This window comes from Rhodococcus sp. NPDC079359, assembly GCF_040702585.1.
In the GTDB taxonomy this organism is placed as follows: Bacteria; Actinomycetota; Actinomycetes; order Mycobacteriales; family Mycobacteriaceae; genus Rhodococcoides.
In genome coordinates this window covers 922,742-979,015 of the sequence record NZ_JBFBLH010000001.1, presented here as the reverse complement: position 1 = coordinate 979,015, position 56,274 = coordinate 922,742, and the positions used below count along the sequence as shown (strand labels likewise).

The 56,274-nt window shown below is 63.6% G+C and carries 56 protein-coding genes (2 of these 56 only partly in view); 35 read left to right on the top strand and 21 right to left on the bottom strand.

Annotation, left to right across the window (positions count from 1 at the left end):
- The 4 genes in view from AB0362_RS04430 to AB0362_RS04415 are tightly spaced (at most 54 nt apart) and all read right to left on the bottom strand, a layout consistent with a single transcriptional unit that may run on beyond the window.
- Positions 1-206, bottom strand: the beginning of a protein-coding gene (locus AB0362_RS04430) for a CaiB/BaiF CoA-transferase family protein (protein WP_366234920.1). 874 nt of this gene lie to the left of the window's left edge; the window shows 206 of its 1,080 coding nt (coding positions 1-206); its start codon is at positions 204-206; its stop codon lies beyond the left edge, outside the window.
- The gene (locus AB0362_RS04425) at positions 203-1,303 is read right to left on the bottom strand and encodes a CaiB/BaiF CoA-transferase family protein (RefSeq protein ID WP_366234919.1); all 1,101 of its coding nucleotides are present in this window, start codon (positions 1,301-1,303) and stop codon (positions 203-205) included. The genes AB0362_RS04430 and AB0362_RS04425 overlap by 4 nt, the downstream gene beginning before the upstream one ends.
- Before the next feature lie 6 nt (positions 1,304-1,309).
- Entirely contained in the window at positions 1,310-1,615 is a 306-nt protein-coding gene (locus AB0362_RS04420; RefSeq protein ID WP_335742090.1) for a hypothetical protein, read from the bottom strand.
- A gap of 54 nt (positions 1,616-1,669) precedes the next feature.
- The gene (locus tag AB0362_RS04415; RefSeq protein WP_366234918.1) at positions 1,670-3,184 is read right to left on the bottom strand and encodes a class I adenylate-forming enzyme family protein; all 1,515 of its coding nucleotides are present in this window, start codon (positions 3,182-3,184) and stop codon (positions 1,670-1,672) included.
- A 279-nt stretch (positions 3,185-3,463) separates the two neighbouring features.
- Here AB0362_RS04415 and AB0362_RS04410 point away from each other — a divergent pair, with 279 nt between their 5' ends.
- On the top strand, positions 3,464-5,620 hold the full coding sequence (locus tag AB0362_RS04410) for an acyl-CoA dehydrogenase (RefSeq protein WP_366234988.1): 2,157 nt from the start codon (positions 3,464-3,466) through the stop codon (positions 5,618-5,620).
- A gap of 31 nt (positions 5,621-5,651) precedes the next feature.
- Positions 5,652-6,839: a CaiB/BaiF CoA-transferase family protein gene (locus AB0362_RS04405; RefSeq protein WP_366234917.1), complete on the top strand. Its 1,188-nt coding sequence runs from the start codon at positions 5,652-5,654 to the stop codon at positions 6,837-6,839.
- 197 nt (positions 6,840-7,036) lie between these two features.
- Here AB0362_RS04405 and AB0362_RS04400 read toward each other — a convergent pair whose 3' ends face one another.
- From AB0362_RS04400 to AB0362_RS04380, 5 genes are all read right to left on the bottom strand, one after another.
- On the bottom strand, positions 7,037-7,807 hold the full coding sequence (locus AB0362_RS04400; protein ID WP_335742094.1) for an SDR family NAD(P)-dependent oxidoreductase: 771 nt from the start codon (positions 7,805-7,807) through the stop codon (positions 7,037-7,039).
- Between the two features lie 192 nt (positions 7,808-7,999).
- Positions 8,000-9,328, bottom strand: coding sequence for a TetR/AcrR family transcriptional regulator (locus tag AB0362_RS04395; protein ID WP_366234915.1), 1,329 nt, complete (start codon positions 9,326-9,328; stop codon positions 8,000-8,002).
- A 65-nt stretch (positions 9,329-9,393) separates the two neighbouring features.
- Entirely contained in the window at positions 9,394-9,822 is a 429-nt protein-coding gene (locus AB0362_RS04390) for a MaoC/PaaZ C-terminal domain-containing protein (protein WP_335742096.1), read from the bottom strand.
- A complete protein-coding gene (locus tag AB0362_RS04385; protein ID WP_366234913.1) occupies positions 9,819-10,283 on the bottom strand; it encodes a MaoC family dehydratase N-terminal domain-containing protein in 465 nt (154 codons plus the stop codon). Before AB0362_RS04385 ends, AB0362_RS04390 begins: the two co-directional genes overlap by 4 nt.
- A complete protein-coding gene (locus tag AB0362_RS04380) occupies positions 10,280-11,389 on the bottom strand; it encodes a phosphotransferase family protein (protein ID WP_366234912.1) in 1,110 nt (369 codons plus the stop codon). The genes AB0362_RS04385 and AB0362_RS04380 overlap by 4 nt, the downstream gene beginning before the upstream one ends.
- Before the next feature lie 127 nt (positions 11,390-11,516).
- On the opposite strand from AB0362_RS04380, the gene AB0362_RS04375 reads away from it, so the two are divergent.
- The 3 genes from AB0362_RS04375 (at position 11,517) to AB0362_RS04365 (ending at position 15,291) form a co-directional block, all read left to right on the top strand.
- Positions 11,517-12,620: a TIGR03857 family LLM class F420-dependent oxidoreductase gene (locus AB0362_RS04375; protein ID WP_366234911.1), complete on the top strand. Its 1,104-nt coding sequence runs from the start codon at positions 11,517-11,519 to the stop codon at positions 12,618-12,620.
- Positions 12,621-12,691: 71 nt separating this feature from the next.
- On the top strand, positions 12,692-14,128 hold the full coding sequence (locus tag AB0362_RS04370) for an aldehyde dehydrogenase (protein ID WP_366234910.1): 1,437 nt from the start codon (positions 12,692-12,694) through the stop codon (positions 14,126-14,128).
- A gap of 29 nt (positions 14,129-14,157) precedes the next feature.
- Positions 14,158-15,291 carry an NDMA-dependent alcohol dehydrogenase gene (locus AB0362_RS04365; protein ID WP_366234909.1) on the top strand — a complete coding sequence of 378 codons (1,134 nt, stop codon included), beginning with the start codon at positions 14,158-14,160 and terminating at the stop codon, positions 15,289-15,291.
- Between the two features lie 142 nt (positions 15,292-15,433).
- Here the strand turns inward: AB0362_RS04365 and AB0362_RS04360 are convergent, their stop codons facing one another.
- Complete coding sequence (locus AB0362_RS04360) at positions 15,434-16,636, bottom strand: CoA transferase (RefSeq protein ID WP_366234908.1); 1,203 nt, start codon at positions 16,634-16,636, stop codon at positions 15,434-15,436.
- Positions 16,637-17,279: 643 nt separating this feature from the next.
- Here AB0362_RS04360 and AB0362_RS04355 point away from each other — a divergent pair.
- The 9 genes from AB0362_RS04355 to AB0362_RS04315 all read left to right on the top strand — a co-directional run bounded on the left by AB0362_RS04355 (position 17,280) and on the right by AB0362_RS04315 (position 27,482).
- A complete protein-coding gene (locus AB0362_RS04355) occupies positions 17,280-17,693 on the top strand; it encodes an OB-fold domain-containing protein (protein WP_335742103.1) in 414 nt (137 codons plus the stop codon).
- The gene (locus AB0362_RS04350) at positions 17,690-18,874 is read left to right on the top strand and encodes a thiolase family protein (RefSeq protein ID WP_366234907.1); all 1,185 of its coding nucleotides are present in this window, start codon (positions 17,690-17,692) and stop codon (positions 18,872-18,874) included. Before AB0362_RS04355 ends, AB0362_RS04350 begins: the two co-directional genes overlap by 4 nt.
- The gene (locus AB0362_RS04345; RefSeq protein ID WP_366234906.1) at positions 18,874-19,770 is read left to right on the top strand and encodes an ABC transporter permease; all 897 of its coding nucleotides are present in this window, start codon (positions 18,874-18,876) and stop codon (positions 19,768-19,770) included. Before AB0362_RS04350 ends, AB0362_RS04345 begins: the two co-directional genes overlap by 1 nt.
- Positions 19,763-20,806 carry an ABC transporter ATP-binding protein gene (locus AB0362_RS04340; RefSeq protein WP_366234905.1) on the top strand — a complete coding sequence of 348 codons (1,044 nt, stop codon included), beginning with the start codon at positions 19,763-19,765 and terminating at the stop codon, positions 20,804-20,806. Before AB0362_RS04345 ends, AB0362_RS04340 begins: the two co-directional genes overlap by 8 nt.
- On the top strand, positions 20,803-21,630 hold the full coding sequence (locus AB0362_RS04335) for an ATP-binding cassette domain-containing protein (RefSeq protein ID WP_366234904.1): 828 nt from the start codon (positions 20,803-20,805) through the stop codon (positions 21,628-21,630). The genes AB0362_RS04340 and AB0362_RS04335 overlap by 4 nt, the downstream gene beginning before the upstream one ends.
- A gap of 55 nt (positions 21,631-21,685) precedes the next feature.
- Entirely contained in the window at positions 21,686-22,636 is a 951-nt protein-coding gene (locus AB0362_RS04330) for an ABC transporter permease (protein ID WP_366234903.1), read from the top strand.
- Between the two features lie 120 nt (positions 22,637-22,756).
- Positions 22,757-24,358 carry an ABC transporter substrate-binding protein gene (locus AB0362_RS04325; RefSeq protein WP_366234902.1) on the top strand — a complete coding sequence of 534 codons (1,602 nt, stop codon included), beginning with the start codon at positions 22,757-22,759 and terminating at the stop codon, positions 24,356-24,358.
- A gap of 84 nt (positions 24,359-24,442) precedes the next feature.
- Positions 24,443-26,008, top strand: coding sequence for an ABC transporter substrate-binding protein (locus tag AB0362_RS04320; RefSeq protein WP_366234901.1), 1,566 nt, complete (start codon positions 24,443-24,445; stop codon positions 26,006-26,008).
- A gap of 253 nt (positions 26,009-26,261) precedes the next feature.
- Complete coding sequence (locus tag AB0362_RS04315; RefSeq protein WP_366234900.1) at positions 26,262-27,482, top strand: amidohydrolase family protein; 1,221 nt, start codon at positions 26,262-26,264, stop codon at positions 27,480-27,482.
- An 80-nt stretch (positions 27,483-27,562) separates the two neighbouring features.
- Here the strand turns inward: AB0362_RS04315 and AB0362_RS04310 are convergent, their stop codons facing one another.
- The gene (locus tag AB0362_RS04310; protein WP_366234899.1) at positions 27,563-28,576 is read right to left on the bottom strand and encodes an NADPH:quinone oxidoreductase family protein; all 1,014 of its coding nucleotides are present in this window, start codon (positions 28,574-28,576) and stop codon (positions 27,563-27,565) included.
- Between the two features lie 104 nt (positions 28,577-28,680).
- Between AB0362_RS04310 and AB0362_RS04305 the strand changes: the two genes are divergently transcribed.
- The 3 genes from AB0362_RS04305 to AB0362_RS04295 are packed head-to-tail and all read left to right on the top strand — an operon-like array spanning position 28,681 to position 31,818.
- Positions 28,681-29,724, top strand: coding sequence for a phosphotransferase family protein (locus tag AB0362_RS04305; protein WP_335742113.1), 1,044 nt, complete (start codon positions 28,681-28,683; stop codon positions 29,722-29,724).
- A gap of 34 nt (positions 29,725-29,758) precedes the next feature.
- The gene (locus AB0362_RS04300; RefSeq protein WP_366234898.1) at positions 29,759-31,036 is read left to right on the top strand and encodes an acyl-CoA dehydrogenase family protein; all 1,278 of its coding nucleotides are present in this window, start codon (positions 29,759-29,761) and stop codon (positions 31,034-31,036) included.
- 5 nt (positions 31,037-31,041) lie between these two features.
- Positions 31,042-31,818, top strand: coding sequence for an SDR family NAD(P)-dependent oxidoreductase (locus AB0362_RS04295; RefSeq protein ID WP_335742115.1), 777 nt, complete (start codon positions 31,042-31,044; stop codon positions 31,816-31,818).
- A gap of 21 nt (positions 31,819-31,839) precedes the next feature.
- Here AB0362_RS04295 and AB0362_RS04290 read toward each other — a convergent pair whose 3' ends face one another.
- Genes AB0362_RS04290 through AB0362_RS04275 form a run of 4 tightly spaced genes read right to left on the bottom strand, consistent with a single transcriptional unit; the run spans position 31,840 to position 36,248 of the window.
- Positions 31,840-33,045 carry an acyl-CoA dehydrogenase family protein gene (locus AB0362_RS04290; RefSeq protein WP_335742116.1) on the bottom strand — a complete coding sequence of 402 codons (1,206 nt, stop codon included), beginning with the start codon at positions 33,043-33,045 and terminating at the stop codon, positions 31,840-31,842.
- Positions 33,042-34,241 carry an acyl-CoA dehydrogenase family protein gene (locus tag AB0362_RS04285; protein ID WP_335742117.1) on the bottom strand — a complete coding sequence of 400 codons (1,200 nt, stop codon included), beginning with the start codon at positions 34,239-34,241 and terminating at the stop codon, positions 33,042-33,044. Before AB0362_RS04285 ends, AB0362_RS04290 begins: the two co-directional genes overlap by 4 nt.
- Positions 34,238-35,200 carry an LLM class flavin-dependent oxidoreductase gene (locus tag AB0362_RS04280; RefSeq protein ID WP_335742118.1) on the bottom strand — a complete coding sequence of 321 codons (963 nt, stop codon included), beginning with the start codon at positions 35,198-35,200 and terminating at the stop codon, positions 34,238-34,240. Before AB0362_RS04280 ends, AB0362_RS04285 begins: the two co-directional genes overlap by 4 nt.
- Complete coding sequence (locus AB0362_RS04275) at positions 35,190-36,248, bottom strand: alpha/beta fold hydrolase (RefSeq protein WP_335742178.1); 1,059 nt, start codon at positions 36,246-36,248, stop codon at positions 35,190-35,192. Before AB0362_RS04275 ends, AB0362_RS04280 begins: the two co-directional genes overlap by 11 nt.
- 210 nt (positions 36,249-36,458) lie before the next feature.
- Here AB0362_RS04275 and AB0362_RS04270 point away from each other — a divergent pair, with 210 nt between their 5' ends.
- From AB0362_RS04270 to AB0362_RS04255, 4 genes are read left to right on the top strand one after another with little or no spacing between them, the layout of a single operon-like run.
- Positions 36,459-37,214, top strand: a complete 756-nt coding sequence (locus AB0362_RS04270) for an SDR family NAD(P)-dependent oxidoreductase (protein ID WP_335742119.1) — start codon at positions 36,459-36,461, stop codon at positions 37,212-37,214.
- A gap of 34 nt (positions 37,215-37,248) precedes the next feature.
- Positions 37,249-37,740, top strand: coding sequence for a hypothetical protein (locus tag AB0362_RS04265; RefSeq protein ID WP_335742120.1), 492 nt, complete (start codon positions 37,249-37,251; stop codon positions 37,738-37,740).
- Between the two features lie 12 nt (positions 37,741-37,752).
- Complete coding sequence (locus AB0362_RS04260) at positions 37,753-39,345, top strand: AMP-binding protein (RefSeq protein ID WP_366234897.1); 1,593 nt, start codon at positions 37,753-37,755, stop codon at positions 39,343-39,345.
- Positions 39,342-40,067 (top strand): alpha/beta hydrolase, encoded by a 726-nt coding sequence (locus AB0362_RS04255; RefSeq protein ID WP_335742122.1) that lies wholly within the window; start codon positions 39,342-39,344, stop codon positions 40,065-40,067. The genes AB0362_RS04260 and AB0362_RS04255 overlap by 4 nt, the downstream gene beginning before the upstream one ends.
- A gap of 65 nt (positions 40,068-40,132) precedes the next feature.
- Here AB0362_RS04255 and AB0362_RS04250 read toward each other — a convergent pair whose 3' ends face one another.
- Positions 40,133-40,936 carry a glucose 1-dehydrogenase gene (locus AB0362_RS04250; RefSeq protein WP_335742123.1) on the bottom strand — a complete coding sequence of 268 codons (804 nt, stop codon included), beginning with the start codon at positions 40,934-40,936 and terminating at the stop codon, positions 40,133-40,135.
- Between the two features lie 33 nt (positions 40,937-40,969).
- Between AB0362_RS04250 and AB0362_RS04245 the strand changes: the two genes are divergently transcribed.
- The 4 genes from AB0362_RS04245 (at position 40,970) to AB0362_RS04230 (ending at position 43,674) form a co-directional block, all read left to right on the top strand.
- Positions 40,970-41,620 (top strand): TetR/AcrR family transcriptional regulator, encoded by a 651-nt coding sequence (locus tag AB0362_RS04245; RefSeq protein WP_335742124.1) that lies wholly within the window; start codon positions 40,970-40,972, stop codon positions 41,618-41,620.
- Positions 41,621-41,675: 55 nt separating this feature from the next.
- Positions 41,676-42,482: an SDR family NAD(P)-dependent oxidoreductase gene (locus tag AB0362_RS04240; protein ID WP_335742125.1), complete on the top strand. Its 807-nt coding sequence runs from the start codon at positions 41,676-41,678 to the stop codon at positions 42,480-42,482.
- A gap of 136 nt (positions 42,483-42,618) precedes the next feature.
- Entirely contained in the window at positions 42,619-42,834 is a 216-nt protein-coding gene (locus AB0362_RS04235; protein ID WP_335742126.1) for a hypothetical protein, read from the top strand.
- Between the two features lie 42 nt (positions 42,835-42,876).
- Positions 42,877-43,674 (top strand): SDR family oxidoreductase, encoded by a 798-nt coding sequence (locus tag AB0362_RS04230; protein ID WP_335742127.1) that lies wholly within the window; start codon positions 42,877-42,879, stop codon positions 43,672-43,674.
- Positions 43,675-43,702: 28 nt separating this feature from the next.
- On the opposite strand, the gene AB0362_RS04225 is transcribed toward AB0362_RS04230, so the two are convergent.
- The gene (locus AB0362_RS04225; protein ID WP_335742128.1) at positions 43,703-44,311 is read right to left on the bottom strand and encodes a cysteine hydrolase; all 609 of its coding nucleotides are present in this window, start codon (positions 44,309-44,311) and stop codon (positions 43,703-43,705) included.
- A gap of 190 nt (positions 44,312-44,501) precedes the next feature.
- Between AB0362_RS04225 and AB0362_RS04220 the strand changes: the two genes are divergently transcribed.
- The 7 genes from AB0362_RS04220 to AB0362_RS04190 all read left to right on the top strand — a co-directional run bounded on the left by AB0362_RS04220 (position 44,502) and on the right by AB0362_RS04190 (position 50,862).
- Entirely contained in the window at positions 44,502-45,755 is a 1,254-nt protein-coding gene (locus tag AB0362_RS04220) for a cytochrome P450 (protein ID WP_335742129.1), read from the top strand.
- Positions 45,756-45,830: 75 nt separating this feature from the next.
- Positions 45,831-46,655 carry an enoyl-CoA hydratase-related protein gene (locus tag AB0362_RS04215; RefSeq protein WP_335742130.1) on the top strand — a complete coding sequence of 275 codons (825 nt, stop codon included), beginning with the start codon at positions 45,831-45,833 and terminating at the stop codon, positions 46,653-46,655.
- A gap of 6 nt (positions 46,656-46,661) precedes the next feature.
- Entirely contained in the window at positions 46,662-47,090 is a 429-nt protein-coding gene (locus AB0362_RS04210; protein WP_335742131.1) for a Zn-ribbon domain-containing OB-fold protein, read from the top strand.
- A gap of 42 nt (positions 47,091-47,132) precedes the next feature.
- On the top strand, positions 47,133-48,056 hold the full coding sequence (locus AB0362_RS04205) for an SDR family NAD(P)-dependent oxidoreductase (RefSeq protein ID WP_335742132.1): 924 nt from the start codon (positions 47,133-47,135) through the stop codon (positions 48,054-48,056).
- Between the two features lie 10 nt (positions 48,057-48,066).
- A complete protein-coding gene (locus AB0362_RS04200) occupies positions 48,067-48,921 on the top strand; it encodes an alpha/beta hydrolase (protein ID WP_366234895.1) in 855 nt (284 codons plus the stop codon).
- Positions 48,918-49,505, top strand: coding sequence for a nuclear transport factor 2 family protein (locus tag AB0362_RS04195; protein WP_335742134.1), 588 nt, complete (start codon positions 48,918-48,920; stop codon positions 49,503-49,505). The genes AB0362_RS04200 and AB0362_RS04195 overlap by 4 nt, the downstream gene beginning before the upstream one ends.
- A 157-nt stretch (positions 49,506-49,662) precedes the next feature.
- Positions 49,663-50,862 carry a CoA transferase gene (locus AB0362_RS04190; RefSeq protein ID WP_366234894.1) on the top strand — a complete coding sequence of 400 codons (1,200 nt, stop codon included), beginning with the start codon at positions 49,663-49,665 and terminating at the stop codon, positions 50,860-50,862.
- A 130-nt stretch (positions 50,863-50,992) separates the two neighbouring features.
- Here the strand turns inward: AB0362_RS04190 and AB0362_RS04185 are convergent, their stop codons facing one another.
- A complete protein-coding gene (locus AB0362_RS04185) occupies positions 50,993-51,331 on the bottom strand; it encodes a hypothetical protein (protein ID WP_366234893.1) in 339 nt (112 codons plus the stop codon).
- 35 nt (positions 51,332-51,366) lie between these two features.
- On the opposite strand from AB0362_RS04185, the gene AB0362_RS04180 reads away from it, so the two are divergent.
- Positions 51,367-51,663 (top strand): hypothetical protein, encoded by a 297-nt coding sequence (locus AB0362_RS04180; RefSeq protein WP_366234892.1) that lies wholly within the window; start codon positions 51,367-51,369, stop codon positions 51,661-51,663.
- A gap of 7 nt (positions 51,664-51,670) precedes the next feature.
- Here the strand turns inward: AB0362_RS04180 and AB0362_RS04175 are convergent, their stop codons facing one another.
- A complete protein-coding gene (locus AB0362_RS04175; RefSeq protein ID WP_335742137.1) occupies positions 51,671-52,453 on the bottom strand; it encodes an enoyl-CoA hydratase in 783 nt (260 codons plus the stop codon).
- Positions 52,450-53,154 (bottom strand): FCD domain-containing protein, encoded by a 705-nt coding sequence (locus tag AB0362_RS04170; protein WP_366234891.1) that lies wholly within the window; start codon positions 53,152-53,154, stop codon positions 52,450-52,452. The genes AB0362_RS04175 and AB0362_RS04170 overlap by 4 nt, the downstream gene beginning before the upstream one ends.
- Positions 53,155-53,300: 146 nt before the next feature.
- Between AB0362_RS04170 and AB0362_RS04165 the strand changes: the two genes are divergently transcribed.
- Positions 53,301-54,335 carry a TIGR03617 family F420-dependent LLM class oxidoreductase gene (locus AB0362_RS04165; RefSeq protein ID WP_335742139.1) on the top strand — a complete coding sequence of 345 codons (1,035 nt, stop codon included), beginning with the start codon at positions 53,301-53,303 and terminating at the stop codon, positions 54,333-54,335.
- A 316-nt stretch (positions 54,336-54,651) separates the two neighbouring features.
- Positions 54,652-56,109, top strand: coding sequence for an aldehyde dehydrogenase family protein (locus tag AB0362_RS04160; RefSeq protein WP_366234890.1), 1,458 nt, complete (start codon positions 54,652-54,654; stop codon positions 56,107-56,109).
- A gap of 108 nt (positions 56,110-56,217) precedes the next feature.
- Here AB0362_RS04160 and AB0362_RS04155 read toward each other — a convergent pair whose 3' ends face one another.
- Positions 56,218-56,274, bottom strand: partial view of a mycofactocin-coupled SDR family oxidoreductase gene (locus tag AB0362_RS04155; RefSeq protein WP_335742141.1) — the 3' portion only. The gene runs 807 nt beyond the window's last position; only the last 57 of its 864 coding nucleotides appear in the window; the start codon falls outside the window, past its right edge; its stop codon occupies positions 56,218-56,220.

Below are 56,274 nucleotides of genomic sequence, written 5' to 3'. Positions count from 1 at the left end.
ATTCCTGGCGCAGACTTCAAGTCGGCCTCGACCAACGAACGACCACGGAGCAGTTGGTCGGATGCCGATGTGTCGATACTTCCCGGTCTTTGAACCCGGACGACGTCTGCCCCCATGTCCGCCAACAACATTGCGGCATGGGCGCTCGGACCGATTGCACCGAGCTCGAGCACCCTGAGAGCGGCGAGGGCTCCCGCGCCGCTCACGTCCATACCTGTTCGACCGGTACGGATCGACGAGTCGGTGCTTCCGGGACTGCGGGCGACGTGCGTGAGAACCGCGGTGCGGGCGCGGGTTGAACGACGCCGTCGATGTCGACGAACGTGCCACGCTGCGCCATGTGCGGATCTGTCTCTGCTTCGGCGAACGTGAGTACCGGAGTGACACAGGCGGACACACCGTCGAAGGCCTGCGCCCACCGGTCCCGGGTCCGAGAGGAGAACCGCTCCGTCAGCACCGCACGCATGTGCGGCCAGCCGCTCTCGTCACGTTGTGGTCCGAGGTCGTCGGCATCGATCTCGAGCACCCGAAGCATCGCTGCGTAGAACTGCGGCTCGAGCGCGCCCACGGCCACGTACTTTCCGTCCGAGCACTCGTACGTGTCGTAGAACGGTGCACTGCCGTCGAAGATGTTCGTTCCGCGATCCTCGGACCACTGGCCGGTCCCGCGCATCGACCACAGCAGATGCCCGAGTGCGGGTGCCCCATCGACCATGGCCGCGTCGACCACCTGCCCAGCTCCCGACGTCTGTCTCTCGACCAATGCTGCGAGTACTCCGACGACGAGAAACATCGATCCGCCGCCGAAGTCCCCGAACAGGTTCAACGGTGGAACCGGACGCTCACCCTTGCGCCCGACTGCGTTGAGCAAACCGGTGCTCGAGATGTAGTTCAGATCGTGCCCGGGTTCCTGCGATCGTGGCCCGTCCTGGCCCCAGCCGGTGACGCGCCCGTATATCAACGCAGGGTTGCGGCTCATCGCCTCGTGCGGGCCGAGCCCTATCCGTTCGGTTACACCGGGGCGAAACCCCTCCACGAGAACGTCGGCCCGCTCGATGAGCCGCAGAACGTCCTCGATGGCTGTCGGGTCCTTGAGGTCCAGTTCCACGATGGTGCGACCGCGCAACTGTTGACTCGGAGTCTTGCCGGGCACCGGGAGCTGCCCGGGACGCTGTACCCGCACGACATCCGCGCCCAGATCCGCCAGCATCATCGATGCGTGCGGGCCGGGGCCCATCCCGGCCAGTTCGAGCACCCGGATTCCGACGAGTGGGCCTGTCCGGGCGCCCTGGGGGGAACTCACCACCGTTCAGTCGCTGGACGGCAGCGGCTTGGCCGTCTTGAGCGTGAGCACGGTGCCGTCGAGGGCGAGGCTGCCGGTGCCCGCCTTCGTGGCGAGGATCTCGACGGCACCCCCTGCATCGACGTATCGCTTTCCGATGGCTGTGCCCTCGGTGAATCCTGCTGCTATGGCGAGCCCTTCTCCTGGCGTTTCGGTCAGCTCCACCATCGGATACCCGCCGCAGTGGAGTACGACATCGTCGCTACCGGCCCGCACCACTATCACCTGAGTGGTGCACACCTGGCTTTTGAGCCTCGCTCCGGTCTTCAACATGTTCTTCTCTCCTCGGTTGTTCTCGTTCCGGTTCCGGCTTGGTGTTGCCCCGGGTCAGACCGGCGTGACTTCGGTGGATGCCAGGATGTCCGCGATGATGTTGCGGCGCAGGATCTTCCCGGTCAACGTGCTGGGCAGTTCGGTGCAAAAGACGATCCGGTCCGGTGTCCGTGAACTGCGCAGTTCAGCGCGAACGAACTCGCGTAGTTGTTCTTGATCCGACGTTGCGCCCGGTTCGAGCACCACGGTCGCCACGATGGCCTGACCCCAGTGATCGTCCGGGATGCCGACGACGGCAACGGATCTCACCAGCGGATGCTCGACGAGCACGTCCTCGATCTCGGCGGGCGCGATGTTCTCACCGCCGCGAATGATGGTGTCGTCGTTACGGCCGACGACGAACAGGAACCCGTCTCGGTCCTGAAACGCGAGATCCTTGGTGGGGAACCAGCCCTCGGAGTCGAGCACCGAGCCGGAGCCCATGTACTCACCGGAGACCTGCGGCCCGCGTACCCACAGTTCACCTTGCTCGCCCTGCGCGACCACGCGGTCCTCGGCGTCGCGGATCTCGATCTCGACGCCGGGTACCGGACGTCCGATGGAGCCGAGTCGGGCTGCCACGACGGGATCGTCGCTCTCCAGCGCATCGCGATGGTCATCGGGTCCGAGTAGTGCGATCGTGGAACTTGTTTCGGTGAGGCCGTAGGCATTGACGAATCCGACGCCCGGGAACGCTCGTAGCGCCGCTTCCAGTGTCGGTCGCGGCATCCGAGCACCGCCGTAGGACAACGACTTCAGCGTCGGGATGTCCACCTGGGCGGTCCCCAGGTGATCGACGATGCGGTCGAGCATCGTCGGAACGACCATGGCCGAGCTTGCGCCCTGCTCGCGGGCGAGTCGGACCCAGGTTGCCGCGTCGAAGTTGGGCAGGTAGATCATTCGCCTGCACGCGTAGAAGTTGCTGACGATCGTTCCCATCCCCGCAACGTGGTACGGCGGGACACTGATCAGTGCGCCGTCGGACTCGTCGGCGGATGCGAATTCGACGGTACCCATCACGTAGCTGAGCAGGTGACTGTGGCGAAGCACCACGCCCTTGGGTTCCGACGTCGTACCGCTGGTGAACAACACGATCGCGGGTGAGTCCGGATCCACCTCCGCTGCGGGCAGTGGATCGCTCGCCCGCGCACGGCCCTGCGCGACGATGTCATCGGTCAGCACGACGGGTGCCGCGGTAGCGGACACGGAGTCGACATAGGACCGATCGACGACGACGAGTGCACCGTCGACGCGGGCAATCAGCGTCTCGAGAGCGCTCGGTGCGAGGCGGTAGTTGACCGGGGTGAACGGAATGCCGGCGTAGGCGCTGGCGAAGAGCAGCGTGGGTAGTTCGAGTCCGGACGAGCCGAGGAAGACCACGGACTTGGCACCGGACTCGATCAGAACGCTGCCGATTCCTGCGACGAGGTCGGAGAGCTGCTGGTACGTCAGTGAAGATTCGGCGACGGAGACTGCGGTGCGGTCCGGGTTGTCCGAGACCGACATCTCCAGAATCAGGGAAATGCTCATGATCGGCTGTCCACTCCTGGTGTGTCGTGCTTCACTTTGTCAGAACGATAGGCCATCTTCTGACATCTTGTCTACAATTGCAGGAAACTCGGCCCGCGTGCACGTCCCGGTATGGGTTTGCCGCGCAACGCCTGTCAATTGCCCTCACACGACGTGCCGATCGCGACGTGTTCTCGGATTCCCCTGTTGCGTACGGTCGGTTTTCGATAACCTCAATCTGACAGACGAGGTCACAAACGGGTGACCGTGTCCACATCTCGATCGAAAGGCAGTACTGCCATGGCATTGGCGATCTCGGAGGAACACAAGGACCTTGCCGATGTGGCGGTATCCCATCTCGCGCGGCACAAGGCGCGGGAGGCTGCTCGCACCACGCTCGACAGCGACGCCGAGGGCGCCGACGCTGCAGGACTGTGGTCCGCGACGGCCGCCCTCGGCTGGCTCGGGTTGCATCTTCCCGAGGAGTACGGCGGATCGGGGTTCGGCCTTCCCGAACTCAGCATCGTGCTCGAAGCCCTCGGACACGAGGTCGCGCCAGGTCCGTTCCTGCCGACGGTCGCGACGTCGGCGGTGATCGACCGTTTCGGGTCCGACGCCGTGCGTGCGGCCGTGCTCCCCGGGCTGGCCGACGGTACCGCCGTCGGCGCGCTCGGTTTGTCCGCAGGCCTGGTGCTCGACTCGGACGGAGTCGTCAGCGGTGAGAGCGGTGCGGTGCTCGGCGCGCCGGATGCCGACATCCTCGCTCTCGTGGTGGGCGACGACGTCGTGCTGGTCGATGCAACCTCGGCCGGTGTCACGGTGGAGTCGCAGGCCGGACTCGATTCGACGCGAAGAATCGGGAAGGTGACCGTCTCCGGCCTCATGCCCGAGCCCGATCGAGTGCTGCGCGGCGCTGCCCGTAGCGCCACGACCATCTTTCGGATTCTGGCGTCGGCCGAGGCGGTCGGTTCGTCGTTGGCGTGCCTCGAGGCAGCGACGTCCTACGCCAAGACACGCGAGCAGTTCGGCCGGGCCATCGGTACGTTCCAAGCTGTCAAGCATCATTGCGCGAACATGCTCATCGAAGCGGAGAAGATCGTCGCTGCGACGTGGGACGCTGCTCGTTCGAGTGACATCGAGGGCGCGTGGTTCGCCGGCGCCGTCGCGGCGTCTCACGCGGCGCGTGCCCAGGTCATGACCGCGCGCACCAACATTCAGTTGCACGGCGGAATCGGCTTCACCTGGGAGCACGACGCACATCTGTTCCTGCGCCGCGCGGCTACGGTAGCTGCCTTGCTCGACGATCGAAACCCGTTGTCGGACATCACCTCCGCGTTCCGTTCCGGTGAAGCGCACGGCGCTTCTTTCGAGCTACCGGAGGAGGCCGAGCGGTATCGCGAGCAGGCACGCGATGTGGTGCGCACCGTGGCTGAGCTACCCGAGGCCGAGCGTCGAGACTTTCTGGTGGACAGCGGATATCTCGTTCCGCACTGGTCTGCTCCGTGGGGCAGAGGCGCAGGCGTCGTCGAACAGTTGGTGATCGAAGAAGAGTTCCACGGCGTCGATCTGCCCGAACTCGGCATCGGGGGATGGATCAATCTGACGATCTCGCAGGAGGGCACCGACGAGCAGAAGGAGCGGTGGGTCTACGACGTTCTTCGTGGACACACCGATTGGTGCCAGCTGTTCAGCGAGCCGGGCGCCGGCTCCGACGCGGCTGCGGTGCGAACCGCCGGAAAACGCGTCGAGGGCGGCTGGCGAGTGACCGGGCAGAAGGTGTGGACGAGTGCCGCACTGCACTGCAAGTGGGGATTGGCCACGGTCCGAACGGATCCCACAGCGTCCAAGCATGCTGGTGTCACGATGATGGCGATAGATCTCGAGGCGCAGGGTGTGGAGATTCGCCCGCTGCGTGAGATCACCGGTGATGCGCTGTTCAACGAGCTGTTCTTCGACGACGTCTTCGTGCCCGACTCCGATGTCGTGGGCGGAGAAGGGCAGGGCTGGAAAGTCGCTCGTGCCACTCTCGGAAACGAACGCGTCTCGATCGGTGGCGGCAGTGGTTCGATCGAGTTCACCGGCGTCGAGCTCGTCAAGCTGCTCGACGGTGCCACACCCACCCGAGTCGACGACGAGCGTTCGGTGGGGGACGTTCTCGCCGAGGCTCACACGCTCCGGTTGCTCAATCTCCGTCAGGCTGCGCGTGCGATTATCGGCGCCGGACCCGGCCCCGAGGCCAACGTGACCAAGTTGCTCAAAGCCGAGCACTCGCAGCGGATCACCGATCTCGGCATGAAACTCGCGGGCACCCAGGCGGTCACCGGGCAGACGCCGGAGCTGTCCTACGACTACCTGTTCACTCGATGCCTGACCATTGCAGGGGGTACGTCGGAGATCATGCGTAACACCATCGCCGAGCGCCTGCTCGGTCTGCCGCGAGATCCCCTGACGAAGTGACCGGTGATTCTGCTGACGAGGCGAGGGAACAATGAGTGAACTACCGCTGGCCGGAATCACGGTAGTCAGCCTGGAACAAGCTGTCGCGGCCCCGTATGCCACCAGGCAGCTCGCCGATCTCGGTGCGCGGGTCGTCAAGGTCGAGCGACCCGACGCGGGGGATTTCGCGCGTGGATACGACACCACCGTCCACGGTCAGTCGAGCTACTTCGTGTGGCTCAACCGGTCCAAGGAATCGATCACGCTCGACCTCAAGGCACCCGAGGGCCGAGAGTTGTTGCGTGAGTTGCTCGATGGTGCGGACGTATTCGTCCAGAACCTGGGACCGGGCGCGGCGTCGCGCATGGGTCTGGGCCCCGACGAGCTCGCGTCCAGTCATCCGTCGCTGATCGTCTGCGACATCTCGGGTTACGGTGCGGACGGTCCATGGCGCGACCGCAAGGCGTACGATCTGCTCGTTCAGGCGGAAGCCGGATTGCTGTCGGTGACGGGTTCGCCGGAAGACGTTGCCAAGGCAGGTATTTCGGTGGCGGACATCGCCGCGGGCAGCTTCGCGTTCTCCGGGATCATGACCTCGCTGTACACGAGGGCAACGACGGGCAAGGCCAGGCCGGTGGCAGTGTCGCTGTTCGAGGCGCTGACCGAGTGGATGGGTTCGCCCGCGTATTACACGCGGTACGGCGGCTCGAGCCCCAAACGCACCGGTGCCCGCCACGCGACCATCGCGCCCTACGGCCCGTTCGTCGCCGGAGACGGTCGTTCGGTGCTGTTGGCGATTCAGAATCAGCGGGAGTGGTCGAGGTTGTGTCTCGACGTGCTGCACCGCCCGGAACTGGTCGACGACGCGCGATTCGCCACGAACCCCGACCGGGTCGCACACCGCGACGAATTGGAGCCCATCATCACCGAGGCGGTGAAGGGGTGTACTGCCGACGAACTGGCCGCGTCGCTGGACGACGCCTCCATCGCGAACGCTCGGATGAACACGATGGACGGACTCTGGGAGCATCCGGTCCTCGCCGGACGTGATCGATGGCGCGAGGTGGCGACGCCTGCGGGGCCGATCTCCGCGCTGCTGCCACCCGCCTCGCTGGGCGGTGTCGAAGCACGGATGGGTCCGGTGCCGGGACTGGGTGAGCACACGGACTCGGTGTTGACCGGTCTCCTCGGACGCTCGCCCGAGGAGGTCGCACGGCTTCGTGCCGCGTCTGTCGTGTGAGAGAAATGTCCGAATCTGACGTTCGACTTCAGTAACAAGAGCCGGCTCGTTCCCGTTCGGGAGCGAGCCGGCTCTGCGTTGTCACGTGTACCGCCCGGGTGTTCGACGAACGCATGCCCGACAGCAAGACGCACCCCGAGCAGCCGGCAACTCGGGGTGCGTCTCCACGAACAGGTGTGGTCTGCGCTCCTGATCGTCTACTTGGGTGCGAACCGCAGCGCACCGTCGATACGGATCACCTCACCGTTGAGGTAGTCGTTCTCCGCGATGTGCTGAACGAGCGCGGCGTACTCCGACGGGCTGCCCATGCGATTGGGGAACGGAACCGTCGAGCCCCAGAACTTCTCGGCTTCCTCACGTTCCATCTTGAACGCCGGGGTGAAGAACGTTCCCGGTGCGATAGCCATGACGCGGATGCCGAGCTTGGTCAGGTCGCGTGCTGCGGGCAGCGTCAGGCCTACGACGCCACCCTTGGCTGCCGAGTACGCGGTCTGGCCGATCTGTCCCTCGAACGCAGCGATGCTGGCAGTGTTGACGATGACCCCGCGGCCGCTCTCGCCCGAGGGCTCGTTCTTGGCCATGCTTGCTGCACCGAGGCGCAGGACGTTGAACGTTCCGTTGAGGAACAGGTTGATGTACCACTGGAACTGTTCGAAGGATGCGGGCTCACCGTCCTTACCGACGACCCGCGACGCGCCTGCCCCGCCACCGTGTGCATTGACGACGATGCGCAGCGGTGCCAATTCGTTGGCCGCAGACAGCGCCGCGTCGACGCTCGACTCATCCATGACGTCGGTGCTGACGTAGCGCACCTTGCCGCCGAGTTCGACTTCGAGGGCCTTGCCCTTCTCGTCGTTGAGGTCGGCGATGATAACTGCTGTGCCCTGGGCTGCGAGCCGGCGGACAGTGGCCTCCCCGAGGCCACCTGCACCTCCGGTGACGAGCGCAGACGCTGTGCTGATGTCCATGTGAATCGAGTCCTCTCCTGGCGCGAGTGTCGTGAGGTGGTGATCGCTCGCCGTGCGACGAGCACCATCGATGTGCTCCCACTTTCAAAATGACACACTTGTCAGAAATATTCAAGGAAACGCCGAAAACGGCAACACCTGGGGACGAAGAAGCGAACGAGCCGTCAGATCACGATAAGGCTTTACTGGTCGTCAGTGAGCGCGGGTGAAGAAACCCCGCTTGATGCAGGCCGTCAGCAGGTCGATGACCTCGTCGTGCGACAACGGCGTCGGAAGCTCCTGCGTCGCTTGCGGCACACGAGCGATGACAGCACGGAAGACCAGCGCGGCCATCACCGGATCGAACGGGTAGTCACGAGTCCGGGAATCGATGACGCGGAGCAACGCGTTGTCCACCTTGGCCTGTCCGAAGGCCCCCAGACGAACCACGATGTCGCTGTCGGCGCTCCGCTCCGACCACGCGTCGATGGTTCCTGCGAAGCGCGTCGAGAAGTGCAGGTAGCGGTCGAGCCACGCCCTGAGCTCGGTGTCGTCGTCGGACATGGGATCGATGTGGGTCAGGCCGTCCGCGAATTCGACGGTCGCGGTGATGGCCTCGGCGCTCAGCGCCACCAGCAGATCCTGCTTCTCGCTGAAGTACTTGTAGAACGTGCCGCGCGCGAAGCCCGCTTCCTCGACGATGTCGTCGACGCTCGTTCGGTGATACCCCCTCTCACGGAACTGGACTGCACCTGCCTCCACCAGCGTCTGCACCGTATTGACGGCGCGTTTGCTCAAGCCCGCTATTCGGTCGTCGGTGCTCAGCCCGGCGATGTCGGGCATCGGCGGGATGTCGATGACATCGTGCCCGACGGCGCTCAGACCCAGGCTTCCCAGCACGGAGTCGGGAGTGTCCGGGAACAACATCAGCTGAAGGAACACCGATACCGAGTCGACCACCGACTGCGTGTCTCGTCCGTACGCGCGATCGGTGTGGATGAAGAGGTTCATACGGTGGACCACCGCAGTCATCGTGACTGCGGCGGCCTTGGCATCGATCCCCTCGAGGCCGGACGACTCGAGCCGGTCGGTTATACGCTGGTTGTACCCGCCGATGAACCTGTTGATCTCCGGTCTGACCGCGGTGTCCGACGACGCCACCCCGGTCCACTGGACGAACATCGTCGAATACTTCTCGAAGACCCAGCTCCACTCGCCGAGCCACCAGTTGAGGTTGTCGAATCCCACCTCGGTGGGGCCGAGCGGCCCGATCCGGCGTGCAACACGAAACAGTGCACGACCGCACTCGTCGAGCAGTTCGAGGAAGATCTCGTCCTTGCCCGGGAAGTACTGATACAGCGTTGCACGCGATATGCCCGCACCCTTGGCGATGGCGTCGACCGACGTGTTGAAGAACCCGACCTCGCCGAAGAGATCGAGTGACACGTCGACGATCTTGCTGCGCGTGTTGGCACCGCGAGTGCCGACGTCGGGACTGGACGGGCCGTAGCTGGCGCGACGAGTGATCGGATTTTCTGACATCGTCGGACAGTCTAGGGCGAGTGACCGCCCGATGGCGAGCACCGGGCGAGGGCGTACGACCCGAGTTACGGGCCGGGGTCGATTCGGAATTCGGCGCTGCCCGATATGGCGATGCCTCCGGTCTGGCGGGTGCACGTCAGTTCGACGACCAGGAGTTGGTGTCCCTCGGGACTGATTTCCACCGACGTCACCACTCCGGTGCATGTCAGCACGTCTCCTGGCCAGACCTGTTCGCGGAACCGGACGCCGAAGCGTCGTACGTTCTGCGCGCCGAGCCAATCCGTTGCGAACGTCGCGAGCAATGCGGACTGATGCATTCCCTGCGAGAACACCGACGGATTCCCGGCCGCGCGTGCCAGCGTGTCGTCGTAGTGCATCGGGTTGAGATCCCCCGAGGCACCGGAGTAGCGAACGAACATCGCGGTGGTCAGCGGCCCGAAGGTGCGAGGTTCCGCGGTGGTGCCCACGGCGATCGGACTCGAGGTCTCGGTCACTTCGTTGCCTCCTGTGCGGACTTGGCGCGCGGTGCCGTCTCTATGAACGTGGCGCGAGCTTCGGCGATCAATTCACCGTTCGGGGAACGGAACTCCGTGGCGACGACGGCGAACTTCATCTCGCCTCCGCGTTTGCCCGGCTTCGCATACCGATCCAGGACGCGTTCCTGGGCGATCAGCTTGTCTCCGGCCCGCGGCAGATCGCCGTGGAAGATGTATTCCTGCTCGCCGTGCAGAAGTCGCTTGCGCTCGAATCCGACGGCAACCCGTACACCGGGCGGTGCCCACTGCACGGCATTGATGAGGAACGTCGGGGGGATCACGGCGTCGGCACCCTGGTAAGCGGGATTGCCGGACTGCATCGCGGCGGCGAACTCTCGGATCTTGCCGCGCTCGACGAAGACCTCCCACGGTTGGCCTAACGCGCCGACCGGTGACGGGGCGGGTATGTCGGTCGTCATTGTTGTCTGCTCCTTCGGTGCAGGTGTTCTCGGTAGTACTGCTCGGCCAATCCGACGGCTGTCGTCGGGTAGCTGCGCGCGGTGTCCGCGTCGAGGCCGTCGCGGACGAGCAACAAGGCGAGGCGATTGGTGATGAGCGACAGCACGACGGCTGCCAACAGTTGGAAGTAGGAGATGTCACCGATGAGGCGGCCGCCGAACTCGACATACTTGCGGACCGTCTCGTCGTCGTCGGGGACACCGGGCAGCCTTGTGAATCCCAACGCCTCACAGAGGTATCGCTCGAACATCAACCACCATCCGAGGTCGATGTCGGGTGGCCCGGTCGATGCCGTCTCCCAGTCGAACAGCGCGGCGACCGACAGATCGTCGGCGAACGACATGTTGCCGACTCTCGCGTCACCCCACACCACGGTTTCGACGTCCGCGGCCGGAGCGTGGTCTTCGAGTTCGGTCAGCGCGGCTGCGAGAATGTCGCGGCCGGCGACCAGGTCGTCGCTCGAGCGGTCGAACCAGCGGCGGACGCCCGCGACGTACCGTTCGAGTGGTGTTCCCTCCGTGTCCGGTCCGCGCAAGAACTCGAGGTCGGCCTGATCGTCGACTCGATGCACTGCGACGAGTGCCCGTAAGGCATTGTCGCACAGTGATTCCCGTTCCGAAGCGCTGAGTTCGGTGGTCCATCCGCGCTTGTGCCAACTCGGCACGTCCGACGGGGTGCGGCCATGGACTCGCCTCATCAGGTAAAACGGCGCACCCAACACACTCGAATTTCGTTCGGTCAAAACGATGGTCGGTGTCGGCACACCGGGATGGCGACCCAGGATCCGCATGACCTCGGCCTGCCGGACGGAGTCGGGTTCGGTGAACAGCTGATGGTCCGTTGCCTGTGTGCGCAGCACCAGGGCGTGTTCGGACCGCTCGCCGTCGGCGTTCAGCCAGGATGCGGTGAAGAACACCGTCTTTCCGGAGTACCCGGCGTCGGGTGCGGAGAACTCCGATATTGCGAAGTCCGTATGGCCGTCCGGTGCGAGCCGAGACGGCAGCCACTGTTCGAGCGTGCCGCGGACGTCCCCTTCGAGTCGGCCTCGTGTCGCCGTGTAACCCATGTGCTCCCTCGATCTGACGTTGCGAATGCCGAACGTGGTGTCGGCGCGGGAGCCGTGATGACTCCGGCATCCCTGTCGATTCCCGACTATTGCAGATTTATGTGACCATTACTGTCAGAATACGGGAATGAATCATGAAACTACTATCGAGCCCGCCAGTGTGCGGTCCGATGCCTCGGACTCGCCGGGCCCGGCTCTCGGCGGCTACGCGCTTCCCGGCCGCGTTCCCGATCCACGCCCGGCGATAGCGCAGGCGATCGAGGCGGAACGCATCGGGATGAGCACGCTGTGGCTCAGCGAGCGGTGGGGAACGAAGGACTTCGGTGTACTCGCCGGCGCATTCAGCCAGGTCACGAGCACGATCAAGATCGCGGCAGGTATCACGCACTTCCAATCCCGGCATCCTGCTCTGCTCGCGTCGCTGGCGATGACCGCCCAGGGACTCTCGGACGGTCGGGTTGTTCTCGGCATCGGCCGTTCGGTCGACAAGATGTGGAGTGCGGTGGGACTACCGAAGTCGACCAACGCCTCCATCGTCGACTCGGCAGACATCTTCCGCAGACTCTGCCGCGGTGAGAAGGTCAAGTACGACGGGCCCGCGGGAACGTTTCCGTCACTGCGGCTGACCGATGTACCCGATGTGCCCGTTCCGCCTCTTGTCTTCGCCGCGATCGGGCCCAAGGGCCTCGAGCTGGCAGGGCGGCATTTCGACGGCGTGTTGCTGCACCCGTTTCTGACGCCCGACGCCGTTCGCCGCTCGACCGAGACCGTGCGCGCGGCCGCGGCGCAGGCGGGACGCGATCCGAACTCGGTACGGATATACGCGACCGTCATCACGGCGTCCGGTCTGTCCGCCGACGAGGAAGCTGCCGTCGTCGGGGGTCGTGCCGTGTCGTATTACCAGATCCCCACGTTCGGCGAGCAGCTGGCGAAGGTCAACGGGTGGGACGTCGATCGGCTGACCGACCTGCGCGGACATCCATTGTTGGCGGGAGTGCGCGGGGCCGCGGACTCGGTGCTGGAGCGAGATCAGATGACCGAGGTCGCGCGGGCGTTACCCGAGGAGTGGATTCGCGGCGCTGCAGCGTTGGGGTCACCGAGCGACTGCTGGGAGATGTTCGAGCGGTACCGGGAGGCAGGTGCCGACGAGCTGGTCCTGCACGGAAGCACCCCGGATCAGCTCGGTGACGTCGTGGCCGGCCGTGGCCGATCGACCCTTGCCGTAACGTGACATTACTGCCAGAATCGAATTCAAATCCTGCTGCTCGTTCTGTGGACGCGGCCGATCGAGAGGTATCGAGAGTGCACGACTACGAGGGCGTCTACATCGACGGTGAATGGCGCGCAGGATCCGGGACGCGGATCGAAGTGCTCTCGCCCGCCGACGGAACGGTGTTGGGCCACGTGACCGCAGCGACGGCGGACGACGTCGACGCCGCCGTGCGGTCGGCGCGCGACGCAGGTGTGAGCGGTCCGTGGTCGCGAACGTCGGCGGCCGATCGCAGTGCAGCGATCGGACGGTTGGCCGACGAGATCCAGGCGCGGTCGACCGCATTCGGCGATCTCGTGTCAGCGGAGGTCGGATCACCGCGAAAGTGGGCGTCGTTCGGACAGATCGGCGTCACTGTCGGAGTTCTGCGGTCGTACCAGAAGATCACCGACGAGTTCGTCTTCGAGGACACCCGTCCGTCGGCCATGGGCGGTGACGTTCTGGTGCAGAAGTTGCCGGTCGGCGTCGTAGGCGCGATCCTGCCCTGGAACGCTCCTCTGTTCACCGCCGCACTCAAGCTCGCGCCCGCGCTCGCCGCCGGATGCACCGTCGTACTCAAGCCGTCGCCCGAAGCGCCACTGGCACTGTCGATGCTGACCGAGGCGATCGAGGCATCGGGACTTCCCGACGGCGTGATCAACATCGTCTCCGGCGATGTCGAGACGGGGGAGGCGCTCGTTGCCAACCCGGGCGTGGACAAGATCAGCTTCACCGGGTCCACGGCGGCAGGCAAGCGAATCGGTGCAGCGTGCGCCGCGGACGTTCGGCGGTGTGTGCTCGAGCTCGGCGGCAAGTCGGCGGCGATTGTGCTCGACGACGTGGTTCTCGATGCGCAGACCGTGGGCGGACTCGTTACCGGAGTCATGGCCAACAACGGTCAGATCTGCGTCGCGCAGACCCGGATCCTCGTGCCACAGGAGAGGTACGAGGAATTGGTCGAGGCTCTGGCTTCGGCCGTGCGGCAGATGAAGATCGGCGATCCCGCCGACAGGGCCACTCAGATCGGTCCCGTCGTGAACCGTGCGGCGCGCGACCGAATCGAAAGTGTCGTTGCCCGTGCGAAATCGGACGGTGCACGCATCGTCACCGGTGGCACCAGGCCCGACGGACTCGACGCGGGATGGTTCGTCACCCCCACCATCGTTGCCGACGCCCCGAACCACTCCGAGATCGCCCGCGAGGAACTGTTCGGTCCGGTGGCCGTCGTGATCGCCTACTCCGACGAGGACGACGCTGTGGCGCAGGCGAACGACTCGCAGTACGGACTCGCCGCCGCAGTGTGGTCCGCCGACCGCGGCCGGGCGGCCCGAGTTGCTGCGCGCCTACGCGTCGGATCGGTGTCGATCAACTCGCCCGGTCCCATCGACTTCGGTTCTCCCTTCGGGGGTTTCAAGCAATCCGGTATCGGCAGGGAAGGTGGTCCGGAAGGGATCGCCGCATTCGTCGAGCCTCGATCGATCATTCTCTGATTCACCTCGTATTTCGAAAGGACACACACATGCAGACCCAGGCAGCCGTTCTGTGGGAACGTAATTCGCCGTGGTCGATCGAGACGATCGATCTCGACGACCCGAAGGAAGAGGAGGTGCTCGTCGAACTCCACGCATCGGGAATGTGCCATTCCGACGAGCACATCGTGACCGGCGACATGCCGTTCTCGCTGCCGTGCATCGGCGGTCACGAGGGCGCAGGAGTCGTGAAGGCCGTGGGCTCGAACGTCTCGTGGATCGAGCCGGGCGATCACGTGGTGTTCAGCTTCATTCCGTCCTGTGGTCGGTGCCCGTCGTGTTCGTCCGGGCATCAGAACCTGTGCGATCTCGGCGCAAAGATATACAGCGGCAAACAGATTCAGGACGGTACGGCGCGGCACCACATTCGGGATCAGGATCTGGCGTTGGCGTGCGGCATCGGCTCGTTCGCCAAGCACACCGTGGTCAACGAAGCCAGCTGCATCAAGATCGAACCGCATCACGCCCTCGATCGTGCGTGCCTGCTCGGATGCGGATTCATCACCGGTTGGGGGTCGTCGGTCTACACTGCCGATATTCAACCCGGTGAGACGGTCGTCGTCGCCGGCGTCGGCGGCATCGGTGCTGCCGCGATCCAGGGTGCGAAGCTGTCCGGTGCGCGCACGATCACCGCCATCGACCCCAACGAGTTCAAGCGGGAGATGGCGCTGAAGATGGGTGCCACGCACGTGGCTTCGTCCTGGGAGGAGGCCAAAGCGGTTGTTGCAGAGGCGACATGGCATCGTGGTGCCGACAAGTTCATCACGGCGATGGGCGTCGGCGACGGCAAGCTGATCTCGAAGGCGCTCGCCATGATCGCCAAGCGGGGCAGACTGATCGTGACCAACATTCACCCCATGCTCGAGCGGGAGGTCTCGCTCAACCTGATGGACCTGACGCTGCAGGAGAAGCAGATAGTCGGCAGCCTGTACGGCTCGGCCAACCCTCGGGGCGACATTCCCAAGGTTCTGGAACTGTGGAGCGCGGGTTCGGTGGACCTCGATTCGATGGTCACCCGCACCTATCCGCTGGAGAAGGTCAACGACGGCTACGACGACATGCGCGCCGGACGCAACATTCGCGGCGTCCTGAGCTACGTCGACGCCGAGACCTCCGCGGTTTAGTACTACACGGCAAGAGCCCCTTCAGGTTCCGAGAGGAGTCAGAAGGGGCTTTGGCCGTGCAGTGGACGTTCGAGCGGTGTCGAGGACTGCCGTGGCCCGCCCTGCCGTGGCCCGCCCTGCCGGGGCGGACCACGACGGTGGATCAGAGTACGGCGCCGCTGACCTTGAGTTCGACGATCTCGTCCATCGTCAACCCGATCTCTTCGAGAACTTCGTCGGTGTGCTCACCGTGTTCTGGAGCGCGCTTGGTCTCGCCGGGGGCACCGTTGAACTGGATGGGCGCAGACACCAACTTGAAGTCGTTGCCGGTTGAGTCGGTCACATCCGCGATGTACTTGTTCGCCTCGACCTGCGGATCGGTGAGTACCTCGCGCGGGGTCTGAACCGCTGCCCACGAACCGTCGATATCCTTCAACGCAATTCGCCATTCTTCGAGGGTCTTCTTGGCGAAGCCGTCGGCCAGAACCTGGACGAGGTCGAGGTGGTTCTGTCCGCGCAAAGCGTGGGACGCGAACCGGGGATCGTCGATCAGTTCGGGACTTTCCAGCACGTGCATCAGCTCAGGGAAGAACCGATCGGATTCGAGCATCACCAGTGCGATGGAACGGTCGTCGGAGGTTCGGTAGCTGTTCACGAGCGGATTCACCGCTGTGGACGGAACGGTCTTCGGGAAACGCTCGAGTCCGAAAGCATGTGAGCCGGCGATGGTGGCACCCATCGACCAAGCGCCCAATGCCAGTAGGGATCCGTCGACGGTCAATGCCTCTCCGGTGCGCTCGCGATGGAACAACGCAGAGGAGATTGCGCCGGCGAGAGTCAGTCCACCGAGTGTGTCACCGTAGCCAGGTCCCGGCATCGTAACGGCGTAGCCCAGGGAATCGGGGCTGACGTTGTCGGCGGCGCCGCTGCGCGCCCAGAAGGACGTCATGTCGTAGCCACCGCGCTCGGATTCCTCGCCGCGCTGTCCTGCCGCCGAACCGCGGACATAGATGATCTTGTCGTTGTGGGCACGGACGTCGTCGACATCGATGCGAAGCTTCTTGCGCGCGCCCGGGCGAAAGTTCGTCAGGAAGACGTCGGCGGTCGCGACGATCTTCATGAGCAGATCGCGGCCTTCTTCCGTCTTGAGATCGAGTGCGACGCTTCGCTTTCCCCGGTTGGGGAGCTCGAACATGTGGTTGACGCCACCTGCGGGTATCAAGCCGGAGCTGACCAGACCGCGCTGCGGATCACCGGTCTCGGGGTGCTCGATCTTGAGCACGTCGGCACCCCATTCGGTCAGGATCGCTCCTGCTACCGGTACGTAGGTCCACGCCGCAACTTCGACGACTCGGATTCCGTTCATTACACCGACCACGACAGAGCATCCTTTCGACTGACGGAAGCAGCGGACCCGTTGTCACAGTGCGAGCGTGCGCGGCTGGGGACGGGACCTTACTGCTGAAGTATCTGACTCACTGTACATGAAATTGGACGGTTTGTGTCCGCGGTCACAACTGCCGGACTGTGTGCCTCCGGTTCGTGAAGTCGTCAGATTGTCGAAGTGCACGCGAAGGCTCTGTGCTGGTCTCGAGCGGCGACGCGTCCGGGCGTGGTCACGTGCCCTGGGTTGGTGGAGCTTCCGATTTGGGCGTTTTCGAGTCAGGTTCAGCTGCGCGATTTATGCTCGTCACGCTGGCACGCACGTCGCGGGCGGATGAAATCTGACGCCCTCATGCACTTAGGGGAATGCGGTCCGACCAGCTCCTCCACCGCACGGCAGTCATTAAGTTACTCAAGTTGAACATCTACGTCAGAGGGTCTCCTCGAAAATCGGCTGCAGAGCACTGAAAAAGTTTCCCAAGTGCAGTTCGGGTTCAACACTTACGTGACACGACCATCAGATGTTAGTGTGCTGACACGGTGATCGGCGTCACTCGCAACCGTGCGAGCGGACCAGATCGCCAGCCGCTTTCGGCGCCGAGCAAGAGATGTCCTGGAGGATGTACATGTCAAACGAATCGGGTCGAGTGCTTCCCGAGGTGACCGAGGAATCACGCGCGTTCTGGACCGGAGGTTTCGACGGCGAACTCCGTATCACTCGGTGCCGGAAGTGCCGCGGCTGGATCCATCCACCGGTCGGTGCGTGCTGGCGCTGTCGTAGCCTCGACGTCGGACCGGAGGTCGCTTCCGGTACGGGCAAGGTGGCAGCGTTCACCGTCAACCACCATCCTTGGCTCCCCGCTTTTCCGCCGCCGTACGTCATCGCCGCGGTCGAACTCGACGATTCTCCGGACGTGCGTCTCACCACCTGCCTGGTCGACGTCGATGTCGATGCGGTGGACATCGGTATGGCCGTCGAGGTGGTCTTCGACGAACAAGACGACGTGGCAATCCCCTTCTTCAGACCGGTGACAGCATGACATTCGTGGACAACCGTGCAGTGATCACGGGAATAGGACAGTCTCAGATCGGTCGCCGAATCGGCCGTACGGGAATCGATCTCGCTCTCGAAGCAACCGCGCGAGCGGTCGAGCACGCTGGTCTGTCGTTCGACGACATCGACGGCGTTGCCAGTTATCCCGGTCCGGTTGCGGCCGAAAGCGGGTTCGTCGGTGCCACAACCCATGACGTACGCGACGCTTTCGGTCTTCGCACGCGATGGCACGTCAGCGGCGTCGAGACGTCAGGTCAGATCGGAACCCTGCTCGACGCTGCGGCCGCTGTGGCGTCGGGGCGCGCGAATCACGTTCTGTGCTTCCGCTCGGTATGGGAGGCCACCGCGCAGGCGTCGGGTCGCGCCGCTGCTCTGACCACCAAGGTGGCACGCGCGTCGGGACACTCCGAGTTCCGGATGCCCTTCGGTGCGGCATCGCCGGCCAACTGGATCGGCATGTTCGCGCAGCGCTACATGTGGGAATTCGGCTTGACGCGAGAGCAACTGGGCAAGTTGGTCATCAACAGTCGTCGTAACGCCGGGTTGAACCCCAATGCCATCTATCGCGCACCGATGACGATGGACGATTATCTCAACGCCCGAATGATCTCTACCCCACTCGGTCTGTACGACTGCGATGTTCCGTGCGACGGTGCGACCGCCATCATCATCTCGCGCCGTGAGGCGGCCGCGGGCCTGAAGAACACCCCGATTGCCATCGAAGCCGCGGGTGCCGGACTGTACGAGCGACACAACTGGGATCAGCGAACCGACTTCACCACCACGGCACCGTTCGACGCCGCGGCATCCATGTGGGAGACCACGGACCTGACTCCTGCCGACGTCGACTTCGCCACTCTCTACGACGGTTTCAGCTACCTGACTCTGCAATGGATCGAAGCATTCGGTTTTGCCGAACACGGGAAAGTTGCGCAGTTCCTCGACGACGAAGACCGCTACCGTCTCGACGGCGCGTTGCCGATAAATCCTCACGGAGGACAGCTGTCGGCCGGCCGCCTGCACGGTTACGGATTCCTGCACGAGGCGTGCGTTCAGTTGTGGGGCGAGGGCGGCGATCGTCAGATTCCCAAGGACGTCGAGATCGCGGCCGTCGGCGTCGGCGGCGGACCCGAGGCCGGATGTATGTTACTCAGACGGGACAGCTGATGAGCACCACTGACGCGGCAGGTGTGCCGACCACGTCCGTTCCCCGCAAGAAGCGCTTCCGCGGTGGCAGAAAGTGGCGAGCGCTCCGGTCGAACCGTGCAGCCATGATTGCTCTGGCTTTTCTCGTTCTGCTCGTGCTGGTGGCGGTCTTCGGGCCGCTGCTCACCACACAGGATCCGGACACTCAGGCTCTCGGTGATCGTCTGCAGGGTCCCAGTGGTGAACACTGGTTCGGCACAGACGGATACGGGCGCGACACGTTCTCCAGGCTGATCGACGCCACTCAGATCGCAGTGCTCGCGATGGTTCAGGCGATGTTCTTGGCATCGATCGTCGGAATTCCGTTCGGACTGTTGGCCGGACTCGTCGGTGGACCGATCGATGCAGTGCTGAGCCGGATCGCGGAGGCGCTACTTGCGCTCCCGCCCCTGATTCTCGCTCTGGCGGTCGTCGGTGTGCTGGGGCCGGGTCTGACCAATGCGATGATCGCTGTCGGATTGCTGTTGGCTCCCAGACTGTTCCGCGTTGCTCGATCGGAGGCGCAGGCCGTGGCCGGTGAGTCCTACATCGAGGCGTGTCGAAGTGTCGGGTGTTCCAACTTCCGGCTGCTGTGGCGGCACGTATTGCCCAATGCCAGCTCCGCGTTGATGATTCAGCTGACGTTCGGTGCAGGCATCGTCATCATCGTCGAGGCCAGCCTGAGCTTTCTCGGTCTGGGCGTGGAATCACCGCAGGCGAGTTGGGGATCGATGTTGCAGGATGCATTCCAGAACGTCAGCGCGTCTCCGAGCTTCATGATCGTGCCGACGGCGGCCATCGTTCTCACGGTGCTGGCCCTGTCCACGTTCGGCGACGGCATGCGCGACGCATTCGAAGGACGTGGAGCCAATGGTTGAGCACGAGAACGAGACGGTGGTCGAGGCCGCAGATGTGCGGCTGGGCGAACGGGTCCTCGAGGTGACGGATCTGAGCATTCAATTCAAGAACGAGCACGGATGGTCCACCGTCGTCGACCATCTCGACCTCACTCTCGATCGCGGCGAGACCCTTGGCCTCGTAGGGGAGTCGGGATCGGGCAAGACCGTGACGTCTCTGGCGATCATGGGCCTGTTGACAGGACCCAGAGTCCGAATTTCCGGTTCCGTCAAGCTGCAGGGACGCGAACTGGTGGGCATGGGCAAGCGCGAGATGAATGCATTGCGAGGCAAATCCATCGGGATGATCTTCCAGGAACCACGTCGGTCGCTGAACCCTGCCTTCACCGTGGGCGATCAGATCGCCGAGGTGGTCGAGCGCCATCGAGAGGGCGTCGGGCATCGTGAGGCGTGGGCTCGTGCCGTGGAGATGCTCGAGCTCGTGGGTATTCCCGACGCAGCCGCCCGCGCGCACGAATACCCGCATCAGTTCAGTGGTGGAATGTGCCAGCGCGTCATGCTCGCTATGGCTGTTGCTTGCGAGCCGGTGGTGTTGATTGCCGACGAGCCGACCACGGCGTTGGACGTGACGGTGCAGGCGCAGGTACTCGACCTGCTCACCGAACTGCAGGATCGCATGGGTCTCGGCATCCTGTTCATCACCCACGACCTCGGCGTCGTGGCCGAGACGTGCGATCGCGTGGCAGTGCTGTACGGCGGACAGGTCATGGAGACGACCGCCGCGGAAGACCTGTTCTACGACCCTCGGCATCCCTACACCGAAGGTCTGCTCGCCTCGACGCCGGATGCTCAGGTGCGAGCAGAACGGTTGTACGCGATTCCAGGAACCGTTCCGGCTGCGTGGAACTGGCCGAGTGGCTGCCGATTCCATCCACGGTGCGTGTACGCGCAGTCCGGGCTCTGCGACGCCGGCACCGTCTCGCTGTCCGGCACCGAGTCCCATCGGGTGCGCTGCGCGCGCTCCGACGCACTGGAACTGGAAGGAATCAGTCGATGACCGTCGTTCTCGAAGTCGACAACATAGTCAAGTCTTTCGTGAAGAAGCGCAACGTCTTCGGTATCGCCAGCGAGCACACGCACGCGGTGAAAGACGTGTCGTTCACCCTCGAGAAGGGTCGTACCCGCGCGATCGTCGGGGAGAGCGGGGCAGGCAAGTCCACGATCGGGCGGATGGCGCTGCGTCTCGAGAAACCCGACACCGGTGCGATCAGGCTCTTCGGCGACGACATTCTGAAGATGTCGGCCAAGAGTGTTCGGCAACTTCGTAGCCGGGCAACGATGATCTTTCAGGACCCGTTCAACTCGCTCGATCCCCGCATGCTCGTGGGACAGTCCGTGGCCGAGCCGTTGACGCTGCACACCGGTCTCCGTGGACGTGACCGCGAGAACAAGGTGGTGGAGCTGCTCGAACGCGTGGGACTGCGGGTGGACCAGATGGACAAGTATCCGCACGAGTTCTCGGGTGGACAGTTGCAGCGCATCGCGATTGCGCGTGCACTTGCCACCGATCCAGAACTCATCGTCTGCGACGAGCCGGTAGCGGCGCTCGACGTCTCGATTCAGGCGCAGGTTCTCAATCTGCTCCAGGATCTGCAGGCGGAACGCGAGATCAGCTACCTGTTCATCTCTCACGATCTCGCGCTCGTGAAGATGTTCGCACACGATGTAACCGTGATGCGTCGAGGTGAGATCGTCGAATCGGGCCCCACGGCACAGATATTCGAGGATCCGCAGGAGGCGTACACCAAGGATCTGTTGTCTGCGATCCCAGTGATGAATCCGAGCAAGCGCGCCGCTCGACGAGCGTTGGCGGCGACATGAGAGAGCTCCTGCCCAGACCTGTTGTGGCGCAGTTCGACACAGAGGAGTCGGCGTCATGCTGAAATTGGTGACGAGCCGAATATTGGCTTCGGTTCCACTGCTGCTGTTGGTCGCCTTCCTGTCGTTCGTGCTGTTGGAACTGGCGAACCGAGGGACCGATCCCGCCGCTCGCATTGCGGGCGACGGCGCCAGCCCCGAGCAGATCGAGTCGATCAGGCAGAACCTGAATCTGGACTCACCCATGATCGTTCGTTACGCAGAGTGGGTCGGGCACGCCGTCACCGGCGACCTCGGCAAGTCGCTGTACAGCGGGCAAGCCGTGACGGACGCCATCATGGAGCGCATCTGGATCACCGGTTCGCTTGCGCTGTGGGCGATCATCCTCACGATCGTGATCGGGATTCCGCTGGGCGTGTGGGCTGCGGTGCGACAGGGCTCGCTGGTCGATCGTGCGGTGACCACGGTTGCTGCTCTGCTGATGAGTGTTCCACCGTTCGTTCTCGGTCTGCTGCTGGTGATCACGTTCGCCATCACACGCGCGTGGTTGCCCGCCACCGGGTACGTCACGATTGCCGAGGGCGGCATCGTCGAGTGGTCACGACACCTGATCCTGCCTGCGCTCGCGCTCGCCGCGGTCTCTGCAGCCGAATTGGCGAGGCAAACAAGAGGTTCCATCGTGGACGCACTCAACAAGGATTATGTGCGCACCGCACGCGCAAAAGGACTGAGCGGACGAAGTGTGCTGTGGAAGCACACGATGAAGAATGCAGCCGTCTCCATCGTCACCGTGCTCGGCATGCAGATGGGACGCATCCTCGGCGGCGCGGTCACTGTCGAATTCGTCTTCGCTATATCGGGATTGGGAATGCTCGGCTACACCGCAGTGGTGCAGCGCGACCTTCCGATGGTCCAGGGGGTAGTCATCATGAGTGCCCTGGTGGTATTGATATGCAACCTCCTGGTCGACATGTCCTACGGCTACCTCAATCCGAAGATTCGGAAATAAGCGACCACGTTTCGTTCCGACGACACCGCACGAACAACACCGCTCGATTCACTGCTCCACCCCCCGATGGGCCCGGCGAGGGTCCGGTCCACGCTCTGCAACAAAAAGGACATACAAGCCATGAAAGTGCACAGACGTATCCGATTCGGTACGAAGGTTCTCGTCGGAATCATGACCGTTGCCGTGGTGACGACCGCGTGCGGTGGTGGGAGTGGTTCGTCCTCGTCCACACCAGCTTCGGGAGAGGGTGCAGCAGCGTCCGATGTCGACCGCAACGCGACACTGCGGTACGCCTGGACCGTGGCACCGAACAACCTCGATCCGCATCAGTCCGCGAACTACCAGATCGACTTCAACTATTTGGCTCCGGTATACGACCGTCTGACGCAAGCCGTCGCCGGACCCGAGATCGCTCCTATGCTCGCCGAGTCCTGGGAGTTCGCACCGGACGGCATGTCCGCGAACTTCACGCTTCGTACCGACGCGACATTCCACGACGGCACGAAGGTCGACGCCGCAGCGGTGGTCAAAAGTCTTCAGCGCGCTGTGGATCCGGCGAGAGCTCGCGCCGCCGGTGCGCTCGCACTGATCAGCGGTATCGAAGAGGTAGATCCCACGACTGTCAAGATCTCCACCAACCGACCAGCGGCAGACCTGCCGTCCGTTCTGTCGAGCACCGTCGCGGCGATCATCAGCCCGGCTGCCATCGACGGGAACGTGGATCTGTCGGTCGAGACCGCAGGTTCGGGACCATACGTCGTCGACGAGGTTCGTCGCGGTGACCGCATCATCTACAGCCGCTACGACGGTTACTGGGATCCCGAAGCGCAGAAGGCCGCGAAGCTCGAGATCATCGGTATCACCGACGACAACGCACGGCTCAACGCATTCCGCAGTGGCCAGATCGACGCCATGCTGGCCAAGGCCGGACAAACCGACGATCTCCAGACTTTGCTACGTCAGCCCCAGTACCAGCTGCACACGTTCCCGGTGGCGCAGTACTACGCGGTGCAGCTCGACATCGGCCAGCCCGGGCTCGAAGATCCTCGGGTACGGCAGGCCTTGAACTACGCCATCGATCGTGACGGCATCAACGGGGCACTGCTGAAGGACCAGTGTGCACCGGTCTCGCAGCCGATCGCACCGGAGATCGAGGGAAGCGACCCGGAGTCCGTCGGGCGGTACACCTACGATCCCGACAAGGCCCGTCAGCTCTTGGCCGAGGCGAACGCGCCTGCGGACCTGCGCCTGAGGGTGATCACGGTGGCCGGTCTGTCGCCGCAGCAGGAGATGGCCACTGCAATTCAGGCTCAGTTGGCAGAGGTGGGAGTGGGACTCGACATCGTTCCGTTGCCCACTGCCGATGCGCAGGTTCGGATGGGGGAGGGAAGCTACGCGCTACTCAACCCACGTCTGACGTTCCCCACTCCGGCACAGTCGTTGCAGAACAACTACCTCGTGCCGCTCCGTTTCCCGACGGCACCGTCTCAGGAGTTCACCGACGCGGTGAACACGTCGCTCGATCCCAACACCAGTGACGACGAGCGCATCTCGCTGTACACCCAGGCGTCGCGGATCGCCTCCGAGGACGCGTACGACATCTTCGTCTGCGGTATCCCGACCCAGGCCGCGTACAGCGACAAGGTGTACGGCATCGACCAGGCCGGCCAGGCCGACTTCACCGGCATCGTCGACACCCGTTACCTCGGCAAGACTGCCTGATCCACACCACACGCGACGAGAGCGGAACGGGGACAATCCGTTCCGCTCTCGTCGTTTCTCGTTCGTACCGAGAGAGGGAAGAGCATGTTTCGTAGATTCACGTGGGTGTCCGTCGTCTGTGTCGCCGCGTTGGTGGCGTCGTCTTGCGGGGGTGGCGAGACGTCGCCCGGTGCCGGAGGTGGCGGTGAGGTCGATCGAAATGCGTCGTTGTCGATGGGATGGATACTGCCGCCGCCGATGATGGACCCACATGCCACTCCCTCGATCGTCGGCGCGTTCCCGTATCTGAGCCTGGTCTACGACCGTCTCGTCCGCGTCGACAATTCCTCGGGCACCGCAACGTTCGTCCCGATGGCGGCCGAATCCTGGTCGTACTCCGCCGACGGGCGAACGCTCACGTTCGCACTGCGTTCGGATGCGACGTTCCATGACGGCACGCCGGTGAACGCCGAGGCAGTCCGATGGAGTCTGGAACGTGCACGGTCTCTGCCGACGTCGACGGTGGCCAGTGAACTGACATCGATCGACGGCGTGGCCGCGCCCGATGCTGAGACCGTCGTGCTCACGCTGAATCGACCTGCCGCCGACTTGATCTACCGGCTGTCCACTCTCGCCGGAGCTATCGTGAACCCCGCTGCCGCCGAGCAGGACCTTTCCATGACCGAGGCGGGCTCGGGTCCGTACGTACTGGACCAGCTGAAGGTCGGCGACCGCGCGAGCTTCACCCGATACGACGGGTACTTCGAACCCGAGGCGCAGAACATGGCGTCGATCGAGGTGGTGGGCATGGTGGACGATCAAGCGCGGCTAAACGCCCTGCGCAGCGGCCAGATCGACGCGGCGCTCACCAAGGTGACGCAGAGCGCGGACGTGGAGCAATTGGTGCGTGACACCCGATTCGGCGTGACCGACACCGACCGAAGTGCGTGGTACGCGATGTATCTGAACACCTCGAACCCGGCGCTGGCGGACGTGAACGTGCGGCGAGCCATGAACTATGCGATCGACCGTGACGGCATCAGCGAGGCACTGCTCGGCGGAAAGTGCACTCCGACGTCGCAGCCGTTGCAGGACGGTGTCGTCGGCCACGACGAGGGCAGTGCCGATCGATACGACTACGACCCTGATCGGGCGCGGCAGCTGATGGCCGAATCCGGTTACGGCGACGGAATGCAGTTGACGGTACTGACGCTGGCCGGCGTGCGGACGAGTGACGGAGTAGCGGTCGCGATCAAGGAACAGCTTGCGCAAGTGGGGATCGATCTACAACTGCAGCAACGCGACCTGGGTACCGCTGCCACCGAGTGGCGGGCGGGGCGAGCCGACGGTTTCCAGTACACACATCCCGGTACGGCCGACGCAGGCACGACCATGGCCGAGGCCTATCTGGGTTGGCAGTACCCGGGCCCGCTGCCCGCAGAGGTCGAGGCGGCGCTGCTGGCACCACTCGATGCGACGATGGCGACCGACGCGCGTGCCAGGGCGCTGGCTGCAGCGTCGGCCAGCGCGTCGGAGGATGCTCTCGAGCTCTTCGTCTGTGCGATCCCGACGCAGTATGCGCACACGTCGGCGGTAGTGGGACTCGACGAGATGAGCCCGCCGACGTCCGGTGGCGCATTCGACCTCAGGTACGTCGGCGTGACCGGGTAATTGAATGACCGATGCGTCAGAAAGCGATCCAAATACGCCGGCAACGGCAATATGGGTTCTCCACGCACACGAAAATTTGGAGACAATTAGCTGGTGGATGACGTCCGATGTTGACGTTCGTGACGCCCATCACTACGATGACACTATGTCAGATATTGCGTCTCAGGCGCACTGAATGCTGACAAGACGGATGCCGAAAGATCTCGATGACGTTCAGCCCACGGGCGCCATCCACTTCACGTAGGGAGTCACAGTGCCGCTTCAGGACCATATGCAGTTGATCTCGGTGGACGATCATCTGATCGAACCGCCGAACGTGTGGACGTCTCGTCTACCCAAAAAGCATCTCGATCAGGGACCGCGCATCATCGAGATGGATATGAGCAAGAGTGGCGGCGACGAGGGGTTGTCGAAGCTGCTGCTCGCGTCCGCACGCGGCGAAGGCGGTCGCGAGGCGAAGGCCAAGATTGCCGAGGTGTGGTCGTACGAGGGCAAGATCTACCCGAACATCGGCCTGAACGCCGTCGCCGGGAAGAAGCCGCAGGAGTACGGCATGGATCCGACGCGTTACTCGGACATGCTGCCCGGATGTTACGACCCCAAGGCCCGCGTCGCGGACATGGACATCGACGGAGTCCAGGCAGCTCTGTGCTTCCCCTCGTTCCCGCGCTTCGCAGGCACCGTGTTCATCGATCACAAGGACAGCGAGCTCGCGCTGTTGTCGGTGAAGGCGTGGAACGACTTCCACCTCGACGAGTGGGCCGCGACTGCACCCGACCGGTTCATCCCATTGATCATCCTGCCGCTGTGGGATGTCGAGGAGTCCGCGAAGGAGATCTACCGCTGCCATGCCAAGGGTGCGAAGGCGATCACGTTCCCCGAGAACACCGTCGGGCTCGGCTTGCCGTCGTTCTACACCGATCATTGGGATCCGGTCTTCCGCGCTGCTGAGGAGACGAAGATGCCGTTGTGCATGCACTTCGGATCCTCGGGCAAGGCCCCGATGACGTCACCGGAGGCCCCGATGGCCGTGATGATTGCGCTGTTCGGTACCAATTCCATGTACGCCACCGCCGATCTGCTGTTCTCGCCGGTGTTCTACAAGTTCCCCAACCTGAAGGTTGCACTGTCCGAAGGTGGAATCGGCTGGATCCCTTACCTTCTCGAGCGTATCGACCTGACTTGGGAGAAGCACCGCTGGTACCAGAACGTCAACAAGGAGGTTCGTCCGTCGGATCTGTTCCGGCAGAACATCTACGGATGCTTCATCGACGACCTCGAAGGCGTGTCGCGCCGTCACAAGATCGGCATCGACAACATCACCTGGGAGTGCGACTACCCGCACTCGGACTCGAACTGGCCCAACAGTCGTCGCTTCACCGAGAAGCTGCTGGCTGAGGTTCCCGACGACGAAGCACACAAGATCGTCGAGCTCAATGCCCGCGAGCTGTACCACTTCCCGCGCACCAGCTGACGTGTAGAACATCGAAGGACGTCCCACGAGAGTATCTGCGGGGGCGTCCTTCGAAGTTGCGGCTCCAGATCTGCGCGGTCTCAGTCTCGAACGATCTCGATGACGGTCTTGCCGACCGACTCACGTCCGGCGACGGCTTCGAGTGCGTGTCGGGTGTGAGTCAAGGGGAATCGCGCGTGGATGGTCGGTGAGATTCGGCCCGAGCGCCACAACTCGGTGAACTCGGCTCGGTCACGTGTATTGCCGGTGGGGTCGTGCTGCGGAAAGGTTCGAATCTCGAATCCTTTGATCACGGCACCCTTGAGCAGGACGAGATTCAGCGGGATTTTTGGAATCTCACCGCTGGCGTACCCGAGGGTCACGAACGTTCCTCCCCAACGGAGTTCACGCAGGCTCGCTTCGGATTGCCACCCGCCGACGGGATCGATGACGGCGTCCAGACTGCCGGGGCCGCACGCCGCTCGCAGCTGTTCGCGGATATCGCCTGCGCTGTAGTCGATCGTGACGCGCGCACCGCGTACAGTCGCGGCGTCGAGCTTGGCTCGAGACGACGCTGCGGCGACGACCTCGGCGCCGAGGGCGGTGGCGAGTTCCACCGCGGCGAGCCCTATGCCGCCGCCCGCGCCCAACACGAGAACCCTGTCGCCCGAGGAGATTCGAGCGACGGATCGCAGAGCGTGGTAGGCGGTGAGATGGCAGACCCAGGTTGCCGCGGCAGAAACGAAATCCACGGCGTCGGGAATCGACGACGCGGACTCCGCAGGTGCAGTGACGTATTCGGCGAATGCGTGTGGCGCGAGCACGGCGACGCGATCTCCGATGGTGAGCTCCGACGTGCCGTCGCCGACGTCGACGACGATGCCTGCCGCCTCGTGTCCGGGTATGTACGGCAACGGGGTTCGAGTCTGGTAGTTACCCGCGATCATCAACGTGTCCGGGAAGTTGACGGCGGCTGCGTGCACCTCGACGAGGACGTCGCCCGGTCCGGGGGTCGGCACGTCGACCGTGTCGATCCGAATCGCGTCCGCACTGCCGAGTCGATGAATGCGGGCGGCGGACATGGTCTTGGGACATACGCGAACTGCGGAGGTCATCGAGATCCTTTCAGGTGGAAAAGCCCAGAGCTCCCACCAGCGAATATACGAAAAGAACGCCGTGGGTAATTGCGTTTCCCAAATATAGTCATTATGTTCTGATCATGACAGATCAAGCAGTGAGTACTCCGTCGCTCGACGTCGAGTCCCTCAGTCGTTGGATGGATGCCCAGGGTCTACCGGGGCCCGGCGAACTCGCCGAGGCGCGCAGCCTGGCAGGCGGATCCCAGAACGAGCTCTTCGAGATCAGCCGTGGCGGAGAGAAAATGGCTCTTCGCAAGCCCCCCAGCTATGGAGTCGAAGGGCGAGCCAAGGTTCTGATGCGAGAAGCCCGGTTGCTGAAGGCTCTCAACGGAACCGACGTCCCGCACGCGGGGCTGCGGGCGGTGACCGACGACGAGTCCGTCATCGGCAGCCCGTTCTACCTGATGGATCTCGTCGACGGCTGGAGCCCCATGGGCGCCGGGTGGATAGCCCCGTTCGACACCGATCTGGACGCCCGCGGCGGCTTGGCAATTCAGTTGGTCGACGGCGCAGCGAAGATGGCGAGGGTCGATTGGAAAGCTCGGGGGCTCGAGGGCTTCGGCAAGCCGGAAGGCTTCCTCGAGCGCCAGGTCGATCGATGGCTCTCGCACTTGGCGGGGTTCAAGTTTCGTGAGCTGCCGGGCCTGGACGAGACCGCATCGTGGCTGCGCAATCACATTCCGTCCACGTTCGAACCGGGAATCATGCACGGCGACTACCAGTTCGCCAACGTCATGTACCGCCACGGTAAGCCTGCCGAACTGGCCGCGATCATCGACTGGGAGATGGCGACGATCGGCGACCCGCTGCTCGATCTCGGCTGGGTTCTCGTGGGTTGGCCGCCCGAGGGTGACGCGATGAAGCACGCGCGGTACCTCGACTACGCGGGAATGCCTTCTCGCGATGCGATGCTCGAGCACTACGCGAACGTGAGCGGACGTGATGTGTCCGCCGTCGACTACTACGTGATCCTTGCCCGATTCAAGCTCGCGATCGTGCTGGAGGCGAGCGTTGCACGGCACGCGAAAGGCGAAGCGGACGAGCGCGTCGCGCGCTTCGGTCCCATCGCACTCGAACTGATGGAGTTCGCCGCGTCGCTCTCCCGCACCACGTCGTACCGCTGATCCGTTCAACGAACACACTATCGAGGAGCATTTCATGGCATGGGATTTCGAGACCGACTCCGAGTTTCAGAGCAAGCTCGACTGGGCGGCCGAGTTCGTGCGTACCGAGATCGAACCGTTGGATCTCGTATGGCCACACGACAATTACAAACCACTCGACGACGAACATCGCCGCATCGTGGACCCGCTCAAGCAGAAGGTTCGCGACCAACAGTTGTGGGCGTGCCATCTCGAGCCCGCACTCGGTGGGCGGGGCTACGGCCAGATGAAACTTGCGCTGCTCAACGAGATCCTCGGTCGTTCCATCTGGGCGCCGGTGATCTTCGGAACTCAGGCTCCTGACACCGGGAACGCCGAGATCATCGCGCACTTCGGTACCGAAGAGCAGAAGGCGGAGTACTTGGCGCCGCTGTTGGCGGGCGAGATCTTCTCGTGCTATTCGATGACCGAACCGCAGGGCGGAGCCGATGTCGGTCAGTTCGAGACCACCGCGGTACGTGACGGTGACGACTGGATCATCAACGGCTACAAGTACTTTTCCTCCAACGCGCGCTACTCCACGTTCTGCATCGTCATGGCGTACACGAACAAGGATGCGGGCCCGCACAAGGGCATGTCCATGTTCCTGGTGCCCACCGGCACCGCAGGTGTCGTCATCGAGCGAAACGTGCCGCTGATGCATGAGCCCGTCGAGGAGGGCTCGCACGCCTACATGCACTACGACAACGTCAGGGTGCCCGCGAGCGCGATGCTCGGTGACGAGGGGCGCGCCTTCGAGGTTGCACAGGTACGCCTGGGCGGGGGACGCGTGCATCACGCCATGCGTACGGTCGGAATGGCACAGCGGGCACTGGACATGATGTGCGAGCGCGCGCTCAGTCGTACCACTCGCGGCAAGCCTCTTGCCGACCGCGAGACGGTACAGACCTACATCGCGGAATCGTACGCGCAGCTGACGCAGTTCCGCTTGTTCGTGCTGCAGACCGCCTGGCTGATCGACAAGACCCAGGATTACTCGAAGTGCCGTAAAGACATCAGTGCGATCAAGTCGTTGACACCGAAGGTGTTGCACGACATCGTCTCGCGATCCATTCAGGTTCACGGTGCGCTCGGTGTCAGCCAGGACACGCCGCTCGCACACATGTGGGTCAGTGCGCCGGTGATGGGCCTGGTCGACGGACCGACCGAAGTCCACCTTCGTCAGGTGGCACGAGGAGTGCTCTCCGGATACGAGGCCGTCGATACGCTGTGGCCGTCCGAGCACATCCCGTCGAAGATCGGTGCAGCGAAGTCCAAGCTCGGGATCGCGTGACCGCGATGTCCGTGCAAGAGAATTCGATCTCACTGACCGGTCGACGCGTCGTGATCACCGGCGGTGCCAGCGGCATGGGCGCCGGTCTCGTTCGTGCGTTCCCGCTTCTGGGTGCACAGGTCGTGTCGTTGGATCTCGCGCAGGATCCGGGTGAGACCATCGCGAAGGAGGCCGGGGCGAAGTTCCTCGTGGCCGACGTCGCCGAACCCGATTCGGTGAAGTCCGCAGTGGACGAGGCAGTGTCGCTCCTCGGGGGTCTCGACGTGCTGATCCACGCGGCCGGAATCGCCCCGGGCGGCCCTGCCGAGAGCATCACCTTCGCGACATGGTCGAAGGTGATGTCCATCAACGCAACAGGGACGTTCCTGACCAATCAGGCGGCGTTCGAGCACCTGAAAGGCGCGGGTGGCCAGATCCTCAACTTCGCTTCCGCCGCGGGGGTACAGGGACTGCCGAACAAGGCCGCCTACTCCGCGAGCAAGGGAGCGGTGGTGGCGTGGACCAGAACCGTTGCGCGCGAATGGGCGAAGTACGACATCACCGTCAACGCGATAGCGCCGGCCATCTGGACGCCGATGTACGACACCACACGGGCCTCGATGACGCCGGAGCAACTGGCCGCACACGACGAGTTCATGGCGACGGCAGTGCCGTTGGGCGGCAAGCTCGGTGACGTCGATCGGCACTTCGTTCCGGTGATGGCCTTCTTGTCGAGCAACGGTGCGCGATTCATGACCGGTCAGGTCTTTCCGGTCGACGGCGGCACGCTGGCGATGCGGTAGCGGCGAGCGCTCAGGCCGCCGTCACGACGCAGGGAGATCCACCAGAGCGCCGATGGCGTTGTGGTGGTCTTCTGCACTGCCGAGCACAACGGTCGACGTGAACGCACGCGCGAGATAGAAGTGCACCGGATGTTCCCAGGTGAACCCGATTCCGCCGTGCATCTGGAAGCATTCTTCGACGGCTGTCAATGCTGTTGCGGCACAGTATGCCTTGGCCATCGAGACTGCGACGCCTGTGTCGCTCGAGTTCTCGGTGAGCGTTGCTGCGGCGTACTGTGCCGCAGCCCGCGCCTGCTGGTTGTCGATCCACAGCTGCGCCGCCCGGTGGCGCAACGACTGATAGGACCCGAGCGGTCTGCCGAACTGATGGCGAATCGTGAGGTAATTTCGCGCCGACTCGAGCGCCCAGTCGCCCACGCCGACCTGTTCGGACGCCAGCATGGCCGCGCCGGTGTCCAACGCCGTGTCGAGAGCCGTCGCTGCGCTCGGTCCGCTGATCAGGACGTCTGCCTCGACGCCGTCGAAGTGCACGTCGAACACCGGCCGGGTGACGTCCAGGCTGACGGGTGCGGACACCGAGAGCCCCGCGACCGATTCTTCGACGAGTGCGATCGTCTCGACACCGTCCACTACGGCCGGGACGACGAACAGCGCGGCACAATCCGCACCGTATACGCCGGTCACGGTGCCGTCGAGTGTGATTCGGTCCGCGCCATCGATGCGTCGACCGCGTAACCCGAAGGCCGCCGACCGAGCCTCGGTGGTAGGGCCGGTAGTGGCCGGTACCACCAGCGCCCCGATCTCTCCGTCGGCGAGTCGACCGAGTGCCTCACCGGCGATGTTCGAAGGATTCACGCGATCCGGCGAATCGTCGCTGTCGAAAAGAGAACTCGTGAGAACGGACGTGGCCAGAACCGCGCTGGCCAAGTACGGAATCGGAGCGAGAGCCCGACCCAATTCTTCCATCACCACGGCCACTTCGCGGACGGATGCGCCTGCACCGCCGTAGTTCTCGGGTACGAGCAGTCCGGCGAGGCCCATGTCGCGCGCCACTGCAGTCCACAGGGCGCAGTCGTAGCCGCGTTCCTCGGCAGCCAGAGCCAGCAGGTGCTTCGAGGTGGACTTCGAGTCGAGAAGCCGGCGCAGAGTGGATCGAAGATCGTCCTGCGTGGCGTCGTAGACCAGGGATGGGACGGCAGGCGTGGATGGGACTGTGGGCGCGCTCATCTGGGGATGTCCTGCCATGCGAGGGTGGGATCGATCTTCGGTTCACGGGGTAGATCGAGTACACGATCCGCGATCTGACCGAGCAGAATTTCGGTGGTGCCGCCTTCGATGGAGTTCGGGCGGGCACGCAGGTAGTGGTACGTCTCCGGACGGTCCCGTGTGTGTTCGGGGGCCTTGTCCATCGACCATTCGTCGTACGTCAGTGCATCGTTCGGGCTCAAACGGGCGAGGAACTTGGTGACCTGCTGATTGTTGCGCGCAGACGTCACCTTCGCACCGGAGCCCTCGAGCCCGGGCTGGTTCATCGCGGCGATCTGGCGCGTACGTTCGTTGGTCAACCGTGCGACCTCGGCATCCACCCAGAGTCGCATCAGCTCGGCGTAGGCGCCGGGTGTGCGGACGTCCGGCCGTGTCCGCCACAGATCGGCCAGCCTCCCCACATGGCCTTCCTCGCGCGGAGCCTGTTTGCCACCGATAGCAGTTCGCTCGTTCATCAGCGTCGTGCGTGCGACGGCCCAGCCGTCGCCCACCTCGCTGATGCGCATGGCATCCGGAATGCGCACGTCGGTGAGAAAGACCTCGTTGAAATCGGCCTCGCCGGTGGCTTGACGCAGCGGCACCACCTCGACACCGGGTGTCGTCATGTCGAGGATGAAGTACGTCATGCCAGTATGTTTGGGCACGGTGGGATCGGTGCGGGCCAGCAACATGGCCCAGCGCGAACGGTGAGCAAGTGACGTCCACACCTTCTGCCCGTTCACGATCCAGTCGTCACCGTCACGCACGGCCTTGGTGGCCACGTTCGCCAGATCCGAACCGGCGCCGGGTTCACTGAACAGCTGGCACCAGATTTCTTCGGCCGTCCAGAGTGGGCGCAGGATGCGGTCTCGGAGCTCTACCGATGCGTGGTGCAGCACCGTCGGAGCGCCCATCCCGAGACCGACGGGATTGCGCATGCTGTCGACGGGAGCCGCTCCGCCCGCGAGCAACGCTCCTTCGACAACACCCTGCAGTGCACTGGGCGCTCCGAGACCACCCGAACCGACAGGAAACTGGACCCAGGCGAGGCCGGCGTCGTAGCGACGCCCGAGAAATTCGGTCTCGGACATCGACGGCGGTGGATTCTTCTCGAGAAACGTTGTCACCGCGGCGATCACGTCTGCCTGGGTGGAGGTCGATCGAAAAGTCGACGTCATGCACACACTCCTCTTGACTGATTCGAAACTTTCAATGGTGCCGCCACTTCCTTGCCGAACAATTCGAGGGTGGCTTCGGTGCCGAGGTCGTGGAAGCGAACGATGAACAATTCGACGCCGAGATCGCGCTCCGCACGGAACATCTCCACCAATTCGTCCGGCGTTCCGATCAGTGCTCTTCCCCATGCACTCTCGGGCATGCGTCTACCGATCCTCGCCGTCACGTCGTCTCGTCGGGATTCGACATCGACGACCCCGACCGCGTACTGCGCCGATATCCTCGCGTTCCCGCGAAGCGGGGCGAGCTCACTCAACCTGGACCGCGCACTGCCGACGCAGTTCCACCAGTCGGCGTGGCGTTCGACGAGCGGCATGGTCAGCTGCTTCCCGCCGCCGCCGATGTGGATCGGAATTCGTTTCTGGACGGGAACGGGAAGTCCGTATGCGCCCTCGAGGCGAAAATGGGTTCCGTCGTAGTCGAACGGTTCGCCGGTGAACATCAGCTCCAGGACGTCCAGTGTTTCGCCGAGTGCTTGCGAGCGCTCGCGTCTGGTGCCGACGGGGAAACCGAACTGGACGAACTCGTCCTCGACCGAGCCCCATCCCAAGCCGAGGTCGAGGCGGCCGGCGCTCAGTTGGTCCAGGGTCGCGGCCATCTTGGCCAGCAAGGCGGGATGGCGAAATGGATTGCAGCCGACGAGATGACCGAGTCGGATGGTCGACGTCGCGCCGGCAAGCGCGCTGAGCAGCGTCCAACTCTCGAGTGTGTCGGTGGGCGGGGCCCCTGGCGCGTACAGGTGGTCCATGACCCAGAACGAATGGAATCCGGCCTTCTCCGCAGCCTGCGCTCGCGACACCATGGTCCGCGCATCGATCTTGATCTGTGGCACGTACACACCGAACTGGGGAGCGGCCGAGGCCGATTCATCACCTGTTTCGATGGAATTGCTATCCGACATGGGCAGAAATCCATTCGGTAGCTCGGGCGAAGAAGTCACGGCTGTTCAGTGCCAGATTCATCGAATGACCTGCTCCAGGAAGCACGTAGGCCTCGACATCGGCGTTGGGATAGAACGGTTTCTCCGATCGGTACAATGCGTCGGCACTCGCGCAATCGGTGAGTGAAAGTCCGTCGCCCTGAGCACAGAAGACCCTGTCGCGGGTTCCGTTCGCCAGGAGCACCGGTACTCGAATATTCAGCGTTGCGGGAATGTACGCGGGAATGGTCAGGAACATTCCTGCGGTTCCCGCTTGTCTGTTTGCTTCGTCGGCGGCAACCACCGCCGGGTCGCTGTCGGCGGGATCGTGAAACTCGGTGGCCCTCAGGTCCACCGTACTGAGGTAACCGATATCGCCCGGGGGAACGGCGTCGGTGGTGAGTGGATCCTGCTCTGCGATACGGACCGAACCGACCACTCCGGCGATCGCCAGGGGGCCGGGGACGTGTGAAGCCCCGCTGGCAACGATGCCGTCGACGTCGTCGAAGACCGAGGCCTCGATGAGCGCGGCAAGCGTTCCGAACGAATGGCCGACCAGCACAACGTTATTCCATTGTCGACCCAGTTCGCCGTTCCGGGCGGCCTGCACGACGTCATGGATCGCGTTGGCGTGCGAGAGGGCGGTCACGGTGATTCCCGGCGCCTTCGAGCTGCGGCCGACACCGAGTTGATCGATCGCCAGCGTCGAATAGCCGGCCCCGTTGGCGTAATCCGAGTACGAGTACTTGCCGCCGAATCCCGGAAAATTCCAGTAGGTGTGATCGTAGGTGGCACCGGCCACCAGAATCTGCAGTGTGTCGGAGGTTCCCACGTCGCAGAACTGTCCGTACACCGAATCCGTCTTCGGGCCGGACGGGATCAGGCTGCTGGCGACCGACACATCGCTGCAGCCCGCAGACGCCGGATCAGTGGGCGCGATCGGGACGGCGGCAGCCGGAGCAACAGTGGAGAGCGACGTGACAGCGATGCACGAGGCGACAGTGAGAGCGCTGACGAGGCCGAGTGGCATTCGCACGAGAGAAGGCTCCAATCTTTGCAGTGTTCTGACAATAGCGTCACAGAATGAATCATGGGGTCACAGCGGAAAATCAGTACAGATTTCCCGTCGTTCACGCCCGTTGACAGGTGGTGCACGTCACACTAGTGTCCATCGGTGTCAGATGTGCATTCGCGGTCCGGCATGGACTCTGCACCGACTCAGTGCTGGGAGAGAACGACGATGCGATTCGACAACAGGGTTGCACTCGTGACCGGTGCCGGCAATGGAATCGGCGAGGCGTGTGCCAAAAAGCTTGCAGCTCAAGGGGCAGCCGTCGTCGTGGCGGATATCGACGACGACGCCGGTGAACGAGTGGTCTCGGACATCGAAGAAGCCGGGGGGCGGGCGTCGTACTTCCACGCCGAGATCTCCGATCAGGTCGAAACCGAGGCCATGGTCGGGCATGCAGTGGCGACCTTCGGTGGACTGCACCTCGCGGTGAACAACGCGGGTATCGCGCATCCACTCGGACGGATACACGAGCTCGACCCCGCTGCGTTCGATCTGGCAGTGGCAGTCAATCTTCGAGGCACATTCCTCTGCATGCGAGCCGAGCTCGGGCACTTCGTGTCGGCCGGCGGGGGAGCCATCGTCAACATGACCTCGTGCGCGGGTCTCAAGAATGCCGACCTGATGGCCGGTTACGTCGCGTCCAAGCACGGGGTGGTGGGATTGACGAGAAATGCGGCCATCGACTATGCGCTGGACAATATTCGAGTCAACGCCGTCGCCCCCGGCACCGTCGCCACTCCGGCGATCCTGGCGTATCCGGAAGAGTTGCAGAAGAAGTGGGCGGGTCTGATCCCCATCGGCCGAATGGGAAGGCCGGAGGAGGCCGCAGATCTCGTGGCATTCCTGTTGTCGGACGAGGCGTCCTTCATCACCGGCAGTACGTACGAACTCGACGGCGGAATGATGCAGGCCCTGCCTAGGTAGCTGTGATCGACGAGAGCCCTGAGAGAGGCATGCGATGTATGGCGGTCCACGAATCAAACATCTCGACGATGTTCCTACCGAAGAGATGTTGAGGTTCCGGTTCGAAGACGGGCACACCGCATCGATCTGGGAGAAGTGGATCGAGCTCTCACCCGATTACGTTGCGTTCTGGAACAAGTGGGACCCAGGTGCCATGACGCCGCAACACGGCCATCACGGCAACCACATCAACTTCATCGTGCAGGGAGAGATTCGTAGCAAGGACGGCGTGTGCGGCGTGGGCACTCACATCATGCTCGAATACGGCGACATGTTCGGGCCGTGGGTCGCGGGTCCCGAGGGGTGCGAGCTCTATGGATTCATCGCCGGGGAGGGCTCGCCGTTTCCCGGTGATCCGGCCGTCTTCGCCGCGTTCCTGGCGGAACATGGGGCAGAGCAGGTGCCGTTGCCCATGCCGACCCGCCTTCCGCCGTGGTCGGCGATGAAGAATGCGAAGAGCCAGGTCACTGGCTGGACCGTGGACTGAAGGAGTCGACTAGTGCCTGTTGTAACCGAAACCCGGGACCAGAGCCAGAACCCGGCCTTGACGCCGGATCACTGGGCAGAAGTAGACCCGGACAGACTTGCGGTTCTCGTGCCGGACGGCCCATCGATGACGTACGGCGAGCTGGCGGTTCGATCACGCCGAGTGGCCCAGGATTGGTCCGCGCGAGGAGTGCTGACGGGTGACCGCGTCGCAATCGCGATGGAGAATCGCGCAGACTTCCTCGTCGTTGCCGTCGCTGCATTGCGTACGAGCGTCCGATTGGTCGCCGTAGGAACGCATCTGACGGCCGACGAGATCACGCACGTCATCGTCGATTCCGACGCTCGACTCGTCGTCACCTCCGCGCGATACCTGGATACGGTCTGCGGCGCGGTTCACGGTGCGCCTGGTGCTCCGGTCATTCTCGTCGCGGACGACGACCTCCCGTCCTCGGACGGCGCCGACCGTCTGTACGGGGAGACGGTGGATCCCGGCCCCGACGCGACCGCAGGCAACCTGCAGGGCGCGTTCATGTTCTACTCGTCCGGCACCACCGGAAAGCCCAAGGGAATACTTCGCGACATGCTCGATGTGCAGTTCGCACAGGGAGATCCGCTCACAGCCGGGTTCGCGGCGATGTGGGGGTTCACCGGCGGATCGGTGTGGCTCAACTCGGCCCCGCTCTACCACGCGTATCCGCTGCAGAGCTGCACCTCGGTTGTCAGGTGGGGCGGGACGCTCGTGCTCACCGAGCGATTCGACGCCGAGCAGACTCTCCGGCTGATCGAACGTCACTCGGTAACGCACACCAGTGTGGTTCCGACGATGTTCGTGCGTCTGCTCGGCCTGCCTGCCGAGACGAGGTCGAGGTACGACGTGTCGAGCCTGCGCTGCGTCATTCATGCCGGTGCAGCATGTGCGGTCTCGGTCAAGCAAGCGATGATGACGTGGTGGGGCCCCATTCTCTACGAGTTCTACGGCGGCAGCGAGAACATCGGAATGGTGCTGATCACGCCACAGGAATGGCTCCGACATCGTGGATCGGTCGGAAAGCCTGCGCCTGGAACGATTTCGGTGCGGGACGACGACGGGCGACCGGTGGCACCGACGGTGCGCGGCACCGTCTGGTTCGAGCACGCGCCGAAGTTCAGCTATCACAAGTCGCCGGAGAAGACCGCGGGTGTCTTCGACGCGTCGGGTCGCGCGACCCTGGGCGACCTCGGGTACCTGGACGACGACGGCTATCTCTACCTCGACGGCCGTCGGGTCGATCTGATCATCTCCGGTGGAGTCAACATCTATCCCGCAGAGATCGAGGACCGCCTCGCCGAACACCCCGCCGTCTTCGACGTAGCCGTGATCGGTGTGCCCGACCACGAGTTCGGGCAGCAGGTGAAGGCGGTCGTCGAGCTGGAGCCCGGGGTGGACGCCAGTGATGAACTGGCGGCGGCACTGATGGCCCACACGCGGCAGGTACTGGCGGGGTACAAGTGCCCCAGGTCGGTGGACTTCGCAACGAGCCTGCCGCGAACACCGACCGGGAAGCTTCTCAAACGAGTTCTGCTGGAGCAGTATTGGACCACCGAGGGAGAGGGTCAGCCATGAGCCACGCCATAGTTCTGGTGCACGGAGGTCAACACACATCCGAGTGTTGGGAGCCGACGGTGTCCGCGCTGGCTGCCCTGCATCCCGACATCGAGGTCATTGCCGTGGATCTACCCGGGAGAGCGGGCAATCCAGCAGACATCCGCACGGTTGGGATCGCGGACTGCGTGGCGTCGGTGGTTGCCGACATCGAGAACGCCGGGGTGGACGAGGTCATGCTGGTGGCGCACTCCATGGCCGGGGTCACCGTTCCGGGCGTTGCAGCGGCGTTGGGCGCAGATCGGGTGTCACGCATGGTCTTCGTCGCGGCGGCCGTGCCGCCGGATGGTAAATCGATTCTGCAGGATCTCGTCGGCGATCTTCAGGAGGAGGTGAGCGACAAGGTCGACGATCAGGCCGAACCGGCCCCGTTCCCCCGCGAACTGGCAGAGCAGCTGTTCTGCAACGGCATGACGGGCGAGCAGACCGAGTTCAGCATCTCGGGACTGTGTGCCGAATCGACCTTGCTGGCAACGCAACCCGTGGACCGGAGCGCGATGCCCACGTCGATTCCGCGGACGTGGATACTCACCGGCCAGGACCGAGCAGTCACTCCCGAACAGCAGCGCGCGCACATCGACAACCTCGGCGGCGTGGAGGATGTGGTGGAGATCGACACCTGTCACAACGTGATGATCAGCGAACCCGAGATTCTGGCGAAGGTGCTCGTGGACCACTTCTGATCACCCGTTATGAGGTCGACGGTGACGAGAGCGAATCCGTCCGTCACCGCCGGTTTCGCTCACGATCAGGGAATGCCGCCGTCCGATCGCACGATCGTTCCCGAGGTGTAGCTCGACGCACTGCTGGCGAGAAACAGTGCTGCACCGACGATCTCGGGCGGCTGTCCGATGCGCTCGAGATGCAGCCGCTTGGACGCCTCCATGGTCTGCTCCATGTCCCATGCGGCGGCGATGTCGGTCATGTACTGACCAGGCATAAGCGTGTTCACGCGTACTTCGGGTCCGAGGAGATCGGCGAATCCCTCGGTCATGGCATTGAGACCGTTCTTGGCAGCGGCATAGGGGATGATCGAGCCCATCGGACGGAGCGAGCCGGTGCTGCTGACGTTGATGACGCTGCCGGAACCCTGTGCCTTCATTCGGGTGCCGATCAGTTGGGTCAGCCGAAAGGGGCCCTTCAGGTTCAGTCCGAGAACACTGTCGTACATCTTCTCGGTGACGTCTGTGACGCTGTCATAGGTGGGGGACATGCCGGCATTGTTGACCAGAACGTCTATGCGACCGAATCTTTCGTACGCCGCGTCGACGAGCCCCTCGATCTCGTCCCAATGACCGAGATGACAGCTGTAGGCGAGGCCCTGCCGTCCGATCGCTTCGATCTCCGCGACCACCTGCTGGCAGTTCTCCAATTTGCGACTGGCGACGACGACGTCGGCACCGGCCTTGGCGAAGGCCAGTGCCATCTGTCGACCCATACCGCGGCTACCGCCCGTGACCAGTGCGACCTTGCCGGCGAGGCTGAACAGGTCGAACGGAGATCCGGTGTCGGTGGCTGCGGAGTTGCTGTTGTCGTCCATACTGGAACTCATCAGTCTCCTAGAAACAGAATGTGATTACTCGAGATGCAGAACGATACATCAGATTCTCGGTCACCGGCATCAAATAGCCGGGCCGCACAGGCTGCCGCGCGGCGGACCGAGCGGCAGCGCAAATCTGCCGAGGACGAAATCGAGCGGTTGCTCGACGTGACCCTCGGACTGATCGAAAAGTCGGCTCCAGCAATGCCTTCGGTGTCCGAGATCGTCGCGGCGGCCGGTATTTCGAACCAAACGCTGTACCGTTCGTTTCCGAGCAAGGACGACCTGGTACTCGCCGTCCTGGAGAAGGGCGTCAGTCGAGTGGTCGAGTTCGTGAGCGGACGGATGAACGAGGTCGACGGTCCACGTGAGCAGGTTGCGGCGTGGACTCGCGGAGTGCTGCGACAGGTCAGTAGTGTCGAAGCGGCGCAGACTTCGCGGACGGTGCTCGGACACTTGAGCAAGTCCGGATCCGCGTCTCCCGGCGGCAGCCAGCACGAGCTGCTGAAACCGATCTCTGATCTGCTCGTCGCACCCCTCGATGCTCTCGGTTGCGATCCGGTGCGCGACGGGGCATGTATTTCCGACCTCGTACTCGGTGCGATGCGTCGTCACCTGTGGGGTTCGACGGCACCGACCGATGCGGACGTCGAGTGGATCAGCGAGTTCGCGCTCGGCGGGCTGAATATCGACTGAACAGTGAAGATCGTTTCTCGACAACGGGACTCGGCACAGGGAGAGGGCACCGACGATGACTGTGGGAATTTCGGATCTGACGGGCAAGGTCGCAGTGGTGACCGGGGGAGCGGCCGGTATCGGATACGCGATCGCGTCGTCGCTGATCGCCCGGGGCGCCGAGGTGACCATCGCCGATGTGGAGAGATCGGCGCTGGAGTCGGCGTCGTCGGCCCTCGGGGTTGCCGGCGTCGTGACAGACGTATCGAGCGCCGAGGAGGTGCGGGCACTGGCAGACTGCGTGGTGAATCGTCACGGCAGGATCGACATCGCCGTGAACAATGCCGGGGTCGCGAAGATCGCACCGTTCGATCAGCTCACCCTCGACGACTTCCGCTGGATGATCGACGTCAACCTCTGGGGCGTCATCAACGGAATGAACGTGTTCCTTCCGATCATCGAATCGACCTCGACGCACGGGTACGTCGTGAACACCGCGTCGATCGCCGGTGTGCGGACCGGTCCCTCGCTCGCGGCGTACGGAGTGACCAAGTTCGGCGTGGTCGCGTTGACGGAAACGGTGAGTGACGAACTTGCTCATCGTGATTCACATGTCGGCGTCGGCGTCCTCGTTCCGGCGATGGTGCGATCGAATATCGCGAACAGCGAACGCAACAGGCCGGGGGCGAATCCGACACGCACCGGTCCGATGCAACCCGCCGGAATCCTGGCTGCGGAGGTGGTCGGCGAGATCGTCGCCGATTCGATCGAGCACGGTGACCTGTACATCGTGACGCATCCCGACTCGCTTGCGTCGGTGCGTGCTCGTCATCGGCGAATCGAAGACGCGTTCGTCGACGCGGGTCGACGCCTCGCACGTTGACAGTTGTGATTGCTGTCACTAACGTACATAGGTGTCAGATTCAAACACGTGAAACAGGCCGTGGTGCCGCGTGGGCGTCGAGCACGATGCCCCCGATTCGTCGCACCCGGTCTCGATCGAAAGCAATGGTGTCAGCATGGCCACAGAGAAGGACATCGACGCAGCGGACTGGACCGATCAGGATCTGCTGACGCGTGACGAGGCCGGTGAGCGGTTGGTCGAGGAGATCGAAGCCACCCGAGCTCATCTGAGCGAGTTGGAGTCCCGAACCGACGATCCCAACGCGCCCGCGTCGATGGAGATGACTCGTCGTCGACTGATTGCCATGGAGAACCTGCAGGAATCGCTCTGATCGTCGCCGGTTGTCGGCTACATCCACGCGCAAGGAGTACATATGGGTACACGGTTGTCCGACAAGGTAATACTGATCTCCGGATCCACCCGTGGCATCGGTCGTTCCATGGCGGAACATTTCGCGTCGGAAGGGGCCAAGGTCGCGGTCACGGGGCGAACTGCGGATCGCGGTAACAAGGTTGTGGCCCGCATCCGAGAAGCCGGGGGCGAGGCGGAGTTCTTCTCCCTGGACGTCACGAACGAGGACAGCATTCGCGATGTGGTGGCATCCACCGTCGAACGCTTCGGGAAGCTGACCACCCTGGTCAACAACGCGGCTCCCACCGAGGCGGTGGCCACGACGATCAAGCCCATCCACGAATACTCCAACGAGGAGTGGCAGGCGATCATGACCGGTACGGTCACCGGCAACGTGTTCTGGGCGTCGAAGTATGCCTGGCCGCACCTCGTCTCGGCCGACGGCGCGTCGATCCTGAACATCTCGTCGGGTCAGTCCGTGGCCGGGTTCAAGGGCTTCGGCGCCTACGGGGCCGCGAAGTCTGCGGTGAACTCGTTGACGCGATCACTCGCTGTGGAAGGTAGCGCCGACGGCATCCGGGCCAACTGCATTCTCGTGGGCCGAGTGGTCGCCGGCCGCGGCGATTCGGGTCACCACACCGGCGGTGGCAGGCTCACACGAATCGGCAACCCCATGGATATCGCTTATGCAGCAACGTATCTCGTGTCGGATGAGGCAGCGTTCGCGACCGGGTCGCTGGTGACCGTCGACGGCGGGTTCTCGATCAACGGCGACGCCGTACAGGACGCCGAGGATGCGGCTCTGGCCTCGAGTCGATGAGACCGAGCTGATCCACCCGAGTTCCTCTTCACCCCGGTAGTCGAGATATGACATCGACTGCCGGGGTGATTCGTGCGAGAAGGGTCAGCATGTTCGACACCATGAATTCGTGGGTCTCGGGAGACGAGCCTGCGGTGCAGTCCTCGGCGAGCACGACGGAGTAGCCGCGATTGACCGCCTCGAGCGCAAGTCCGGGCAGTGCGATATTGCTCGAAACGCCGGCTAGAACGAGCGTGGCGACGTTCTCCAATCGCAGCATGACGTCCAAGTCGGTGCCGTAGAAGGCGGTCAAGCCGGTGGCGCGTGAGCTCACGATGTCGCTCTGTTCGGGTCCGAGGTCTGCTGGGATCTCGACGTCTTCGGAGCCCACGGTCATGGATCGGTGTTTGAGCGACATCGCGCCGAGATAGGAGTTGGGCCGCATGCCCTTGAAGTCGGCGCGGTGTTCGATGATGCAGTGCACCACCGGCAGGCCGCGAGCGCGAAACTCGGTTGCCAGTGTGGCAGTTCTTCCCACCACGTTCCTCGCGGCTGCCATCGCTGCCAGGCCGGGTGACACGGATCGCTCGGGTTCGAGAATTCCACGCTGGCATTCGCTGATGATCAGTGCGGGGGACGGGTACGGGTCATCGCTCACGTAGTGGAGGCCTTTGCTGGAGTGGAGGGTGCGGACGTGTGGGTCCTCCAGGTGACGATAGAGCCAGTTGTGTGATTGCGCATCGGATTGCGTAGACATCCATCGCCTGTTCAAGGCGCTTGCCAAATAGTGACACAACTGCCAGAATCGCAAAGGTGGGTTACCCGGATCACATTCTTAGGCGGTTTCAATGATCGATACCGAAGAGGTCTCGACGCCACTCGTCGATTTGAACTGGTGGCAGAACAACCCGGCCGAACGCGACGAGGTGTTCGCGGACCTGCGAAGGAACCACCCCCAGGTCTTCGTCCCCGTCGGCGCCGCCGGAACCGGTCGAGCCAAGGGCTTCTATGCGCTGACGCGGCACGCCGACATCCTCGAAGTGAGTCGCCGTCCGGAGGACTTCTCCTCGGGTGAGGGCACTCAGATCTTCGATCAGCCGCAGAAGCTGCGCGAGTACCGCGGATCGATCATCGACATGGACAATCCCGAGCATGCACGCATGCGCAAGATCGTCTCGCGCGGATTCACCACGCGGTCGCTCGAAGGTCTGCGTGACGAGGTCGAAGCAACAGTCCGCGAGATCCTCGACGAGATGCCCGCCTCGGGTGAGTGCGATTTCGTCAGCGACTTCGCAGCGCTCCTGCCGTTGCGGATCATCGACAACATGCTCGGTATCCCGCGCGAACACGAGAAGTTCATCCTCGAAGCGACCAACACCATTCTCGGTGCCTCGGACGCGGAGTACATCGAGGACCAGACGGCCGCCGGAATCGGCAAGGCCGTCACCGCGGCCAGTGAAGGTTTGATCACGCTGCTGCGCACTCTCTCCGAAGAGCGCATCGCGGACCCCAAGGACGACCTGATCACCAGATTGGTGGCGGCGACCGAGGGCGACAACCTGACTCCCGCCGAAATGGCGAAATTCTTCATCCTGCTCGTCGGGGCAGGCAACGAGACCACGCGGAACGTCATCACACACGGGCTGTTGGTGCTCAGTCGCAATCCTGATCAGCGCGACACGTGGATGTCGGACTACGAGAACTACGCGACGGGCGCCATCGAGGAGATGTTGCGTTGGGCGAGCCCGGTGGTACACATGCGTCGGACCGTCACCCGGGACGGAGTTCGCCTCGGCGACAAAGAATTCGTCAAGGGTGACAAGGTGGTGCTGTGGTACACCTCGGCCAATCGCGACGAGGAGGTGTTCGAGAATCCGTACAACTTCGACATCACCCGGGACCCCAACCCGCATCTCGCTTTCGGAGCACCGGGTCCGCACTTCTGCCTCGGCGCGCACCTCGCGCGACTGGAGCTGGACGTCGCGTTCCGCGAACTGTTCACCCGGTACCCCGACATTCGCGCAGTGGGAGAGCCCGCCGTGCTCCGATCGAATTTCCTCAACGGCATCAAACATCTACGGGCGACGTACAGTGTCGGCTGACCTCGTGAGTGTGACGCTGTTGTCAGATCAGACGGATCAATGGAGCCCCGTAAGTGGCTCGGCAGGGAGCAGGGCATGACGGAAACGATTGTGAATCACGACGTCGACACCGCGGTCGTGTCGGAACTCTCAGGCGGAATCCTGACAATTACGTTGAACAGGCCCGACGCCGCGAACGCGATCCGCCCCGACGATCGCAATGCCTTGATTGCACTCTTTCTCGACGCCGATTCCGACCCGAATGTTCGCGTTGTCGTTCTTCGTGCGAACGGACGTAACTTCTGCGCGGGTGCGGACGTCGTCAAGCTCGCCGACGGCCATGCCAAGAACGTAAAGCGGGTGACCGGACCGATGCGCACGATCATGACCGGAGCCCAGAAACTCGTTGCGGCCGTGCTCGATTGTGGAAAGCCCGTGATCACCGTGGTGCAGGGCGCTGCGGCCGGGATCGGAGCGCACCTCGCGTACGCGTCGGACCTCGTGATTGCTACGGATGCCGCGTACTTCGCCGAGTCGTTCGTCAAGCGTGGACTGGTCGTCGACGGTGGGGGTGCCTACCTCCTGCCGCGCAGGATCGGAATGCAGAAAGCCAAGGAGATGGTCTTCTTCGGTGAGAAGTTGACCGCTGCAGAGGCATTGACCCTCGGTTTGGTGAACAGGGTCGTTCCCACCGCCGATCTCGATGCTGCCGTGGCCGACTTCGCCGACCGGTTGGCAGTGGCTCCGACGAGCGCGATCGCGTTGACGAAGCGCTTGTTCAACGATTCACCCGACTCCGATCGCACCGCGTCGTTCGTCGCCGAAGCGATGGCGCAGGAGATCCAGTCCTACGCGCAGGACTCGAAGGAGGGCGTTACCGCCTTCGTTCAGAAGCGCCCCGCCGAATACGTGGGCTGGTGAACGACGATGGCTGACAATGCAACCGAGAAGCCGCGCGCCGATCTGCCCACGGTCGAGAATGCGAGCCGTCCGTACTGGGACGCCGCGAAGGCCGGGACACTGCTGATCGCGTCGTGCAACGACTGCTCGCGGGTGCACCACTACCCGCGGCCGTTCTGCCCGTTCTGCTGGAGCGAGAACGTCGTGGCCGTCGCGGCCAGCGGACGTGGAACGCTGTATACGTATTCGACGGTCTACGTCAATGATCTTCACCCGTTCAAGAGCCGGTTGCCGTACATCGCGGCCATGGTCGAGCTCGACGAGGGACCGCGCGTGATGACCAACATCGAGGGTGCCGCACCTGAGGATCTCGAGGTCGGCATGGCCGTCGAGGTCTTCTTCCGGCCGATCACCGACGACATCGACGCAACGGTGTTCCGTCCCGTCGCGTCCTGATCGCATTCACTTCCAGAGAACGACACAAGGAGAAACACACACATGAGCGGACTGCTCGACGGCAAGGTTGCACTCGTCACCGGATCCGGGCACGGCATCGGACGTGGACATGCGCTTGAGCTCGCGAAGCACGGAGCGACGGTCATAGTCAACGATCTCGGTACCTCGCTGGACGGAGAGGGCACGGGCAAGGTTGCCGACGACGTCGTGGCCATCATCGAATCCCGTGGCGGAAAAGCGATCTCGGATTTCTCCGACGTCGGTGACGAGGCGCAGGTCGACGCTCTGGTCGAGCGTGCGTACGCCGAACTCGGGCGTCTCGACATCGTGGTGAACAACGCCGGTATCGTTCGCGACCGTGCGATCTGGAACATGAGTGCTGACGATTTCGACCTGGTCATGCGTGTACACGTGCGAGGAAGTTGGCTCACCACACGGGCTGTGGCTCGTAAGTGGCGTGACGAGTCGAAGGCGTCCGGGGGAAAGGTGTACGGGCGCATCATCAATACCACGTCGGGCGCGGGGCTACTCGGTCACTTCGGTCAGACGAACTACAGCGCTGCCAAAGCCGCCATCGTGGGGCTGACACAGACGTCGAGTCTCGAACTGGCCTCGATCGGCGCAACGGTGAACGCCATCAGCCCTGGCGGACGTACTCGTATGTCCGCGACGATGGCAGGCAGTGCCCCGGCCATCGAGCCCGACGAACGTGGCGAAGACGAGTTCGACCCCAAGGATCCGTCACTCGGCTCGCCCGTGGTTGCGTGGCTCGCGAGCCCGGAGGCCGGCCACGTCAGTGGGCAGGTCATCAAGGCGCTCGGCGAGAACATTCAACTGCTCAAGGCGTGGTCGCCCGTGGCAGTGGTCTCCAACGGTGGAAAGCGCTGGGACGCCAACAAGCTCGGCGGGGTATTCGCAACGGACGTGTTCGGCACCCGTGCCGCCGGCCTGCGTATGGGCGGATAGGGCTCCGGGCGTGGACTTCTCGGTCGACGTCGACGGCGTGCCGATCCGCTATCGCGTCACCGGACACGGCGCGCACGACCACGGCGCGCACGACATCGTGCTGATTCACGGTCATCTGGCGAATTCCCAGTGGTGGCAGCAGATCGTGCCGTTGCTGGGGGACCGGTACCGGTTGGTGCTCGTCGACCTCGGCGGGCACGGAGACAGCGGCCACCGCGACGCGTACTCCGTGCAGCAGTGGGCGGCGGACGTGGTCGGCGTGCTCGACGACCTCGGATCGACGGACGTCGTTCTCGCCGCGCACAGTCTCGGCGGGGCCGTCGCCATCGGTGTTGCTGCGCAGCACAGCTCGCGCGTGAGGTCGGTGGTGTTGTTCGACACGCTCATCGCCGGACTCGCCGAGCCGCGGCCGCAGCTTCCCGAACGGCCGCAGGGTCGATCGGTACCGTACTCGACCGTAGCCGAGGCGATTTCGCGGTTCCGACTGATGCCGCCGCAACCTCCGGTCGCACCCGAGCTGACAACGCCCATCGCGGCGAATTCGCTGAAGGCGGTCGAGGGCGGCTGGGCGTGGAAGTTCGACCGAGTGGGACGCGTGACCTTCGATTACGACTTCGTCCTCGATTCTGCGAGAGCGCTGACGGTGCCGCTGACGTACGTGTATGGCGAGCTCAGTTCGGTTGTCACCACCGCTGCAGTTGCGGATGCAGAGCGAGTACTTCCGCCGGAGACGAGCACCTTCGTGCAGATCCCGGGCGGCTACCATCATCTGGTTCTCGACCACGCCGAGCGATGTGCGGCGCTGATCGAAGAATCGGCAGCCATCGGATCGACATGTGAGAAGAGGACGGTGTTGCCGCAGTGAGTGACTTCACGCGCGACGAGGTGGAGACGGCTTTCCGCCACTACTTTCGGGTGGGTCAGGTGCTCGAGAATTGGGAGGCCTGGGCAAATCTGTTCACCGACGATGCCGTCTACCACGACCACTTCTACGGAAAGTTCACCGGCCCCAGCGAGATTCGGCGTTTCATCGAGGGCACCATGGGTGCGGCCCCGCACGTGTACAACCCGCTGGTCTGGTACGCCATCGATGGTGATCGTGTGGTGTACGAGGTGATCAACCGCGCAGACAATCCCGAGCCTGGCGCGCCGTCGATCGATTTCTCGTCGTGGCAGAACATTCGCTACGCCGGGAACGGCAAGTGGCGCTCGGAGGAAGACCTTTGGCTGATGGCCGAGATGAAGCGCTTCGCGCGCGAATACGATGCCGCGCTGGCCAGGTTCCCACAGACCACTGCCGAACGATTGAGCCGCCAGGACTGGGGCGACTCACCGGACTGGGCCCGCCCGGCGGACGATCATGCGGCTCGGCCGTCGTGGCTGGACCGCCCGAACTTCAGTGCGTTTCGAGGACTCGCCGACATCGACTTCGGCGAGCGCACGCACTGATAGCGAAGACGCTCGTCGTCCGTATGCACCGCCGTGTCGGAACGCGCGCCTGACCCTTCCCCGCATTTCCTTATCTGCGGAGAATCGCAACGACATGCGCACGATCGCGATCGGTCCATCTCGTTCGACTTCGATTACAGATCAGGAGCGTACATACATGACACTGCCGCTGACGGGCATCAAGGTTCTCGACTTCTCCGAACACGGCTTCGTACCCGCCGCCGCGGCTGCGTTGGCCGACTTCGGTGCCGACGTCGTCAAGATCGAGCGGGTGGAGGGCGACGCGATGCGCGCGATCATTCCGAGCGGAATGGTCCCGTCCAAGGACGGTTACGATTTTCTCTTCGAACTCGTCAATCGAAACAAGCGGGGAATTGCGCTCGACATAGGTCGAGCCGAGGGGCGCGGTGTTTTCGAGAAACTGGTGAAGTGGGCCGACGTCGCCATCACCAATCAATTGCCGCGAGTGCAACGCAAACTGCACACCGAGCCGTCGGATCTGCTGGCATTGAATCCTCGCCTCGTCGTAGCCAAGGGGCATGGACAGGGACAGCGCGGACCGGAGTCCGAGGCGGGCGGCTACGACGCCGTATCCTATTGGGCGCGTGGCGGTATGGCTCATGTCCTGACCGACGACGGAGCGGTCCGGCCCGCTCAGCAGCGCCCTGCGATCGGCGACATTCCGAGCGGAATGTTCCTGGCCGGCGGTATCTGTGCGGCTCTCGTGCACGTGTCGCGAACTGGGGAGGGCATCGTGGTGGACACCTCGTTGCTCGGGTCCGCCGCGTGGAACCTGGGCCCCGATATGGCTTACGCGTCGTTGACCGGGGAACAATTACCCAAGGCACCTCTGTCGGACATGGCTCCGCTGATCCGGCAGTACCGATCGGCCGACGAACGTTGGGTGGCGCTGATGATGATCGACGAAGCGCGCTACTGGGAGCCTGCGTTGAAGGCGCTGGGTCTCGATGCGCTGGTCGAGAAGTACCCCGATCAGGCTGCGCGACGGGCGAACCGGGAATCCGTCGCGGCACAGATCGGGGCGGTGATTGCCGGGCTGGACAGCGCCACGCTCACCGAACGACTGGGCGATCACCAGTGCATATTCTCGTTCTATTCCACGCCGGTCGACGTGCAGACCGATACGGCAGTGGCGGCCAACGGTTACCTGATGAAGCACCCCGACCATCCGGATCTTAAGTTGTCTGCGGCACCCGTCCAGTTCGACGACGAGATAGCGTCGATTCGCCGCGCAGCGCCCGAAAAGGGGCAGCATACGCGCGAGATTCTTGCGGAGATCGGTTACAGCGCATCGGACATCGAATCTCTGGTCGAGTCCGAGGTGGTTGTCGAGTGAGGTGACGGGGCCGGTGGCAGCGTCAGGGGCAAAGTTTGGGGAAATAGTTCGCAGGGCCGACCTCGCGGAGATCCTTCTCCATGCTGCCCTTGTACAACGACGCGTCGCCGTCCTCGCCGTACTCGAACCGCTACGCCCAACGCTTGTACGTCCAGTTCAGCGGCTGAAGTCGGTGTGCCTGGCGCCAGTGTTCGACGGCGTCGGTGTGGTCACCGCCGAGTTGAAGGTGCTGGCCGAGCTCGCAGTGCGCTGCGGCCGTTGACTCATCGACAGAGCGGGGTGCGGACCGTGCCACGACGTCCTCCGGCGACAGGACGTATCTGCTCTGCGATCCGTGTTCGGCCCAGTCGAGAACCATCTGCAGGTAGAGCTCCGGCTCCGCGGCGTCGGCCATGGCGCGCGTCATCCCGAGGCGTTCGAGAACCTCTGGAGTGAGGCCTTCCTTGTTGCTGCGCAACACCTTCCGCATCAGCGTGGATGCGATGCGGCTCGAGCATCCGATACGTGCTCGATGCAGACGAGGCGGTCGAGCGGTCCCAACCCCGATCCATCGACTCATCTCTCGCTGCTGCGAATTTCGAGATGGGGGAGTACCTGCACCGTGGTGGAGATCACGCCGCCCCCGTGGAGCACTGGAAGTCCGCCCACTCGCTGCAGCCGAACAACTGGACCTACAAGCGACAGGCGTGGAATCTCGAAGCACCCGACTCCGTCCGCACGGTCGATGCGTACGGATCGGGTTGGCTCGACGACGTTCGTGCTCAGGGAGCGGAATCCTACTTCCCACCTCTTCGCCCCTGAGAGAGATTCAGCGACTGGATGTTTGAGAGCGTCCGTGGTCGAACACCTGTGCCGTCCTGTCGGCCACGCCGTCCGCCGACACACTCCACGCGCGATTGACCGCCGCCTCGCGGTCGATCGCGGTGGCGATGGCGTCATCGGACGCCGCGTCGTAGAGAGCCCAGACCGCCGCGAGCGTGCGGGGGTCGGCGGCGAGCATGGCGTCGGCGACGGCCCACCCTCGGTCGACGAGGTTGTCCGCGGGGACCACCTCGTTGACGATGCCCCAGGCGAGGGCCGTGGGTGCATCGAGATATGAACCCGTGGAGCTCATCTGCCGGGCACGACGGACGCCGACGGCCGCGGACAGTCGACCGGTCAGACCACCGCCCGGGACGATTCCCACTCGGCTGTGTGTGTCGGCGAAGCGGGCGTCGGGGGTGGCGAGCAGAAAGTCGCACGCCAGTGCCAGTTCGAATCCGCCGGTCACCGCCGGGCCCGAGATCAGACCGATCACCGGCGTTACCACGGCGGCGAGCGCCGTGATGCAGTTTCCGTCCGACGACCGCTCGCCGTCGAAGCCGTTCTCCGCCAGGTCTTTCAGGTCCACACCCGAGCAGAATGCGCCGCCGGCACCGGTGAGCAGAACGACCGCGGTGTCGGGATCGGCGTCCGCTGATCGAAGCTCGCGAACGAGGGTGTCGCTGAGCGCGATGGAGAGTGCGTTGCGCACTCGCGGTCGGTTCAGCGTCAACAAGCGGGTGCGTCCGCGCTGCTCGACCAGCACCAGTGCGTTCTCGGATTCCGTCATGATCGGTCATCTACCTTCGACGTGGGGTTACGGTCGGCCGAGAGGGCCTCGCGTTTGGTCATGGCTCGAACGCGTCTGCGCACCGCGCGGGCTGCAGCGATTGCGTCTCCGGCGACGATGGCGTCGACGAGTTCGATGTTGCGCTCGTGCATCCATGCTCGCTCCGATTCGGTGGGAGCGACACCGTGCAGACGCGCGAGGTTGTTTCCTATGTGGACGAACAATTCGAGAACCGAGTTGCCTGCCAGACGCGCGATCTCGGTGTGCACGGTGACTGCGCGTTCTCGGAAATCTTCTGCGGCTGCTTCTTCGGAAAGTACCTGACGCAGTCGATCGATACCGGCGGAATCGATCGTGGCCGTGAGCTCGTGTGCGGCGGACACCTCGAGTGTCTCCATCACCGAATACACGTCACCCGGCGCGAAACCGGTGTATTCGAGGTAGAGCGACGCGTGATCGAGTACTGCGGATCGATCCGGTGCCGTCACCACGAGTCCGCCGCCCGGTCCACGTCGCGGCGTGGCGACGTGACGACTGTCGAGAATCCGACACGCTTCCCGGATCGACGCGCGTCCTACACCGAACCGTTCCATGAGCTCGGACTCCGATCCGATGGATTCGCCGACGCGCCAGCCCGAGGCGACGATGTCGTCCTCGATCGCTCGCGCGACTGCTGCGGCTCGTGATGGTGTGTCGGGCATCGATCTTCTCCTTCGTGCAGCTGTGTTCATGGCAACTGGGTCTATTCCGTGCACGGAATAGACGCTATCTGATCTACTCGACGGTGGGAAGGCGTCCTGCCGCGCCGGTTGCGGCTCGAATCAGTGCAAACAATAGGAGTTGAGTCATGACGCGAGACAGCTCGATGTTCGACGTTCTCGTAGATCCGGGAACGGGGACCGTTGCGAGCATCGCGGGGCAAGCCGAATCGGTCGGGTTCGACGCGGTATGCCTCGGTGAGACCAACCACGATCCGCTGGTCCTGCTCGCAGCAGCATCACAGGCGACGAACGACATTGCGCTCACGACGAGCATTCTCGTCGCCTTCGCGCGCAGCCCGATGGTGACCGCGACGGCGGCCAACGACGTGCAGGCGCTTGCTGCGGGACGCCTCCGGCTGGGGCTGGGCAGTCAGGTCCGCGCACACATCACCCGCCGCTTCGCGATGCCGTGGTCTCGTCCCGCGGCGCGTATGCGCGAATACGTACAAGCACTGCACGCGATCTGGGATTCATGGGAGAACGGGTCGCAGCTGAGCTTCGAGGGCGAATTCTATTCGCACACACTGATGACGCCGATGTTCGATCCTGGGCCCAATCCGTTCGGCCGCCCTCCGGTACTCGTCGCAGGAGTGGGCGGTGGCATGTCGAAGGTCGCGGGCGAGGTCGCCGATGGTTTCCAGGTCCACTCGTTCGTCACCGAGAAGTACCTGACCGAGGTGATTCTGCCGAACATCGACGAGGGGCTGGCTCTGTCCGGACGCACCCGCGCCGATCTGGAGATCTGCGTGACGCCGATGTTGGCGACCGGTACGACAGGCGATGAGATCGCGCGCGCACGTGAGCACGTGCGGGGCCAGATCGCGTTCTACGGTTCCACGCCGTCGTACAAGGGCGTGCTCGACGTGCACGGCTGGGGCGGCGTCCACGAGAAACTGTACGAATTGGCCAAGGTCCGTCGGTGGGACGCGATGTCCGAATTGATCGGTGACGACATGGTGGCCGAGTTCGCCGTGGTCGGGACCCTGGACGAGGCGGCAGCCGAGCTGGACCGACGTTGGGGTCCACTGTCGGATCGGATTGGCGTCTCGGCCCAGACGATGGACGACCTGGAGGCGTGGAGGCCTGTACTGACAGCGCTATCTGAACCTTGTGTCATGTGAGCGGTGGTAACGAGTGCGCTGCGGGCTCGCCTTCGTACAACAGCAGGTTCTACGCATCTAATTCACCAAGTGCAGTATTCGAGGGGTTGCTTGCCACGCGGCTCAGGGATTTCGGACTGAATCCCAGTTTCTTGCCCGGCAATGCGAGACGTCATCTAACGTTTGTGTCACCGATCGCTGTCGTCATTGCCGCACTGAAGGATTGCAGTCGATGAAGCATCACCGGATCCAGCCGGGACCGCCGATTCGACGCCGGCCGTCCGGCGTCGACAACTGATTTCGGGCCGCGACCGACGGCACACCACAGGAGCAACACATGAACATCACTGATCAGCACATGCTCATCGACGGAGATCTCGTCGGTGCAGGCAGTGGACAGACCTACGACGTCGTGAATCCGGCAACCGAAGAGGTGGTGGGAACGGCACCGGACGCCCAGTCGGAGGATGTCGAGCGCGCCATTGCCGCCGCGCGTCGGGCCTTCGACAACTCGGACTGGTCCACGAACGTCGAACTCCGGCGCCGTTGCCTGACTCAACTGCAGAACAACCTGCGCAAGGTCGCCGACGAGATTCGTCCGATCCTCACAGCGGAGAGCGGCATGCCTATGGCGCTGTCGTTCCCGATGGGCCTCGACGGTCCCGTCGAATCACTGGGCTACTGGCCGGAGTTGTTGTCCACGTACGAGTTCGAGCGGACGCTGCCGCCCAAGCAGATCATGGGCGGAGAGTCGATTCGCACCGTGCGCAAGGAAGCTGCAGGAGTCGTCGCGGCGATCACGCCGTGGAACTTCCCGTTCCAGCTGAACCTGACCAAGATCGGTGGAGCGCTTGCTGCCGGGTGCACGGTGATTTTGAAGCCCGCACCCGACACACCCTGGTCCGGGACGGTATTGGCTGCAGCTGCCGCCGACACCGACATTCCGGCCGGTGTTCTCAATATCGTCACGACGTCGGACAACCGGGTCGCGGAGGTCTTGACCACCCACCGTGACGTCGACCAGATTACCTTCACCGGTTCGACCGCAACGGGACGGTTGGTCATGCGCAACGCGTCGGAGACCATCAAGCGAGTGTCGTTGGAACTCGGTGGCAAGTCGGCGGCGATCATTCTCGACGACGCCGATCTGGCTTCGAGCGTGGCGATGGCAGCCGGTGCGGTCTGCATGCACGCCGGTCAGGGGTGTGCACTGGCTACCCGGCTGCTGGTCCCACACCATCTGATGGACGAGGCCGCGGCGATAGCCGAGCAGATCCTCGCCGGTCTGCCCTGGGGCGATCCGACGGACATGTCGAATATGATGGGGCCCTTGATCAATCGGTCTCAGTTCGAGAAGGTGCTGAACTACATCGAGGTGGGCAAGTCCGAAGCTCGCCTGGTGGTCGGTGGAACTCGGCCGGAGCAATACACAAAGGGCTACTTCGTCGCTCCGACTCTGTTCTCGCACGTTCCGGCCGACAGTCGGATCGCGCGCGAGGAGATCTTCGGTCCGGTCGTGTGTCTCATCGGGTTCGAGGACGACGACGACGCAGTTCGTATCGCGAACGATTCCGAGTTCGGTCTCAGTGGTTCGGTGTACAGCGCGAGCACCGAACGCGCCAAGCGAATTGCGTTGCGATTGCGGACCGGAACGATCGCGCTCAACGGCGCGCAGTGGTTCGATCCGGAGTCACCGTTCGGTGGGTACAAGCAGAGCGGACTCGGCCGTGAATGGGGAGTGGAGGGTCTCGAAGACTTCCTCGAGACGAAGACCTTCAGCTTTCCGGTGAGCTGATCGTCGGCCCGCTCACCACGTGCATGGACGCCCCTTCCTGAAATTCGACCCCATATGTCGGGGCTCGGATTTCAGGAAGGGGCGTCCATATCGGTGCAGCGAATTGGATCAGCTGGGTCCCTGGGGGAACTTCAACAGGGACCCAGCATCGACGCGGATCTGCTG

Excerpts from the sequence above, each read along its gene's own strand:
- AB0362_RS04255 (WP_335742122.1), top strand. The coding sequence starts at position 39,342 with ATGAGCCACGCCATAGTTCTGGTGCACGGAGGTCAACACACATCCGAG.
- AB0362_RS04300 (WP_366234898.1), top strand. The coding sequence starts at position 29,759 with ATGGCATGGGATTTCGAGACCGACTCCGAGTTTCAGAGCAAGCTCGAC.
- AB0362_RS04350 (WP_366234907.1), top strand. The coding sequence starts at position 17,690 with ATGACATTCGTGGACAACCGTGCAGTGATCACGGGAATAGGACAGTCT.
- AB0362_RS04320 (WP_366234901.1), top strand. The coding sequence starts at position 24,443 with ATGTTTCGTAGATTCACGTGGGTGTCCGTCGTCTGTGTCGCCGCGTTG.
- AB0362_RS04380 (WP_366234912.1), bottom strand. The coding sequence starts at position 11,389 with ATGGGTTACACGGCGACACGAGGCCGACTCGAAGGGGACGTCCGCGGC.
- AB0362_RS04230 (WP_335742127.1), top strand. The coding sequence starts at position 42,877 with ATGGGTACACGGTTGTCCGACAAGGTAATACTGATCTCCGGATCCACC.
- AB0362_RS04285 (WP_335742117.1), bottom strand. The coding sequence starts at position 34,241 with ATGACGTCGACTTTTCGATCGACCTCCACCCAGGCAGACGTGATCGCC.
- AB0362_RS04345 (WP_366234906.1), top strand. The coding sequence starts at position 18,874 with ATGAGCACCACTGACGCGGCAGGTGTGCCGACCACGTCCGTTCCCCGC.
- AB0362_RS04220 (WP_335742129.1), top strand. The coding sequence starts at position 44,502 with ATGATCGATACCGAAGAGGTCTCGACGCCACTCGTCGATTTGAACTGG.
- AB0362_RS04160 (WP_366234890.1), top strand. The coding sequence starts at position 54,652 with ATGAACATCACTGATCAGCACATGCTCATCGACGGAGATCTCGTCGGT.
- AB0362_RS04360 (WP_366234908.1), bottom strand. The coding sequence starts at position 16,636 with ATGAACGGAATCCGAGTCGTCGAAGTTGCGGCGTGGACCTACGTACCG.
- AB0362_RS04330 (WP_366234903.1), top strand. The coding sequence starts at position 21,686 with ATGCTGAAATTGGTGACGAGCCGAATATTGGCTTCGGTTCCACTGCTG.
- AB0362_RS04290 (WP_335742116.1), bottom strand. The coding sequence starts at position 33,045 with ATGAGCGCGCCCACAGTCCCATCCACGCCTGCCGTCCCATCCCTGGTC.
- AB0362_RS04265 (WP_335742120.1), top strand. The coding sequence starts at position 37,249 with ATGTATGGCGGTCCACGAATCAAACATCTCGACGATGTTCCTACCGAA.
- AB0362_RS04420 (WP_335742090.1), bottom strand. The coding sequence starts at position 1,615 with ATGTTGAAGACCGGAGCGAGGCTCAAAAGCCAGGTGTGCACCACTCAG.
- AB0362_RS04305 (WP_335742113.1), top strand. The coding sequence starts at position 28,681 with ATGACAGATCAAGCAGTGAGTACTCCGTCGCTCGACGTCGAGTCCCTC.
- AB0362_RS04235 (WP_335742126.1), top strand. The coding sequence starts at position 42,619 with ATGGCCACAGAGAAGGACATCGACGCAGCGGACTGGACCGATCAGGAT.
- AB0362_RS04410 (WP_366234988.1), top strand. The coding sequence starts at position 3,464 with ATGGCATTGGCGATCTCGGAGGAACACAAGGACCTTGCCGATGTGGCG.
- AB0362_RS04275 (WP_335742178.1), bottom strand. The coding sequence starts at position 36,248 with ATGCCACTCGGCCTCGTCAGCGCTCTCACTGTCGCCTCGTGCATCGCT.
- AB0362_RS04205 (WP_335742132.1), top strand. The coding sequence starts at position 47,133 with ATGAGCGGACTGCTCGACGGCAAGGTTGCACTCGTCACCGGATCCGGG.
- AB0362_RS04400 (WP_335742094.1), bottom strand. The coding sequence starts at position 7,807 with ATGGACATCAGCACAGCGTCTGCGCTCGTCACCGGAGGTGCAGGTGGC.
- AB0362_RS04375 (WP_366234911.1), top strand. The coding sequence starts at position 11,517 with ATGAATCATGAAACTACTATCGAGCCCGCCAGTGTGCGGTCCGATGCC.
- AB0362_RS04335 (WP_366234904.1), top strand. The coding sequence starts at position 20,803 with ATGACCGTCGTTCTCGAAGTCGACAACATAGTCAAGTCTTTCGTGAAG.
- AB0362_RS04395 (WP_366234915.1), bottom strand. The coding sequence starts at position 9,328 with ATGTCAGAAAATCCGATCACTCGTCGCGCCAGCTACGGCCCGTCCAGT.
- AB0362_RS04270 (WP_335742119.1), top strand. The coding sequence starts at position 36,459 with ATGCGATTCGACAACAGGGTTGCACTCGTGACCGGTGCCGGCAATGGA.
- AB0362_RS04280 (WP_335742118.1), bottom strand. The coding sequence starts at position 35,200 with ATGTCGGATAGCAATTCCATCGAAACAGGTGATGAATCGGCCTCGGCC.
- AB0362_RS04365 (WP_366234909.1), top strand. The coding sequence starts at position 14,158 with ATGCAGACCCAGGCAGCCGTTCTGTGGGAACGTAATTCGCCGTGGTCG.
- AB0362_RS04355 (WP_335742103.1), top strand. The coding sequence starts at position 17,280 with ATGTCAAACGAATCGGGTCGAGTGCTTCCCGAGGTGACCGAGGAATCA.
- AB0362_RS04170 (WP_366234891.1), bottom strand. The coding sequence starts at position 53,154 with ATGCCCGACACACCATCACGAGCCGCAGCAGTCGCGCGAGCGATCGAG.
- AB0362_RS04295 (WP_335742115.1), top strand. The coding sequence starts at position 31,042 with ATGTCCGTGCAAGAGAATTCGATCTCACTGACCGGTCGACGCGTCGTG.
- AB0362_RS04240 (WP_335742125.1), top strand. The coding sequence starts at position 41,676 with ATGACTGTGGGAATTTCGGATCTGACGGGCAAGGTCGCAGTGGTGACC.
- AB0362_RS04405 (WP_366234917.1), top strand. The coding sequence starts at position 5,652 with ATGAGTGAACTACCGCTGGCCGGAATCACGGTAGTCAGCCTGGAACAA.
- AB0362_RS04165 (WP_335742139.1), top strand. The coding sequence starts at position 53,301 with ATGACGCGAGACAGCTCGATGTTCGACGTTCTCGTAGATCCGGGAACG.
- AB0362_RS04245 (WP_335742124.1), top strand. The coding sequence starts at position 40,970 with ATGCAGAACGATACATCAGATTCTCGGTCACCGGCATCAAATAGCCGG.
- AB0362_RS04190 (WP_366234894.1), top strand. The coding sequence starts at position 49,663 with ATGACACTGCCGCTGACGGGCATCAAGGTTCTCGACTTCTCCGAACAC.
- AB0362_RS04250 (WP_335742123.1), bottom strand. The coding sequence starts at position 40,936 with ATGAGTTCCAGTATGGACGACAACAGCAACTCCGCAGCCACCGACACC.
- AB0362_RS04325 (WP_366234902.1), top strand. The coding sequence starts at position 22,757 with ATGAAAGTGCACAGACGTATCCGATTCGGTACGAAGGTTCTCGTCGGA.
- AB0362_RS04385 (WP_366234913.1), bottom strand. The coding sequence starts at position 10,283 with ATGACGACCGACATACCCGCCCCGTCACCGGTCGGCGCGTTAGGCCAA.
- AB0362_RS04340 (WP_366234905.1), top strand. The coding sequence starts at position 19,763 with ATGGTTGAGCACGAGAACGAGACGGTGGTCGAGGCCGCAGATGTGCGG.
- AB0362_RS04185 (WP_366234893.1), bottom strand. The coding sequence starts at position 51,331 with ATGCGGAAGGTGTTGCGCAGCAACAAGGAAGGCCTCACTCCAGAGGTT.
- AB0362_RS04415 (WP_366234918.1), bottom strand. The coding sequence starts at position 3,184 with ATGAGCATTTCCCTGATTCTGGAGATGTCGGTCTCGGACAACCCGGAC.
- AB0362_RS04215 (WP_335742130.1), top strand. The coding sequence starts at position 45,831 with ATGACGGAAACGATTGTGAATCACGACGTCGACACCGCGGTCGTGTCG.
- AB0362_RS04310 (WP_366234899.1), bottom strand. The coding sequence starts at position 28,576 with ATGACCTCCGCAGTTCGCGTATGTCCCAAGACCATGTCCGCCGCCCGC.
- AB0362_RS04175 (WP_335742137.1), bottom strand. The coding sequence starts at position 52,453 with ATGACGGAATCCGAGAACGCACTGGTGCTGGTCGAGCAGCGCGGACGC.
- AB0362_RS04210 (WP_335742131.1), top strand. The coding sequence starts at position 46,662 with ATGGCTGACAATGCAACCGAGAAGCCGCGCGCCGATCTGCCCACGGTC.